Annotated in this window: 43 protein-coding genes; 18 read left to right on the top strand and 25 right to left on the bottom strand. The window is 64.7% G+C overall.

Features of this window, described 5'->3' with window-relative positions; genetic code table 11:
* The first annotated feature begins 198 nt into the window (after window positions 1-198).
* On the top strand, window positions 199-630 hold the full coding sequence (locus tag CF68_RS33990; RefSeq protein WP_035827692.1) for a hypothetical protein: 432 nt from the start codon (window positions 199-201) through the stop codon (window positions 628-630).
* 146 nt (window positions 631-776) lie between these two features.
* Here CF68_RS33990 and CF68_RS33985 read toward each other — a convergent pair whose 3' ends face one another.
* The 6 genes from CF68_RS33985 to CF68_RS33960 form a co-directional block, all read right to left on the bottom strand.
* Window positions 777-1841 (bottom strand): porin, encoded by a 1065-nt coding sequence (locus CF68_RS33985; RefSeq protein WP_051591816.1) that lies wholly within the window; start codon window positions 1839-1841, stop codon window positions 777-779.
* Window positions 1842-1887: 46 nt separating this feature from the next.
* Entirely contained in the window at window positions 1888-3240 is a 1353-nt protein-coding gene (locus CF68_RS33980; RefSeq protein ID WP_235205979.1) for a M20 family metallopeptidase, read from the bottom strand.
* Window positions 3241-3389: 149 nt separating this feature from the next.
* Window positions 3390-4592 (bottom strand): amino acid aminotransferase, encoded by a 1203-nt coding sequence (locus tag CF68_RS33975; protein WP_035827723.1) that lies wholly within the window; start codon window positions 4590-4592, stop codon window positions 3390-3392.
* 75 nt (window positions 4593-4667) lie between these two features.
* The gene (locus CF68_RS33970; RefSeq protein WP_035827689.1) at window positions 4668-5579 is read right to left on the bottom strand and encodes a fumarylacetoacetate hydrolase family protein; all 912 of its coding nucleotides are present in this window, start codon (window positions 5577-5579) and stop codon (window positions 4668-4670) included.
* Window positions 5580-5635: 56 nt separating this feature from the next.
* Window positions 5636-6655 carry a tripartite tricarboxylate transporter substrate binding protein gene (locus CF68_RS33965; RefSeq protein WP_161786892.1) on the bottom strand — a complete coding sequence of 340 codons (1020 nt, stop codon included), beginning with the start codon at window positions 6653-6655 and terminating at the stop codon, window positions 5636-5638.
* A 64-nt stretch (window positions 6656-6719) separates the two neighbouring features.
* Entirely contained in the window at window positions 6720-7613 is an 894-nt protein-coding gene (locus CF68_RS33960) for an MBL fold metallo-hydrolase (protein ID WP_035827687.1), read from the bottom strand.
* Between the two features lie 121 nt (window positions 7614-7734).
* Between CF68_RS33960 and CF68_RS33955 the strand changes: the two genes are divergently transcribed.
* A complete protein-coding gene (locus tag CF68_RS33955; protein ID WP_084187592.1) occupies window positions 7735-8709 on the top strand; it encodes a LysR family transcriptional regulator in 975 nt (324 codons plus the stop codon).
* A gap of 156 nt (window positions 8710-8865) precedes the next feature.
* Here the strand turns inward: CF68_RS33955 and CF68_RS33950 are convergent, their stop codons facing one another.
* The 3 genes from CF68_RS33950 to CF68_RS33940 form a co-directional block, all read right to left on the bottom strand.
* Window positions 8866-9948, bottom strand: coding sequence for a porin (locus CF68_RS33950; RefSeq protein ID WP_161786891.1), 1083 nt, complete (start codon window positions 9946-9948; stop codon window positions 8866-8868).
* 146 nt (window positions 9949-10094) lie between these two features.
* Window positions 10095-11054 (bottom strand): NAD(P)-dependent oxidoreductase, encoded by a 960-nt coding sequence (locus tag CF68_RS33945; protein WP_035827685.1) that lies wholly within the window; start codon window positions 11052-11054, stop codon window positions 10095-10097.
* 9 nt (window positions 11055-11063) lie between these two features.
* Window positions 11064-12053 (bottom strand): tripartite tricarboxylate transporter substrate binding protein, encoded by a 990-nt coding sequence (locus CF68_RS33940; protein ID WP_035827683.1) that lies wholly within the window; start codon window positions 12051-12053, stop codon window positions 11064-11066.
* A 356-nt stretch (window positions 12054-12409) separates the two neighbouring features.
* On the opposite strand from CF68_RS33940, the gene CF68_RS33935 reads away from it, so the two are divergent.
* Entirely contained in the window at window positions 12410-13126 is a 717-nt protein-coding gene (locus CF68_RS33935; protein WP_011616464.1) for an FCD domain-containing protein, read from the top strand.
* An 8-nt stretch (window positions 13127-13134) separates the two neighbouring features.
* Here the strand turns inward: CF68_RS33935 and CF68_RS33930 are convergent, their stop codons facing one another.
* From CF68_RS33930 to CF68_RS38865, 5 genes are all read right to left on the bottom strand, one after another.
* Window positions 13135-13518, bottom strand: a complete 384-nt coding sequence (locus CF68_RS33930) for a RidA family protein (protein ID WP_035827680.1) — start codon at window positions 13516-13518, stop codon at window positions 13135-13137.
* Window positions 13518-14393, bottom strand: a complete 876-nt coding sequence (locus tag CF68_RS35655; RefSeq protein ID WP_051591814.1) for an alpha/beta hydrolase — start codon at window positions 14391-14393, stop codon at window positions 13518-13520. The genes CF68_RS33930 and CF68_RS35655 overlap by 1 nt, the downstream gene beginning before the upstream one ends.
* A gap of 162 nt (window positions 14394-14555) precedes the next feature.
* Window positions 14556-16139 carry an MFS transporter gene (locus CF68_RS33920; protein WP_200872629.1) on the bottom strand — a complete coding sequence of 528 codons (1584 nt, stop codon included), beginning with the start codon at window positions 16137-16139 and terminating at the stop codon, window positions 14556-14558.
* A 174-nt stretch (window positions 16140-16313) separates the two neighbouring features.
* The gene (locus CF68_RS38870) at window positions 16314-16859 is read right to left on the bottom strand and encodes a BBE domain-containing protein (protein ID WP_235205978.1); all 546 of its coding nucleotides are present in this window, start codon (window positions 16857-16859) and stop codon (window positions 16314-16316) included.
* Window positions 16860-17717: an FAD-binding oxidoreductase gene (locus tag CF68_RS38865; RefSeq protein WP_235205977.1), complete on the bottom strand. Its 858-nt coding sequence runs from the start codon at window positions 17715-17717 to the stop codon at window positions 16860-16862.
* Between the two features lie 134 nt (window positions 17718-17851).
* Here CF68_RS38865 and CF68_RS33910 point away from each other — a divergent pair, with 134 nt between their 5' ends.
* Complete coding sequence (locus tag CF68_RS33910; protein ID WP_035827676.1) at window positions 17852-18778, top strand: LysR substrate-binding domain-containing protein; 927 nt, start codon at window positions 17852-17854, stop codon at window positions 18776-18778.
* A gap of 15 nt (window positions 18779-18793) precedes the next feature.
* Here CF68_RS33910 and CF68_RS33905 read toward each other — a convergent pair whose 3' ends face one another.
* Together CF68_RS33905 and CF68_RS33900 are read right to left on the bottom strand one after the other, a co-directional pair.
* Window positions 18794-19258 carry a YaiI/YqxD family protein gene (locus CF68_RS33905; RefSeq protein ID WP_035827674.1) on the bottom strand — a complete coding sequence of 155 codons (465 nt, stop codon included), beginning with the start codon at window positions 19256-19258 and terminating at the stop codon, window positions 18794-18796.
* A gap of 115 nt (window positions 19259-19373) precedes the next feature.
* On the bottom strand, window positions 19374-20348 hold the full coding sequence (locus CF68_RS33900; protein ID WP_035827671.1) for a LysR family transcriptional regulator: 975 nt from the start codon (window positions 20346-20348) through the stop codon (window positions 19374-19376).
* Between the two features lie 129 nt (window positions 20349-20477).
* Here CF68_RS33900 and CF68_RS33895 point away from each other — a divergent pair, with 129 nt between their 5' ends.
* From CF68_RS33895 to CF68_RS33875, 5 genes are read left to right on the top strand one after another with little or no spacing between them, the layout of a single operon-like run.
* Window positions 20478-21458, top strand: a complete 981-nt coding sequence (locus CF68_RS33895) for an aldo/keto reductase (protein ID WP_035827668.1) — start codon at window positions 20478-20480, stop codon at window positions 21456-21458.
* Window positions 21459-21475: 17 nt separating this feature from the next.
* Window positions 21476-22297, top strand: a complete 822-nt coding sequence (locus tag CF68_RS33890; RefSeq protein WP_035827666.1) for a carboxymuconolactone decarboxylase family protein — start codon at window positions 21476-21478, stop codon at window positions 22295-22297.
* Window positions 22298-22310: 13 nt separating this feature from the next.
* Window positions 22311-22784 (top strand): (2Fe-2S)-binding protein, encoded by a 474-nt coding sequence (locus tag CF68_RS33885; RefSeq protein WP_035827663.1) that lies wholly within the window; start codon window positions 22311-22313, stop codon window positions 22782-22784.
* Window positions 22785-22796: 12 nt separating this feature from the next.
* Window positions 22797-25028: a xanthine dehydrogenase family protein molybdopterin-binding subunit gene (locus CF68_RS33880; RefSeq protein ID WP_035827713.1), complete on the top strand. Its 2232-nt coding sequence runs from the start codon at window positions 22797-22799 to the stop codon at window positions 25026-25028.
* Window positions 25029-25077: 49 nt separating this feature from the next.
* Window positions 25078-26166 (top strand): alpha/beta fold hydrolase, encoded by a 1089-nt coding sequence (locus CF68_RS33875; protein ID WP_035827661.1) that lies wholly within the window; start codon window positions 25078-25080, stop codon window positions 26164-26166.
* A 144-nt stretch (window positions 26167-26310) separates the two neighbouring features.
* Here CF68_RS33875 and CF68_RS35650 read toward each other — a convergent pair whose 3' ends face one another.
* The 7 genes from CF68_RS35650 to senB form a co-directional block, all read right to left on the bottom strand.
* Window positions 26311-27801 carry a CAP domain-containing protein gene (locus CF68_RS35650; RefSeq protein WP_051591813.1) on the bottom strand — a complete coding sequence of 497 codons (1491 nt, stop codon included), beginning with the start codon at window positions 27799-27801 and terminating at the stop codon, window positions 26311-26313.
* Window positions 27802-28053: 252 nt separating this feature from the next.
* The gene (gene phnE / locus CF68_RS33865; RefSeq protein WP_200872628.1) at window positions 28054-28842 is read right to left on the bottom strand and encodes a phosphonate ABC transporter, permease protein PhnE; all 789 of its coding nucleotides are present in this window, start codon (window positions 28840-28842) and stop codon (window positions 28054-28056) included.
* A 3-nt stretch (window positions 28843-28845) separates the two neighbouring features.
* Window positions 28846-29664: an ABC transporter permease gene (locus CF68_RS33860; RefSeq protein ID WP_035827659.1), complete on the bottom strand. Its 819-nt coding sequence runs from the start codon at window positions 29662-29664 to the stop codon at window positions 28846-28848.
* Window positions 29661-30503 carry a phosphonate ABC transporter ATP-binding protein gene (locus CF68_RS33855; RefSeq protein WP_035827657.1) on the bottom strand — a complete coding sequence of 281 codons (843 nt, stop codon included), beginning with the start codon at window positions 30501-30503 and terminating at the stop codon, window positions 29661-29663. The genes CF68_RS33860 and CF68_RS33855 overlap by 4 nt, the downstream gene beginning before the upstream one ends.
* A 10-nt stretch (window positions 30504-30513) precedes the next feature.
* Window positions 30514-31365: a putative selenate ABC transporter substrate-binding protein gene (locus CF68_RS33850; protein ID WP_035827655.1), complete on the bottom strand. Its 852-nt coding sequence runs from the start codon at window positions 31363-31365 to the stop codon at window positions 30514-30516.
* Window positions 31349-32422: a selenide, water dikinase SelD gene (selD, locus tag CF68_RS33845; protein ID WP_200872627.1), complete on the bottom strand. Its 1074-nt coding sequence runs from the start codon at window positions 32420-32422 to the stop codon at window positions 31349-31351. The genes CF68_RS33850 and selD overlap by 17 nt, the downstream gene beginning before the upstream one ends.
* Window positions 32419-33414, bottom strand: coding sequence for a selenoneine biosynthesis selenosugar synthase SenB (gene senB, locus CF68_RS33840; protein WP_035827650.1), 996 nt, complete (start codon window positions 33412-33414; stop codon window positions 32419-32421). The genes selD and senB overlap by 4 nt, the downstream gene beginning before the upstream one ends.
* Here senB and senA point away from each other — a divergent pair.
* The 7 genes from senA (at window position 33401) to CF68_RS33805 (ending at window position 41600) form a co-directional block, all read left to right on the top strand.
* Window positions 33401-34615 (top strand): selenoneine synthase SenA, encoded by a 1215-nt coding sequence (gene senA / locus CF68_RS33835; protein WP_235205976.1) that lies wholly within the window; start codon window positions 33401-33403, stop codon window positions 34613-34615. The two genes, senB and senA, sit on opposite strands and share 14 nt — an antisense overlap.
* 281 nt (window positions 34616-34896) lie before the next feature.
* The gene (locus CF68_RS33830; RefSeq protein ID WP_035827645.1) at window positions 34897-35946 is read left to right on the top strand and encodes a substrate-binding domain-containing protein; all 1050 of its coding nucleotides are present in this window, start codon (window positions 34897-34899) and stop codon (window positions 35944-35946) included.
* A 69-nt stretch (window positions 35947-36015) separates the two neighbouring features.
* Window positions 36016-37299, top strand: a complete 1284-nt coding sequence (gene hisD / locus CF68_RS33825; protein WP_035827642.1) for a histidinol dehydrogenase — start codon at window positions 36016-36018, stop codon at window positions 37297-37299.
* Between the two features lie 4 nt (window positions 37300-37303).
* Window positions 37304-37744 (top strand): thioesterase family protein, encoded by a 441-nt coding sequence (locus tag CF68_RS33820; protein WP_200872626.1) that lies wholly within the window; start codon window positions 37304-37306, stop codon window positions 37742-37744.
* A gap of 110 nt (window positions 37745-37854) precedes the next feature.
* The gene (locus tag CF68_RS33815) at window positions 37855-39576 is read left to right on the top strand and encodes an arylsulfatase (protein WP_084187590.1); all 1722 of its coding nucleotides are present in this window, start codon (window positions 37855-37857) and stop codon (window positions 39574-39576) included.
* Window positions 39545-39991, top strand: coding sequence for a hypothetical protein (locus CF68_RS33810; RefSeq protein WP_200872625.1), 447 nt, complete (start codon window positions 39545-39547; stop codon window positions 39989-39991). Before CF68_RS33815 ends, CF68_RS33810 begins: the two co-directional genes overlap by 32 nt.
* Window positions 39992-40145: 154 nt before the next feature.
* On the top strand, window positions 40146-41600 hold the full coding sequence (locus CF68_RS33805; RefSeq protein WP_035827640.1) for a sorbosone dehydrogenase family protein: 1455 nt from the start codon (window positions 40146-40148) through the stop codon (window positions 41598-41600).
* 52 nt (window positions 41601-41652) lie between these two features.
* Here the strand turns inward: CF68_RS33805 and CF68_RS33800 are convergent, their stop codons facing one another.
* The gene (locus tag CF68_RS33800) at window positions 41653-42666 is read right to left on the bottom strand and encodes a LysR family transcriptional regulator (RefSeq protein WP_235205975.1); all 1014 of its coding nucleotides are present in this window, start codon (window positions 42664-42666) and stop codon (window positions 41653-41655) included.
* A gap of 274 nt (window positions 42667-42940) precedes the next feature.
* Here CF68_RS33800 and CF68_RS33795 point away from each other — a divergent pair, with 274 nt between their 5' ends.
* Window positions 42941-43837, top strand: a complete 897-nt coding sequence (locus CF68_RS33795) for a pyridoxal-phosphate dependent enzyme (RefSeq protein WP_369798937.1) — start codon at window positions 42941-42943, stop codon at window positions 43835-43837.
* Window positions 43838-43863: 26 nt separating this feature from the next.
* Entirely contained in the window at window positions 43864-44832 is a 969-nt protein-coding gene (locus CF68_RS33790; RefSeq protein ID WP_035827638.1) for a tripartite tricarboxylate transporter substrate binding protein, read from the top strand.
* A gap of 91 nt (window positions 44833-44923) precedes the next feature.
* Here the strand turns inward: CF68_RS33790 and CF68_RS33785 are convergent.
* Window positions 44924-45347: LysR substrate-binding domain-containing protein (locus CF68_RS33785; protein WP_369798936.1), on the bottom strand; the 424-nt coding region annotated here is incomplete at its 5' end.

The following is a 45347-nucleotide window of genomic DNA, read 5'->3' as shown; positions in this document are numbered from 1 at the left end:
GAGGGGGTGACCCCTCACCCTACTCGATTTCTTATAAGAAAGCCCGCGTGTCTAAGCGATTCATGCCGCCAAGTAAAAGGAGGCTGGACGCTCCAGGCCCGAGATGCAGTCCTATGGTAAGGTTGCTGGCATGAGTTTACGGACTTCAACCAGTGACGCATGGGCCGCAGCTATGTGGTGCTGGGAGAGTGATGCAGCGTGAGTGATGCGAAGCAGGATGCGCGGCGCGCGCCGCCGACTGAGAGAGTTTCAACCAGCAGGGCTTTGCGCCTGAGCGTGCCGCCAGAGGCCAGGCCTGCGCCGGTCAACGGGAAAGACTGGCTGCGGCAGAGGAAAGAGCAATTGCAGGCTGCCCGTGCCGCTGCCAGGCAAAGGCGCGATCTGCTAAGAGCCGAAATCATGTCGGCCGTGCAAGATGTTGCCCGAGAGGAACGCACTGCTGCGCGGCTTGAGGCTGAACGCCTGAAGGCGGAAGCCAAGACCGCACGGGCCTACGCGCGGGAGGACGCACGCGCCGCCGCCAAGTTCGAGCGCGGCCAACCAACCCGCTCCGCGTCCAAACGAAAGATGCTTGCTAACGAGAAGCGCAAGCTGGTTTCTTACGCTGATCTGTTGCGGATGCGTGGGTGATCCGGTCATTCCATGGGCCTTGAAACGGACGGTTAATCCGATCCGCCTGCGGGAGCTGACTATCTGCCCTTGGTCAAGGGCCACTCCCCGCTGCGGCGAGACTGCCTGCGAAAAACAGGGACATCGCTACCAATGCCCCTGCCACGTCAGAAGATATGCTTGATGCCGGCAACCACGCCGTTCTGGTTGACACCTGGCGCTACGGTTGAAGCGGTCGCGGCAGACAACGCCGAAGCGCCCTTGTTATCCATATAGGATGCGAGCAGGTATAGCTCGGTGCGCTTGCTCAGCGCATAGAGCGCCGCCAAGGAGTAGCTTGTTGCATCGTTGCCCGAGTGCCGCTGATCGCTGTGGTAGACGCCGCCCCTGAACGTGAATGCAGGCGCAAGCTTGTAGGCGGCGCCCGCCCAGTAGAGGTTGGTCCGCAACGATGGATTTGCCACCGTTCCCTGCAGCAGCCGATATCCCAGCATTGCCGAGAACGAGCCCGAACTCCAGAGCAGGCCTGCCGCGTAGCGGCGTTCGATGTTGTCCTGTGACGGTGCCGTTGTCCCCCGTCGTTGCGTATAGGCTGCCGCCATTCCCAGGTTTCCGACCGTGTAGGAAGCACCGGTGCCTAGTTCCTGCCCGATCCGGTAGCTGCCCGGTACTTCCCCTCCGTTTGCAATTGCGCCGTCGTATCCAAAGCTGTACTGTGCCGTGACGGTCAGGTTGTCCACATCCTTCGTGTATTTGAGCGAGTTGTCCGCGCGCATCGAAAAGGTAACATCGTGCGCGAGCAGGCCGTACGTGGCGTACTGCAGGGGATCGAAGGGCACGAACAACGAGAACAGCGTGTTGATCTGCCGTCCGGCTGTCAAGGTTCCCCATGCACCCGCCAGGCCGACGAAGCTTTGGCGGCCGAACAAACGCCCGCCCTGTGCCGAGACGCCTGTGTCGCCGAAGACCCCGCCTTCGATGGCGAACAGGACGCTGTTGCCACCCCCAAGATCCTCCATTCCCCGCAAGCCCCATCTTGAGCCGGCCACGTTGCCGGCGGACATACGATACTGCGATCCCGATCCGCCATTGCCCGCGTGGCTGAGAAACTCAACGCCCGTGTCCATGACGCCATACAGATTCACCGTGGAACCCTGGGCGAACACCTGCGTACTGACCACCACCCCGATGGCAGCGATGCCAATTGCAATCCGTGAACTTGTCGTTTCCATGCTCTTTGCTATCCAGTCCGTGGTTTTCTGAAAGACGCAGCGGCGCTTAGCGCTGCGTTTTCGTGTTCAAGAATTGCACTGCGGTGGCGACAAAGGCGCGGACCCCGACTCGCATCGCCGATTCATCGATCACAAAGTCGGGAGAATGGTTGGGGGCACCCGGGCGGGCGCCAAATGGCGATGCGTTCAGGAACCAGTAGACCGCCGGCACGCCATGGGAGGCGAATGCCCCGAAATCGTCGCTCCCCATCAGCGGCTTGCCCTCGATGGCGTGGGCCGCGCCTGCCGCCGCCTTGAAGGCCGGAATCAGCAGCTTCGTGGTCTCGGGGTCATTGAAGACGTTGTCATAGCCGCCGGAGCCGACCTCGACTTTGGAGGTCAGCCTCCAGCCGTCCGCAATGCTCTTCACCCGTCTCTGCAAGCTTTCGCCGGCCGTAGCCAGGTTGTCCCGGGACAATGACCGGATGGTGCCGCCGATCTCCGCGGATTCCGGAAGGATGTTCATTTTGACGCCGCTCTGCAGCATGCCGACGGTCAGGGTCGTATTCCCCGCTTGCTGGTCGAGCTGATGGCTGACGATGCTCTGCAGTGCCAGGACCACCTCGGCCGCCGCGATCACAGGATCATTGGCTTCCCACGGCGAAGAACCGTGGCCGCCTTTCCCGGCCAGCTTGATTTTGAAGTTGCTGGCTCCAGCCATGAAATCGCCGGGGCGGTACGAGATCGACCCCGATGGCGCGCGTGCCGAAATATGCTGTCCCAGGATCAGATCCACCTTGGGGTTGTCGAGCACACCCGCCGCCAGCATCCTGACGGCGCCGCCATTGCCCGGCCCGCCTTCCTCGGCGGGCTGAAAGAGCAGGACCACGGTGCCGGGCAAGTCCTTCTGGATTCTGGAAAACACCTGGGCGGCGCCAAGCAGCATCGCTACGTGGGTGTCGTGCCCGCAGGCATGCGCGACATGGGTCTCCTTGCCCAGGTAGGTCGCCTTCGCTGTGGACTTGAATGGCAGCTCATTGCGCTCCTGGATGGGCAGCCCGTCCATATCGGCACGAAACGCCACCACCGGGCCCGGCTTGCCACCGCGCAATACGGCCTTGATGCCGGTCCCCGCGATCCCGGTCTGCACCTGGAAACCGGGCATCCCGGCCAGCGCGTCGGCGATGTACTTCGCCGTTTCCTTCTCCTGCCACGGCAGCTCGGGATGCTGGTGGATATGGCGCCGCCAAGAGATCACCTGCGGTTCAGTTGCATCGGCATACGACAGCGCCTGATCCAGAAGGGCGGGATCTGCTGACGCTGATCCCACAATCACCGACAGGCCGGTACTGATGATCCACTTCCCGAGCGGATATCGTCGGGCGCCCATCCTTATCTTGCATGTCTCCTCTTGTTGCATCTCGGCCAGTCTCCTCTTTTGCGTTGTAATTTCTTTCTTGTTTCTGCTTGCCCGCGCGGTTCGTGCGAGCGTTCTCCCCGCCATCTTGTTGATGGCAATGGATGACGTATCGGTAGGGCGGCGCGTGCTCGCGCGCCGCGTTCAGCGGATCAGTCGCGCTTGTAGCTCAGGACCATCGCGATGGCGCGCGCGACATGGTCGACGTTGTCGACCGTGAGGCCTGCCACACAGAGCCTGCCGGACTTCAGCAAGTAGACCGCGTGTTCCTTGCGCAGCCTTTCCACCTGCTGCGGCGACAGTTGCATGTAGCTGAACATGCCGCGTTGCGCCTCGACATAGCGGAAGTCCATCTCCCCGTGCGTCAGCGCGGTCAACGACCAGCACAGTAGTGAGCGCAGGCCGACGAGCCGGTCCCGCATGCTCTTCAGCTCTGTTTCCCAGGAAGCCCGAAGTTCCGGCGTGCTCAGGATATGCCCGATCAAGACCGCCCCGAAGGTAGGCGGCGTGGAGTAGTTGCCGCGGATAAGGGACTTGACCTGGCCGAGTACCTTCTGTGCTTCCTCCTCGCCGCGGCACACCACGCTCAGGGCGCCGCAACGCTCTCCGTATAACGAGAAGTTCTTCGAGAACGAGCTGGCAACGAGAAACTCCACCCCGGCACGGGCCATCATCCGGATGGGAAGCGCATCGTCGTCCAGCCCCTCGCCGAAGCCCTGGTAGGCAAGATCGAAAAAGGGAATGAGATCGTGATTCGCGCACAGCGCGACGATCTCTCCCCACTGGGAGTGCGACAAGTCCACGCCGGTCGGATTGTGGCAACTGGCATGCAGGACCACGATGGATCCCTTGGGCAGCGAGCGCAAGGTCTGCGCCATCTCGGCAAAGCGAACCTCCCCGGTCGCCGCGTCATAGTAGGGATACTTGTGAACGGTGAAACCTGCCTGGCCAAAGACCTGCTCGTGGTTCTCCCAGGTCGGATCGCTCACCCATACCGCAGCGTCCGCGCAGGTACGGCGCAGGAAGTCCGCCCCGAGCTTCAACGCGCCGGTGCCGCCGATGCTCTGGACAGTCGCCGTGCGCCCAAGCAGCGGCGCGTCATTGCCGAAGATCAGTCCCTTGGTCGCTTGCCGGTACGATTCCAGGCCCGGAATCGGCAGGTAGGGGTGCGTGGCGGCCGCTGGCAGCAGCTGCGATTTCGCGGCGCGCACTGCCGCCATGGCAGGGATACGGCCATCCTCGTCGAAATACGTGCCGATACTCAGGCTGACCTTGTTCGGATTCGGATCCTTCTGGAAAGCTTCCACCAATGCAAAGATCGCATCGCCCGCATAGGTGGGAACCGCTGAGAAAATTGAGCGCATAGAGTTGCCTGAAATATGGATGCCACCTGGATGGTTGGACGGGCGCGTCGGAGGGCGGCCAGCCCATCAACGGGACGGCTGTACCTGCACTGAGATCGAACCGATGCCGTCGATGGTTGCGCAGACCTCGTCTCCCACCTTGAGGAAGGTTCCCCGGGGCGCGCCGACGCCTGCCGGCGTGCCGGTCAGTATCACGTCACCGGGCTCCAGCGTCATGATCCGAGACAGTGTGACCAGTTGCTCCCGGAGATCGAAGACCATGCCGCTGGTCGATGCGTCCTGCATGACTGCGCCGTTGACGCTGAGTTGCAGGTGCAGGTTCATCGGATCGGGGATGAACTGCGCCGGAATCAGCCGCGGGCCGAGCGGGCAACTGGTGTCGTGCGCCTTGCCGGCGACCCAGTCGAGCTTGTAGAACGTGTCCGGTGCCTTGTTCAAATCTCGCGCGGACAGGTCGATGGCCACCGTATAGGCTGCGACATGATCCAGGGCACCTTCCAGGCCGACGTTGCGCGCGGTCTTGCCGATCACCATGGCCAGCTCGACCTCCCAGTCCAGGCGCTGGCAATCGATCGGCATCCTGACGGTCGGGCCCGGGCCGACGATGGCCTGGCGCGGCGGCTTGAAAAAGAAGAACAGCCGCTGCGCAGACTTGTCCGCCGCATTCGGCACGCCCATTTCCGCGAGATGGTCATAGTAGTTGGCGCCCGCGCAAAGCACCTTGCCGGGGTAGAGGATGGGTGCAAGGGATGGGCTGTCGCTGCTCACCTCGTGCCCGGAGAGGGCTTCCTGCCTGGACGCGATCTGCTCGAGCAACGCGACCGAGGCGGGCCAGTCGTCAAAGAGGCCCCTGACGGACGTGGCCAGCGCGGGGATATCGAGAACCCTGGCACAAGCCGCGAGAGGATAGGCCTGCCCGTTGATCTCGATGCAGCCAACGGGTACGGAATCGATTTCTACAGTTTTGAGTGAGAACATTTCGGATGACTATGCGGCAATAGTGAGTGCAATGGATGTGGTGGGATCGCCGCCGGTCAGTCGAGCACGAACTTCGAGCTTGCGACGATGTCGCGCCATTTCCCGAGTTCGCCCTGCGCCAGGCTATCGAGCTGCTGCGCGGTGCCGCCCGCGGGCTTCATGCCAAGCTCCACGAGTTTTTGTCCGACCTGCGGACTGGCAAGGATCTTGTTGACCGCCGCGTTCAGTCTGCCCACGACGGCCGGGGGTGTCTTCGCCGGTGCGTACAGTCCGGCCCAGCCGGATGTTTCCAGATCGCCAAGGCCCAGTTCCCGGATCGTCGGCGTGCCGGGCAGGCTGCGCTCGCGTTGCGGCCCGAAGATCGCCAGCGTTCTGATCTTGCCGGACTGGACCATCGGCACGACCTCGCCGGCGTCCATCACGATCGCGTTGATATGACCGCCGATCAGCGCCGTCACGGCCTCCTTGCCACCCTTGAAGCCGACGTGCTCGAGCGCGATGCCCGTGCGCCTGGCCAGCGACACCCCCAGGAAATGCTGCAGGCTGCCGGCACCTGACGTGCCATAGAACGCCTTGCCGGGATTCGCCCTGGACCACGCCAGGAAGTCCGCGAATGTCCTGATCGGCGAGTCGCTGGCGACGGCAAGGACCAGGTCCCAGCTCACCAGCTGCGCCACCGGCGTGAAGTCTGAGAACGGCGCGTAGCCCAGCTGCCGGAAGAGATGAGGGTAGAGGAACATGGCAACGCCGGGGGCGACGAGCAAGGTGTTCCCATCCGCTGGCGCGGCCTTGACCACCTGGATCGCAATGCGCGTCTGCGCGCCCGGACGGTTCTCTACCAGGACAGGATGGCCTGTCTCCGCGGCAAGCTTGTCGGCGACGATCCTGGCTACCGTATCGAACGACCCACCGGCTGGCAGGCCGACGACAATCTTCGATGCCTGGTCCTGGGCATGGCTGGTCGAAACAGACGCCACCGCAAGGAATGCGAGCGCCACGCTCCTCAATCGACGCATCTGGGAAATTGCGATACGCATCTTGGGCTTCCTGTTGATGTTCGGGCGGCCGGCCCGCATGAAGCGGATCCGACCAGTTCCCTCGCTGGCGCGCCTGGCGTCGCGCAAGGGCATGGGCATGCGATCACAGATCGATGCGCATCAGGTCATGCGCCAGCCGCAACGGCCCGATGTAATGCTTTCGAATGTCCGCCACGATCTCGTCCATCAGGTGCGGGCCCATCAGTTCCACCGGCAGATGCTTGGCAGCGGCGCGCTTGAGGACCGGGCTGGTCGAGTCGAAGTGGCCGAAATGCGTGGCGACCAGGCTCCTGGCGCGAGCCCTGGTCGCAATCTTCCCGAGGTCGGTCGGGCTGGTATGCGAGTACGTTCCCACGCCGGTCTTGGCGCGATGGGCGATAAAGGACTCGGGGAAGGTGCATTCGTGGATCAGCAGGTCAGCGTCCTGTGCCAGCCGGACCATGGCCTCGCACGGCGCGGTGTCGCCGCTGAAGGCGATCACTTTCCCTTCGGCCTCTACCCGAACCCCAAAGCACTCGCAGATATCGCGCGGGATATGTTCCACCCAGTCGACGGAGATCTTGACGTGTCCGTCCTCATACACCACGCCGGGACTGACCTCGCGCACCTCCGGCTGCGCCGCCTCCAGATTCTGCTGCCGCGCCGGGTAGGCGCTGCGGGCCTGGAAGTCGGCGTGATACGCGCCCTGCCCGAACAGGTGGTCGACGAAGTGCTTTGTCCCTTTCGGGCCCAGCACCAGCGGTGCGCCCGTTTTGTTCAGCATCCAGCTCGAAATCACGAAATACGGGTAGTCGCAGATATGGTCGTGGTGCAGGTGCGTCAGAAATACGAAGCCCACCGACGCCGGATCGATATTCGCCCGCACCATCTGGCGCGTGGCGCCTTCCCCGCAGTCGAACAGATAGTTGCGCCCGTTATCGAGCGTAAGCAGGATGGCGGACTGTGCGCGATCCGGGTCAGGCAGCGCGGCGCCGGTGCCGAGCATGGTGATTTTCATGAAGTCTCCGTGGTGGTTCAGTGGCTTGGGATGTATGGGCTCCCTTGAAATTATTGTAGGCTTGCTGTGAAAACCTGTTGATGATCATTCGTGATCCTGTGAAAACCTATAGGAATATTGCATGACCACCCAGCGACACCCGCCTACCACACGCCATATCAGGGCAAGGCTGAGAATCAGGCATCTGGAGTTGCTGCTCGTGCTCGACGAGGTCCGGAGCTTTCACAAGGCCGGCGCGCGCATGGGGATGACCCAGCCGGCGGCCAGCAAGCTGCTGCAGGAGATCGAAGAGATGTTTGGCGTGCAGCTGTTCCTGCGTTCGCGTCGCGGCATCACGCCCACGGCCTTCGGCGATGCGCTGCTGCGCAAGGCCGCATTGCTGCTTTCGGACCTGGACAGCGCGCGCGACGAGATTGAAAGCCTGACCCAGGGCGCAACGGGCCGCATCCGGGTGGGCGTTCTGCAGGTTGCGATACCGGTCTTGCTGCCACGTGCGTTCGCCCGCCTGCAGGCGGATGTCCCGCGCATCAGCCTGCTCTTGCAGGAAGGTACCAATGAGTCGATGCTGGCCGCGCTCGCCAAGGGCGAACTGGATTGTGTGCTGGGGCGAGTCTCAGAAGAATCCTTGCCCGACGCCATTCTGTGGGAGGTGCTGTATCAGGAGCCGGTCTGCATTGCGGCGCGGCACGGCCATCCGTTGTCCAGGCTCAAGCGCATCACGCCGGCCATGCTGGCGCAGCATGCGTGGATCCTGCCGCCAAAGGGCGCGCCGCTACGGCCGACGATCGAGCGCTACTTCCGGGAGCAGGGCGTCACACCGCCGGTGGCGGCGATCGATTCCGTATCGGTGCTGGCCAATGTCATGTTGATGCGGGACACCGACCTGCTGGCCGCGATGCCGCTGGCGGTGGCGCAGCACTACGCGGAAATGAACCTGCTCACGATCCTCAGCGCGCGTCCCGACTGGACCTTGCCTCCCGTCGGCATCGCCACCCGCGCGGACGTGCCGGCCTCGCCAGTGCTGGAGGCCTTCCGCGCCACGCTGTTCGCGACAGCAAGCGAACTAGACACACAGAGGCCAGCGCGCCGACATTAGACGCCCGCAGAGGCGCCCAGCGGTGCGTACTTTGCACGATAGCCTGTGCTCTTAATCTGGTGCCTGCCTATGAGAAAGGCCCGATGCGAGCATTTGCTGGCATCGGGCAAGAAGGCCAGTGGGCACGACCCCACCGGACGGTAGGCGGCAGAGAGGTCAGAAAGTGTGGTTGATACCAACGTTGAAAGCAGAGTTGCCGGCGAGCGGGTTGCCGACATCATTGGCATTCCATACGCGGTAGAAGCCGGACTTGGCCGTGTTCGCCGCGCGATTCCAGATGTGGGCGTAAGACGTATAGAGCCTGGTCCGCTTGGAGAGGTTATGTACGTAGCCGATCGCAAACTGATGGGCATCGTTGTTGGCGTCGGTCCGATCGTTCTTGTAGATGTATGAGGTCACGACCCGCCCGGCGCCGACTGGAATCGAAGCCCCGACCAGCACGTCTTCCGATTTGAAGTTGGGCGTGCCCGGTACGATGGCGCCCCGGTTGATCACGTAGTTGAGGTAGCCCGTCGCGAGCCCGAAGTCGTACTTGGCGCCGAAGAACACTTCCCGTGCGTTCTTGCCAGGGCCGTTGGCATCATGGGCGTCCGCGTAGGCGACGCGTCCCATGAAGTTCCCCCCCGAGTAGCCAAGTGACGCGCCAAACTGGCTGTTGGTGGCCGCACTGCCGGGCACTTCGCCAAAGCTGTAGGACAGTTCGCCATCGAGGCCGCCGAGTGTGCCCGGCAGGTTGTATTTAAGGGCATTGTCGACGCGGTTGCTGCCGCCTCGCCCGCCGGCTGAAATCAGGTTTGCAGACGTGCCGGCCATGCCGGTCACAAACGGATCGAACTCCACTTGTGCCAACGCCAGCGTTGTATATTGCCGCCCCATCGTGATGCGGCCCGGCGATGCATCGAGTCCGACGTAGGCCTGCCTGCCGAACAGTAAGCCACCCTGACCTGATGCGCCAGTATCCATCAGGATGCCGGCTTCCAGCGTAAAGAACGCTGCCGTGCCCCCGCCTAGTTCCTCGCGTCCGCGCATGCCAACGCGCGAGCCTGACATCATGCCGCTCGTGACCTTTGTTACCGAACCAGCTGCCGCGCCGTTTTCGTGTACCAGCCCGACGTCCGCTACGCCATACAGATTCACGCTGGACGACTGTGCCGCGGCATATACCGAGTGCCCACCTGCGCCGAATGCCACCGCCGCGCCGAGCACGCATCTTGCCAACATCGCCCGCTTCATTCCCATATCGGTTCTCATTCTAAATTTTTTAAAATATGCAAATATGTATGAAATATCTAAATTTTTGCGTGGCGCGCACGAGGGCACCAGTCAGCCTGGTGGACTGTGAGCCTGCTCCTGGTTGGGGTCCTGCGGGGTGCGGCGGCGCAGATCTACAGCATTGCAGCGAAGTGCCGCGTGGTCTCCAGTAGCGAATAGGTGGCCTTGAAGCCGATTTCGCGTTGAGCGGCACCGTCGTCGGACGGCGCCGGTCGCACATACGGAAATCCGGCAAAGCCGCCCTCGGGTAGCCTGAGATCGGTGGTCTGCAGCGCCGGATAACATTGGCGCACGACATCGATGAACGCTTCAACCGAGAACCATTCGCCGGTAGCGATGTTGTACACGCGTTGACGCGGTGCGGGTGCGGTCAGTGCAGCGATGTTGGCGATAGCGCAGTCCCGGGCATCGATGAATTCCTCACGGCCGTTCCACAACAGGATAGGATCGTCCAGCCTTGCAGGCACTCCGGTGCGTCCGGCTTCGAGCAGTGTGGCCAGTAGCCGGCCCGGCACACTGGTGACCGCGTCCCGTCCCGCGCCGAGCACAGCGCCGTAGCGCAGCACGACCGCATCGACGTCATAGAGCGAGGCGTAGGCGAGCGCGAGATGCTCGCCAGCCAGCTTGGTGGCGGCATAGATGCTGCCAGGCCGTTCGCTGAGGACCCGCAACGGGAAATCCTCGGCGATCGGTGTAGCCGGCAGGGACGGGAAGGCTGAGTACATGACGGTGGTCGAGCTGGCAATCACGACACGCGAGAGCTTACGCTGGCGTGCCAGCTCAAGAACGTTTGCCGTTCCCATCGTATTGACCCGGATGCCGGCGAGTGGATCCTTGCGAATGGCAGTGGAAAGCAAGGCCGCCGTATGGACGATAGTGGTGACCCCATGCTCGTCCACCAGGCGGGACAATGCGTCGTAGTCGGCCACATCGCACAATGCCAGCGGCAGCGCGCCCAGTTCAGCGGAATCGGGCCGCCTGACGTCGGCGAGCAGCACAGATTCTCCCCGGGCCAGCAACTGTGCGGCGGTCAGGCGGCCGATCAGGCCGGCGCCGGTGACTAATATCGTCATGGTTGTTCCTCAGTCGGCCTGAATGCCGAATTCCTTGACGATCCGGCCATAGCGCTCGTAGTCGGCAGCGATCAGCTTGCCAAGGGAGGCTGGGTCGCTGCCCTGCGGCGTCACGGCAACCGTTGCCATCCGGGCGACAACGTCCGGCATTTTCAGGATGTCGTTGAAGTGCTTGTTCAGCGTCAGAACCAGTTCCGGAGACATGCCCTTCGGGCCCACCACGGCCTGCCAGGCACCGACCTCGACATCCTTGTAGCCAAGCTCGGCCAGGGACGGCACGTTCGGCGCGAAAGGCGAGCGCTTCTTGTCCGCGACGGCCAGCGGAATCAGCTTGCCCGACGGGAAGTACTGGGACACCGGCCCAAGCGTGGAGTACATCATCGGCACCTGCCCACCCAGCAAGTCGACCACCGCGGGGGCGCTGCCGCGGTAGGGGATCTGCGTGAGCTTGATGCCGGCCGATTTGTTGAACAGTTCCGCCAGTATGTGCATTGGCGACCCGTTGCCCGGACTGCCATAGGTTTTCAGCGTACCGGCTTTAGCATGCGTGACGAAGTCTTCCATCCGGGTGACACCGGCGGCCTTGTTGACCACAACGAACAGCGACTGCGTGCCGAGTAGCGTGATCGGCGTCAGATCCTTGCGCGGGTCGTAGGAGGCACCCGTGCCGGGCCGCAGCACGTGCGGAGAGATCGAGATTGTGTTCGGGGCGAACAGCAGCGTATAGCCATCCGGCGCAGCCTTTGCCACGTACGCCGTGCCAATGGTGCCGCCGGCGCCGGTGCGGTTCTCCACCACGACAGGTTGCCCAAGCCGCGCAGTCAGCTTCTCGGCAAAGAGGCGTGCCAGCACATCTGTATCGCCGCCGGCTGGATAGGCCACGAGAAGCGTGACCGGCTTGGTTGGATAGCTGCCCTGTGCAGTGGCCCCGCCCGCTGCAAGCAGGGTGGCAATAGCTGTCAGGGCAACCAATGCCCGGCGTCTCGCGGATTTCTTCATGTGATCCAACTCCTCTAGGTGCATTGCGGCCCGCCGGGCCTCACAGCAGATCCGGCGCTCACCGCGCATTGTTCATATATGAAACGGTGTCTCAATGAACACTCGTAAAAATTATAAATTTATATCTATTGAATAAAAGATGGAGTTTACCCTGCGTGGGCGACGCGCGGAAATGGGCCTGTTCCGGCTGCGGACGGGCGAAATTCAGGCCTGAATCGGTAATCCTACCGGCCCGGCGGCATCTGCTCTGGTCATCGGGTAGTGCAAAATTTCGTTGTTGGAGGTAAATTTATGAAATTTCCGGTGTCCTATAGATGCCGGCCAGCCCTTGCCGCTCATCCATCCAACAACAAATCATGCGGACTTCCGATTTGCCGCGCAGGCTGCAGCACGCAGAGCCGGCGCCGACCCAGACCATTTCCGAGAAGGCGTATCAACTGCTGCGCGCAGACATCATTGCGGGCAGCCTGGCCCCTGGGGAAAAGCTTCGTCTGCAGGCATTGCAGGAACGCTACGAACTCGGCGTGAGCCCGATCCGCGAGGCCCTGATGCTCCTCTGCGGCGAAGGGCTGGTCAGCAATGAGGGCCAAAGAGGCTTCAGCGTGACCAAGCTCTCCAGGAGTGATCTGCTCGATCTGATGCATGCGCGCACCTCGATCGAACTGCTCCTGCTGGCCGATGCCATTGAGCATGGCGACGATGACTGGGGCGCGAACATCATGGCCGCCTATTACAAGCTGACCAGGGCGCGGCTCCCGACCGATGCATCGGACACGGTTGCAGTGGAACTGTGGGAAACGGCTCACCGGCGCTTTCACCTCGCGCTGGTTGCTGCGGCTACGTCGAAGTGGCTACTGCGCATCGACGAACAACTGGTCGACCATTCTGAGCGGTATCGTCGAATTCGCCTGGCCTACCCGCGCTCGAGCAAGGAACTGGCCGACGATGTGTTGAAGGAACACCTGGACCTCATGGAGGCGGTGCTCGCGCGCGACACGGAGAAAGCCTCCGCGCTGCTGCGGCACCACCTGATGCGCACCGCCGAAGTCCTCAGCAAGCGCTTTGCCGACTAGCCCCAATTTCAGGGCTTGTAGGGCAGCGCGACATACGCCACGATTTCGATGCGCATACCTGGCACTACCAATGCCTTGGCGATCACCGTCGAGCGGTTTGGATAAGGCGGGGCGAAGAACTCTCTATAGACCGCATCGACTACCGGCACGTCATCGGCTTCCAACAGGGTGATCAGCACCTGCACCACATCGTTCAGGTCCGCGCCCGCTGCTTCGGCCGCTAACTTCAGGTTCTCAAACGTCAGGCGGGCCTGCCGCGCGATATCGCCGGTATCCACCGACCCGTCCGGACGGACTGGACCGTGCGCCGTGAACAGCAGACCTGCGGCCTGGGTTGCCCAGGAAAATGGCTGCGCTGGGGTGGGCAAGCCAGTCTCAATGACTTGCTTCACTATGAGGTCTCCTTGACGAGTTGCGCGAGCCGCGCATACCAAGGGTGGGACGGGTCCGAAAGCGCAGTATGCGTGCGGAAATGATCCTCGCCCGCGAGCATGTAGCAACCAACGGGAGCCGGCTGCATCCTCAGCATGGCGTACAGGGTGAGGTTGGAGCGGATCACCCGCTCGCTGTCATGTTCGCCGTAGCTGAGTACCATCGGAACGGTATTGCCGGCAGACCACGTCAGCGGACTCATTGCCGCATCCAGCTCCTGCGAATCGAGCAATGCGGTGTACACCCGTTCCTCAAGACTCCCGGGTGCCGGGTTCGGGTGGTGCAGGTTCATGATGCCACTGATGGGCAAGCAACCGCGAATGGCCTGCTGGTCAACACCCATCGCGCGCAGTTGTGGTTTTCGCATCGCCGCCATTGCCGCAATACCGCCGCCTGCCGAGTGGCCGGAAAGATAGATGTGAGAGGGAGAGCCGCCCCAGGTGGCAATGCTTTTCTGCACGGTGGCCAGAAGCAGCGCCGCGTCGTCAAATGCTGCGGGCAACCTATGGGCCGGCGCCAGCCGATATGTGGGCGCAACCAGGACCATGCCCAGATCTATCACCATTGGCGCCAGGAACGAGGCGTATTCCTTATAGCCATTCGTCCAGCCCCCACCATGCCAGAAGATCAGGACAGGCGCGTCGCGCAACCCTCGTGCCGTGAACACGTCGAATCGCTGCCGCTGGTCGGCACCGTATGTGAGGTTGCGCACAGCGACGACGCTTTCCGGTAGGTGTTCGGCCCAGTCAAGAACGGTACGTTCATACGCCACTGCGGCCGCGGACGACAGCGGTGGCTGAGATGGCTCTGGTTCAGTTGCGAACTGGTCTGACATTTTCACTTTGCTTCCATATCAAGTGCGAGCCACCGGCTTGAGCCGCTCCTCGTAGTTTGCAAAATATACATCTCAATTACACATGTTTGCAAGACAGAAATTTATAAATTAAAGGCGCGGGGCGCCGATAGGCACCGGACGCGTCCGGCGACACGAGGCATATCACCTGCGGGGTTGGATGGTCGCCACCGCGAGACCCGCTCCGGCGAACGCGCACACAGCGGACACCAGCGCAATGGCGCGCAGCGCGTCGGTGATAGCTTCGGCTTCCGCCTGCGCCATGGGTGTCCGAGTCGGCAAATGGGCGTCGCCCGCTGCCGCCCCGGCTTGCGCGCCCGGCTCCAGCAACTGCCCGGTCCGGCGTGCGTCCCTGGGAACATCCAGTTCATCGAGCCGCGCCGACAGCGACGCTTGGTGCGACCACACGAACACGATGCCGAGCACCGCAATCGCCAGCAGGCTCGCCACACGTGCAACCGCATTGTTGATGCCGGATGCGACGCCTGCGTGCTCGCCCGGCACCGAGCCCATCACAATCGTCGTGAGTGGCGCGACGGTGATCGTCATGCCGAGCCCGAGCACGGTGAGCGCAGGGAAAATTCCGGCCCAATAGCTGCCGCGCACGAACGGCAACGCCAGCATCACGAATCCGATTCCCGCGATACCCGGGCCAGCGCTCAACAGGATCCGCGACCCGAAGCGGCTCGTCAGGCCGCCGGTGAAGCGCGACAGCAAGCCGATGATGGCCGGCACCGGCAGCAGCGCCGCGCCCGCCTCGGTTGCGGTGTAGGCATGTGCGCGGATCAGCGTGAACGGCAGGAAGAACAGTGCGCCGCTCAGGCCGAAGTAGAGCAGCAGTGTGACGAGGTTGGCGCCGGTGAAATCGCGTGAGCGGAACACGTCGAGCGGCATCATGGGGTGACGGCTGTTCGCTTCGATCATCACGAATGCGACCAGCACGAACGCGCCCGCGCCGATCGCGCACAGTACAAGCGGATCCGCGAAACCGCGCGCGGACGCCTCGGTCAGACCATAGGTGAGGGCCGCGAGCCCCGCTGCGACGCTAAGCGCGCCGGGCCAGTCCAACCGTTGAGGCGCATCGAGCTTGTGGCTGTTCGGCACCGACAAAATCGCGAGCGCGATCGTCACCGCTGCAAGCGGGACGTTGAGGAAGAATATCGCGCGCCACGACAACACGTCGACGAGCCAGCCGCCCGCCACCGGCGCCGCCGCGGACGTGATCGCCCCGACGGCCGCCCAGGTGCCGATTGCCCGTCCGCGCGCTTCGCCTTCGTACACCGCGCCGATGATCGCGAGACTACTGGGTACGAAGAGTGCTGCACCAATGCCCTGCGCTGCGCGCGCGGCGATCAGCGAATTCGCGTCCGGCGCGAACCCGCAAGCGGCCGACGCCAGCGTGAAGACCCCGATGCCCGCAATGAACACCGTGCGGCGGCCGAGCTTGTCGCCCATCGATCCGCCCACCAGCACGAGGGACCCGAGAAAGAGCAGGTAGGCGTTAACGATCCACTGCATTGCCGCGACGCTCGCGCCGAGTTCGCTCTGAATGGCGGGTAGCGCGACATTGACGACGGAGCCGTCGATGAACGCCATGCTTGAGCCGAGGATGGTCGCGGCGAGTGCCAGACGCTTGCGCCGGCACGCGCGGTCGACCGCGGTGGGCTGCGTGCGGATGACGAGCTCGTCGCACGGGCTTGCTTGTGCAGCGACGACGTGCGCGGTCATTTGGTCGCTATCGGGAAGATCCGGGTTGGCCAAGGTCGCTCCCGAGCCGGTCGATGGTGACTAGCATAGCAGCGGGAGTGCGGGACCGCGGTAACTGACGGTGGCTTACGACTCGGGCGTTACGTGGCAGGCGGCGGCACGCCAGGTTGGCCACCGCCGCCGTCAGAGATTCCTTTAAGCCACGGCCCCGGGCCGAACATTCTGGTTCAGACGAAAGAAGTTGGCCGGGTCGTATTTGTTCTTGAGCTCGACGAGCCTTTGGAAGTTCTCCCCATAGGCGGCCCGTACCCTGTCCTCTCCCTCCTCGCCCAGATTATTCGCATAGACCCCGCCCGTCGAGAACGGCCGGATAGCGTCCCACGTTTCACGCGCCCACCGTACATTCGCTTCATCGTCTGCCGGATTGTCCCAGATCGAGATGGGGAAGCAGTCGTAGAGCGCATCGCGGTTTACGTAGGGTGTCTCCGTTCTGGGGACCCGGGCAATCGCCCCGCCAACCTGCTGCAAAACCAGCAGTGGCATGGCGCCACGCGCGTTCGCGTAGGCATTGAGCAACGTATCGATGGCCGGATCCGCGAGCTCGCGCAGGAACTGTGCCTTCCAGTAGTAGCGGCGCCCGCGGGGAAAGATGGCGTCGCCGGCGCGCTGGATCTGCAGGTAAGGGGTCGCTTCAAACCGGCACTCGGCTGGGGCTCCATAGTCCTTGAGCGGCGCGAGCACTCACTCACCTTCCGTGATCGGTCCGACATAGCATGCCGAGAGGCTCAGGAAGCGCTCGCCAGACGGCGTGGTCACGAGGGCTGCATCGACGCTGAGTTCGTCCGGCGCCTGGCTCGCAAACGCATGGTAGAACCGCAAGGCGTCCCGCGCCTGGTCGTAGCGATGCAGCACGGATCCGCTCAGAAGCATCGGCCCGACAGGATGAAGCCGGTACTCGAATGCCGTCACAATGCCGAAGTTCCCGCCGCCGCCGCGAAGGCCCCATAACAGGTCCGCGTTCTCGGTGGCACTGGCTCTCAGCATGCGGCCATCGGCCAGCACGATCTCGGCCGCGATCAGGTTATCGCAGGCCAGGCCATGTTTACGGCCTAGCCTGCCGAAGCCGCCGCCAAGCGTCAGCCCGGCGATGCCTGTATCGCTGTTGACCCCCATCGTCGTCGCCAGCCCGTGCGACTGGGTCGCGCTGTCGAATTCGCCCAGCCTCAGGCCTGCACCCGCACGCGCAATGCGGTGTACCGGATCGATTTCGATCTGTTTCAGGCGCGACAGATCGATCACGATGCCGTCGTCGCAGACGGACAAGCCGGCGACATTATGGCCTCCGCTGCGCAGGGCCACCAGATAGCCGCCTGACCGGGCAAACCTCACGGCACGGCTGACATCGGCGGCATCGGCGCAATAGACGATCATCGCCGGCCGCTTGTCGATAACGCCGTTCCAGACCTGGCGTGCCCTGTCATATCCGTCTTCTCCGCGCAGGATCGCTTCGCCGTTCAGGCTTTGGCGGAATCGTTCCAGGCTCAAGCCGGCGTGCTCCGGCCCGCTTCCGGCACGCCCGGAGATGAGATGCGGATCCATGCTGCCCCCTTTCCATGTCCGGCACAGCGACCTCTGCACCGCGGTTTCCGGATACATGCTTGACGCAAGCAGGAAACGAAGCAAGCTCGAAGAACTCATCTGGCAGATGAGCTCTGCTCATCTACACTCAGTTCATGCGCAAACTGCCACCGCTACGTTCGCTGCGCGCTTTCGAGGCCGCGGCCCGGCACAGGAGCTTCAAGGCTGCTGCGGCGGAACTCGGTGTGACGCGGACTGCCATCAGCCATCAGATCCGGTTGCTGGAGGAAACCTGCGGGCAGAAGCTGTTCCAGCGGCGCCCCCGCCCGCTGGCCCTGACTGGCGCAGGCGCGCAGCTGTTTCCGGCGCTGCGCAATGGCTTCGATGCACTGGCGAGCGCCGTGGCATCGATCGCGGCGACCGACCACCAACTCCCGCTGCGCGTGACGAGCTCGAACGCGTTCGCGAGCCGATGGCTGGTTCCCCGGCTACCCGAGTGGCGTGCATTGCACCCCGGGATCGCGTTGGAAATCATCGGCACCGATGCTGTCCTCGACTTGCGGGCAGGCGAGTCCGATATCGCGATCCGCTACGCGCGAACTTCGCCGGCCGATCATGTCGTGCAGGAGATCTGCCGGGACGCCTTCTTCCCCGTCTACCGGCCGGATTTGCTCGCCACGGATGGCCGGCCCGTTCAGCGGGCCGCAGATCTGCTGCGCTTTCCGCTGATCCATTTCGACTGGATGAACCGGGATCCGGACGCCCCCACGTGGCACAAATGGCTGGCTACCGCGGGCATGATCGACCCCATGTTGATGAACCTCACGGTGAAGTGTGGCCTGAGCTTCCGCGAGGAGCTGCATGCAATTGACGCAGTGGTTGCCGGACAGGGAATCGCAATATGCAGTGATGTTGTGGTCGGCAATGAACTGCGCACGGGGACCTTGGTCAAGGCACATCCCCTTTCCTTGCCAGGCTATGGCTTCTACCTGGTGGCAACCGCTCATCATCCAAGGCAGGCGTCGATTGACGCCTTCGCGGGCTGGATCCGGTCGACGGCGTTGAAGACCGAGCTGATGTAGCGCCGATCCGTCGCCTCAGGCGACGGCACCTGGCGGCGCATGGCGTGCCAGGAAGCGGTCCAATTGGCCAGCGAACGCCTTGCTATCCTGTGGGGCGTACGGTGCCGGTCCGCCGGTATCCACGCCCGAGCTGCGCAGTTGTTCCATCACCTCGCGCATCGTCAGGCGCTCCTGGATGTTCTCACGGCTGAACCAGCTTCCTCGCGGGTCGAGCACATAGGCGCCCTTGTCGAGGGCAGCCGCGGCAAGGACTATGTCCGCCGTAATGACGAGGTCCCCGCTGCTGACCAGCTCGACGATACGGTCATCGGCGACGTCGAAGCCCGCAGGCACTTGCAGTGCCTTGATAAAGCGCGAAGGCGGCGTGCGCATGTACTGGTTGGCAACCAGCGTGACGCACACTCCGACACGTTGTGCGGCCCGATACAACATTTCCTTGACGGCAACCGGGCAGGCGTCTGCGTCAACCAGTACTTGCATCGCGGTACTTCCAATGGAGGGAGGGGACACCCATATTACTGCCTGCGCGTCCCGTTCGTTTGCAATTCGGCCAACGCCGGGTCCGGCGGAAGTCGACCCGAACGCATCTTCGCTTTTACTTTCCCCGCCGCTGCGCATCCTGCCAGCCCCGCGAAGCAGTCCCGAGTTCCTTCTCGGTCAATACGAAAGCAGGCGAGTCCAGCAGGCGGGAAATCGCCAGATCCAGAAATTCCCGTACGCGCTTCGGTTGTGCAGCGCGGCTTCCGTAGTAGATGTGCAGTCCGATGTGAGCGCTCATGTGCTGGAGCAGCACAGGCACCAGTCTTCCGGCACGGATGTGTGCTGCCGCAGAGAAGTTTGCGAGCTGGCCGATCGCTTGCCCGGCGAGCACTGCCTGCAATTCGATTTCGGTGTCGTTGGTCGAGAATGCCGGGGACATCAGCCTATGCTCGAGCTTGCCATCTACCGTCAAATACCAGGGCGATACCTTGCCGGTTGCGGGGTGGCGAAAAACACTGCATCGGTGGGTGACCAGATCGTCCAGCGTGGCGGGAACGCCGTGGCTGGCCAGGTAGGCCGGTGCAGCGCACACGATCATCTGGATCGAGAACAACTGGCGGCCAATCACGCCCTCGCTCGGCGAAGTGCCGATCCTGAAGCCGACATCCATGCGCTCCAATACCCAGTTGCCAATGCCATCGTCAAGCTGGATATCTGGCTGAATGCCGGGATACGCCCGGCAGAACTCATCGAGCACCGGCATGAGGATGGGCGCGAAAGACGACTTTGGACCCACGATGCGCAGGGGCCCGGCAATGTCGTCCTTGGCTTCGCGGGCCATGGCCAGTGCCCGGTCCAGCGCCGCGATTGCCGGCTGGGTGTTCTCGAGCAGGCGCTGTCCTTCTTCGGTAAGCGCCAGGTTCCGCGTGGTGCGGTGGAGCAGGCGAACGCCCAGATGCTGCTCCAGTTGTGCGATTGCCTCGCTGGCTGCCTGTGGCGTCACCCGCTGCGCCTGGGCGGCGCGTCGGATGCTACCCAACTCGACCGCCTTGGCGAACATGGCGATCGCCCTGAATTCGTTGATCGGCATGGCAATCTCCCGACTTGGAAGCCGATTATCAAGTTTTCCTTGTAACTGATGCAAGCGAGAATGGCCTAGTTGGTTGAGACAGCGGTCTTTACAGTCCCGGGTATCGGACCAATTGGACGGGAGACCACCATGCACAAGCGACAACTCGGCAGTTCTGGCCTGGAAGTTTCTGCCCTGGGCTTCGGCTGCATGGGGCTGAGTTTTGGTTACGGTCCCGGACTGGAACGTGCCGCGGCGGTCCAGCTGATCCGCGAAGCTTTCGAGCGCGGGGTGACCTTCTTCGATACCGCCGAAGCCTACGGTGCCTTGAACGAGGAAATGGTTGGTGAAGCCTTGCAGCCGATTCGGGACCAGGTTGTCATCGCCACCAAGTTTGGCTTCAAGGACGGCGATGCCACCAAAGGCATGGACAGCCGCCCCGAGCGCATTCGTTCCGTGGTGGAAACTTCCCTCAAACGCCTGAGGACCGACCGCATCGATCTGCTGTACCAGCATCGCACCGATCCCCGGGTGCCGATGGAGGACGTGGCCGGCGCCGTGAAAGACCTGATCGCTGAAGGCAAGGTGCGCCACTTCGGCCCGTCCGAGGCTGGCGCCGAGTCGATCCGGCGCGCCCTCGCCGTGCAGCCGGTGACTGCCCTCCAGAGTGAATATTCATTGTGGTGGCGCGAACCCGAGCGCGAGATCCTGCCAACCCTCGAAGCGCTCGGCATCGGCTTCGTGCCGTTCAGTCCGCTAGGCAAGGGCTTCCTGACCGGCGCGATCGACCAGAACACGACCTTCGCTAAAGACGATTTCCGCAACATCGTGCCGCGATTCACCCCGGAGGCGCGGCAGGCCAACCAGGCGCTGATCGATGCCCTGGGTGTCATCGCGACGGCCCGGCGGGCCACGCCGGCCCAGGTGGCGCTGGCCTGGCTGCTGGCGCAGAAACCGTGGATTGTCCCCATTCCAGGCACGACCAAGCTGCACCGGCTTGATGAGAACCTCGGCGCGGCGTCCGTGGAACTGTCCGGCGACGAACTGCGCCAGATCCACAGCGCGCTCGATCAGGTCAAAGTCCATGGCGATCGTTATCCCGCAGCGTTGCAGGCACGGGTTGGGCGATGAGTGAGGGAGCACGAAACATGAGAACGTCCATTGCCATTGCAACCCTCGCGCTGTCGATGATGGATGCCGCGGGCGCGGCCGAACCGGACTTGCAGATTTCACGCGCAGCATCGCGCCAGGTCCAGGCGGCGCCGGCGCAAAACTTCACGGGCAGTGTCCAGGTCGAGATGCTGTTCACGCCCACCGGGCCGGACCGCACGTCGGCGGGTACGGTGACCTTCTCTCCCGGAGCGCGCACCGCGTGGCACACGCATCCGCTTGGCCAGACGCTCATCGTCACCGCGGGCGTCGGCCGTGTGCAGCGCTGGGGCGGGCCGGTCCAGGAGATCCGCCCCGGCGACGTGGTGCGCATCCCGCCCAACACCAGGCACTGGCACGGGGCCGCGGCCGACAGCGCGATGACCCACATGGCGATCCAGGAGGCGCGCGATGGCAAGGCCGTGGACTGGTTGGAACAGGTGAGCGACGCGCAGTACAGCGCCGGGATGGCGGCACCGAGACCGGCCGCGCAAGACGCTGCGCAGCCGTCGGTGGCCCAGCGGTGCTTCGGCGACGTGGCGCCCAAGCTGGCGCAACTGACCGACGATGTGCTGTTCGGAGACGTGTGGGCGCGGCCCGGCTTGTCGCCGCGCGACCGCAGCCTGGTCACCGTCAGCGCACTGATCGCAATGAATCGCCCGGACCAGTTGCGCTCGCATATGGCGCTGGCCCGGGAGAATGGTCTTACCGAGGCCGAACTGGTTGAGGCGCTGACGCATCTGGCCTTCTATGCCGGTTGGCCCAGCGCCGTGACCGCGGCCGGCATCGCGCGGGAAACCTTCAACAAGAAGCCACAGTGAAGGAACGGATCCCATGACAGTTCTGAATATCAACGGCCGTGAGCATCCGGTCGATGCCGATCCCGCCATGCCTGTGCTCTGGGCCCTGCGTGACACGCTGGGCCTGACCGGCACCAAGTTCGGCTGCGGCGCCGCGCTGTGCGGGGCCTGTACGGTGCACCTCAATGGCCAGGCCATCCGCTCCTGCGTGACGCCGATCTCGGCGGCGGAAGGACAGAAGCTCCATACCATCGAACAGGTGACCGGCGGCACCGACCGTGTCGGCAATGCCGTTCGCGACGCGTGGGTCAAGCACGACGTGGCGCAGTGCGGCTATTGCCAGAGCGGCCAGATCATGGGTGCCACGGCCTTCCTGAAGTCGCTGCCCAAGGGCAAGCGGCCCAGCGCCTCGGAAATCGATGCCGCGATGGCTGGCAACATCTGCCGCTGCGGCACTTATGCCCGCATCCGCGCTGCCGTCGCCGACGCGGCCCGCGCACTGGCTTGAACAAGGTTGATGATGCAGCCCGATAGCTTCCTCGGAGAACTCCCGCCGGCCCTGCGCCACCTGATCGAACCAGACGACGCGCCGGCCTCCGTGCCCCGGCGTCGCTTCATGAAACTGGCCGGTGCAGGGGGGCTGGCGCTGGGCGTGTTTCCCCTCATTGGCAACAGCCGCGCGGATGCCGCCACGCCGGCAACGTTGAAACCGACGCAGCAGCCCTCCGCGTTCCTGCAGATCGATGCCAACGGCGCGGTCACCGTCGCCGTTAATCGGCTCGAATTCGGCCAGGGCGTCCAGACCGCGTTGCCAATGATCCTGGCCGAAGAGCTTGATGCGGACTGGAGCCGGGTCACCAGTCGCCTCGGCGACAATTCACCGGCGTTCGTCGACCCGACCTCGGGCCTGCATCTCCCGGGCGGTTCGAGCAGCATCCGCAACAGCTACCAGCAATACCGGGAACTCGGGGCTCGCGCCCGGGCAATGCTGCTGGCCGCCGCGGCGGCGCGCTGGAACGTGGACGTCGCCACGCTGCAGACACGCAACGGCCGCGTATCGGGGCCGGGTGGCAGACAAGCCGGTTACGGCGAACTGGCCGATGCCGCCATGGCCCAGCCAGTGCCTGAGACGGTCACGCTCAAGGATCCAAGGGACTTCCGGTTGATCGGCAAGCCTACCGGCCGGCTGGACGCGCGCGCCAAGAGCAGCGGCCGTCAAAGCTTCGGCATCGATATGCGCCTGCCTGGCATGCTGACGGCGGTGATAGCTCGTCCGCCGGTTTTCGGCGCCCGGCTGCGTGCCGTGGACGACCGCGCCGCGCGGGCGGTACGTGGCGTCAAGGGTGTCTTCCGTGTGCCGCTGGATCTGGGAGCCGAGGGCGTGGCCGTGGTTGCCGATAGCTACTGGTCGGCGCGCCAGGGCCGCGAAGCGCTCCAGCTTGACTGGGACGACGACAAGGTCGAGAAGGTGGACAGCACGCGCCAACTGGCCCGGTACCGCGAACTTGCCGGGCAGCCGGGCTCGCGCTGGTTCGACGCCGACATCGCGGCCCTGGCGACGGCACCTCACCGCATCGAGGCGGAGTTCGTGTTTCCTTACCTCGCCCATGCCGCGATGGAGCCGCTCAATTGCACCGTGCAACTGACGGCGGACCGCGCGGAACTCTGGACCGGCTCACAGATGCCGGGCCTTGACGTTACCACTGCGGCCAAGGTGCTGGGCCTCAGGCCCGAGCAGGTGCGCATCCACGTGCAATCGTCGGGTGGCGGCTTCGGCCGGCGGGCGATGGGCAACCGCGACTATGTTGTCGATGCCTGTCGCGTTGCCCGTGCCGCTCGTACGGCAGGACTGAACGCGCCGGTGCGATTGCTCTGGAGTCGCGAAGACGACATGCGCGGAGGCTTCTACCGTCCGATGCACCTGCATCGCGCGCACATCGGCTTCGACCAGCGTGGCCGGGTCCTGGCCTGGGACCATGCCATCGTCGCGCAATCGATCACCGACGGCACGATGTTCGGCGCGTTCATGATCAAGGACGGGATCGACCGAACCGCCGTCGAGGGCATGCGCGAGCCATACCCGCTGCCGATGCGGCTGACGGTGCATCATCCAAAGCTCAATGTGCCAGTGCACTGGTGGCGCAGCGTGGGCAGCACGCATACCGCCTTCGTGATGGAAACACTGGTCGATGAGATCGCGTCGCGCACACGGCAAGATCCCGTGGCTTACCGGCTGAGGCTGTTCGGCGGCCAGCATCCCCGTCATCGGGCGGCGCTTGAGCTTGCAGTCGAAAAAAGCCGGTACGGCAGGAAGCCCTTGCCATCCGGGCATGCCTGGGGCGTGGCGGTGCACCAGTCCTTCGGCACCGTGGTCGCCTACGTGGTCGAAGCTTCCATCCGGGACGGCCGGCCGGTGCTGCATCGGGTAACCGCCGGCGTGCATTGCAACCTGGCGGTCAATCCGCGAACGGTAGAAGCCCAGCTGCAAGGCGCGGCGGTGATGGGTTTGTCGACCTGCCTGCAAGGGGCTGCCATTACGCTGAAGGAAGGGCAGGTCGAGCAGCGCAATTTCGGCGACTTTACGGTCGCCCGCATTACCGACATGCCTGCCTTCGACGTGCACATCGTGCCCAGTGCCGATCCGCCGACCGGCATGGGTGAACCAGGCCTGCCACCGCTCGCGCCGGCGTTCGCGAATGCCATCGCGCGGCTGACTGGCAAGCGGCAACGCGGCCTGCCTTTTCAGCTATAGCCATACGCGGGTATCAGCGAGCGACGGCTCGGGTTCTGAGGATGCTGACATGCTCCAAAATTTTCGTGTTCTTCTTGCCTTGCCACTCATCTGCACAGCGGTCTTCAGCGGCAACGCACTCTCCGCGCCGCGCGCGACAGCCGCGTCCGCGCCGCTTGTGCTCCAGGCCCAGGGCAGCTTCGCGGTCGGCGGCACCGTCGTGCGTAGCCCGGGTACCTACGAACTGGGCAAGGCCGGTCCTGACGGGCAGACGCTGCATGGCGACCATGCGCGCGTGGCTTACCAGATTCCCGTGGACCCGCGCAAGCTGCCCCTGGTGATGTGGCACGGCTTTGGCGAGTTTTCGAAGACGTGGGAGACCACCCCCGACGGTCGCGAAGGATTCCAGACGATCTTCCTGCGCCGCCGCTTTCCGGTGTACCTGCTGGACCAGCCGCGCCGGGGTGGCGCGGGCCGAAGCACCGTCGCCGCGCAAATCGCCGCCGAACCGGATGAACAACGCTGGTTCAACATGTTCCGCCTGGGCGCATGGCCGGACTTCTACCGCGGCGTGCAGTTCTCGAAGGATCCGGAGGCACTGAACCAGTTCTTCAGGCAAATGGTGCCGGATACCGGGCCGTTGGATAACCAGGTGGCGGTCGACGCCGTATCGGCACTCTTCCACCGTATCGGCCCCGGCATCCTGGTCACGCATTCCTACAGCGGCGGGCTGGGATGGCAAGCGGTCATGCGCAACCCGGCCATCCGCGCGGTGGTGTCCTACGAACCTGGCAGCGGTTTCGTGTTTCCGGAAGGGGAGGTGCCTGCGGCAATGCCAAGCCTCACCGGACCCTTGGCCGGCGTGGCGGTGACGATGGCCCAGTTCAAGTCGCTCACGCGCATTCCGATCGTCCTCTACTACGGCGACAACATCCCGACCCAGCCTGGCGCGGACCCGGGGCTGGACAACTGGCGCGTGCGGCTGGCGATGGCGAAGCTGTGGGTCGATGCCGTCAATCGCCATGGCGGCGATGCCAGGCTTGTTCACTTGCCGGACGTCGGGGTACGCGGGAACACGCATTTTCCGTTTTCTGACTTGAACAACTTGCAGGTGGCAGATCTGATGCAGGCGTTCCTGTCGGAGAAAGGGCTCGACTAGGGAAAGCAGTCATTATTGAGCTTTACCTAAATCGCGACACGCTCATCGAGTCTGCCGTCAAGCCCATCACACCGTGCCTTCTTGCCTCCACGAACGTACTCTGCCACGGGCACTCGTCCCAGCAATGACCGCCAAGGCCGCCCGCTATTGCAGAAAGTCGCAGTGCTGATTATTCGGGATGCAGCCCCTCAGCGGGCACGGCCGCTGGCCTTCGGGGCAGATCCGGTGCACCGGCGGGCGCGGGCAGACCAGCGGCCCCAGCGACGCCTCGAAACCGTTGCTGCATCGCGTGCCACCCGCGTTACGCGCGCAGACTTTCAACGTCCGGTCGCCCTCCTCCCGGTATTCCGCATCCACCAGCCCGATCTCCGGCACTACGCGGAAGACCTGTCCGACCACTCCGGCGATCAGGTACTCGCTGCCAGCGGGCAACGGCGCGTCGCACTGCGCCGACAGGAACCCGCAGCGCGGAGAGCTGGCCTCCGGAATCCGGCAGCCGGTCGGTGCGGCCGGCGGAGGCGGCAGCGGCGGCGAGATGCCGCTATGGGTAAAGGCCAGCGGCTCGACCAGGATCTGCACCGTCACATCGCCCTCATCCCGGTTCTGGTTGATACGCAGGTCGCGCTGGCCGGTGTCGAACGGCGCGGACACGGTTCCCACCTGCTCCCAGACCGGGCTGTCGAAGAACAGGAAGGGGCCGTCGCGCTCCTGGACAGTGCAGGTGACCGACACTGGCGGCGCGCCGTCCTGCGCCATCGTGGTGGATAGCGGCACGTCCTCACCGGTATTCCGGCTTACCATGCCGAGCAGTTCCACGTCGGGCTGCTTGCCGATACGGCAGGTCAGCTTCCAGTCGCACACGCCAATCTCCGGGCAGTCATTGACGTGCATCTTCTGGAAACGGACGGCAGTGCGCTGGAAGTCCGGCGGAGGCCGCGGGGGCGGCGACGTGCCGCCGGCGGGCGGCATCGGCTCCGGCGCGTCGCACGCGCCGAAATTCACCACGTACGTTCCCATCTCGGGCAGCGCGGCATCAGGCGTGGCGGCGACCCCGGCCAGTCCCGTCCCGAGTTCGTTGTACGCGCGCGTCAGAATCTGCTCGCGGTGCCCGGACTTGCTGATGTTCATCCACCAGTTGACTGCCGCCGCCGGCGTGGCGCATTCGCCCAGCGGACAGCCCTCGGACGGTGCGCCTGCGCCGCGACCGGTATAGGCAATCTCGCCGATCAGCCGCTGCTTGCCGCCGCAGTAGCCAGCCGCGCTGATGCGGCTGTCAATGGTAGATCCAGTTTGCGGGTTGACGTGGGGATTGGCGCCCCCCGTCCACCACTTGAGGCTGGCGGCGGCGTCGGCATGGCCCTGCGCCACGCTCGTCAGCCTCGCATTGGCGGACAACCCGCCAAGGCCCCGGCTGGTGCGCTCGGCATTGATGAGGCAGCGCACGGCCTCGCGACCGGCGGCGGCCCGCGTGGCCGCGTCCATCTGGGAAGGCGGCGTGTGGATAAGGGCGCCGCAGGTATTGGCGCCCGCCAGCGGCTGGGCGAACAGCGGCGAGGCCAGCACTGTCAAGGTCAACGCCAATGCGAATGCCAGCCATGCCGCCAACCAGGCTCGCCCCTTGGCGACGGGCGCCAACGCGCCCCGCCTGCCGGAACAGGGTGTGTTCATATTCTTCCCCCTTTTCCGCCTTCGCGGAGCCACCGGACGGCGTACTCCCGTTATAGCCCACGCACAGTTGACCGGGGCCACCCCTTTTTTATGCGGGTTCCGGCCCGGCATCGCCACCGTTTGCGGTAATCGACATGATGGCCATGGAGCCTGGCGCAGAGAGCCAGGCAATGACAGCAGCGTTGCCGGCGAGTCGCCGCAAGCGTCGCCGGCGCCTCTTCACGAATGCCGGCTACCCCTCATGATCGCGCTGGCTGCGTCGACCACGGCCGCCAGGGCAAGCATGGCGATGATCACCGTGCAAGCCTGGGGCAGATGGAACAGGGACAGCTCGAAATACAGCATCTGCCCAAGCCCGCCGGCGCCGACAAAGCCAAGGATTGCCGCCACGCGGATATTCGTTTCCCAGCGGTACAGGATGTAGGCCAGGAACTGGGGCCATACGCACGGCAGCGTCCCGTACATGAAGACCAGCGCGGCAGGAGTGCCCCCTTCCATCAGCGCGCGGGCGGGTGCGCGCGGCGCATTCTCCAGCGCCTCGGCGAACAGGCGACCGAGCACGCCCGCGGTATGCAGTGCCAGGGCGAGGGTGCCGGCAAACGGTCCAAGGCCGACTGCGAGCACGGTCAGGGCAGCCCATACCAGCTCGGGGATCGAGCGCAACAGGTTCAGTAGCAGGCGCGACAAGGCGCGCAGCGCATCGCCGTAGAGCCCGGCAGCCGGTAGTGCCAGGCCAAAACCCAGCACCGCCGCGCACAGCGTGCCCACCGCGGAAACCGCGAGCGTTTCGAGCATGCTGCCAGCGGTTCTGGCCAGAAAAGCGGGTGACAGCTGCGGCGGGAAGAACGTCAGCAGGAAGCGCCCCATCTCGGTTGCAGCGTCTGCGGAAAAGAGCTGGCCCAGATCGAGCGACAGATACGCGAAGCTGCCCGAAACCGCGGCGGCCACCGCGATCAGGGTGAGCAGGCAGCGCATGCAGAATTGAGCGGCCTTGGCCTTGTGCGCCATGATTCAGTCGAGCAGCTTGCGCAGGTGCGCGCTGAGCGCGTCCGCCAGCAGGACCAGCAGCAGGAACACTAGCAGGATGGTCGCGGCTTCCCCGCCGTTGAGCAGTTTCATGGCCTGGTCCATCAACTGCCCAAGTCCGCCGGCGCCAACGAAACCCATGACCACGGAAGCCCGGATGGCACATTCCCAGCGGTAGACGGTGTACGAGACCAGCTCCTGCGCGGCATGGGGAAGCAGCCCATAGAACAGTGCCGCCAGGCGCCCGCTGCCGCTGCCAAGCAGGGCATCCACGGCGCGTTGGTCGCTGGATTCGAGGATTTCCGCATAGACCTTTGCCAGCATGCCGCCATAGGTGATGGCCAGAGCGAGCACGCCCGCCGCCGCCCCCAGGCCGAGGGCGCGCACGAAGACCAGTGCCCACACCAGCTCCGGCACCCCGCGCAGCAGCACCAGGGCGCGCACGCCAGCGCGCACCGCCATGCGCAGCTTGCGTCCCCGGCCGGGGCCGATGCGCGACACCGACAGGCTGCCCGTCAAGGCCACGGCCAGAGGTGTTGCGATCACAAAGGCGAGCGCAATGCCCGCGGTGGCGATTGCCAGCGTTTCCAGCGTGGCGTTGACCACAAGCCCGAGGAATCCGGGCGAAACCTCAGGGGGAAGGAAGTTGCGCACGAAGGCGCCCATCACCTTGAGGTTTCCGGTGTCGAACAAGGCTGAAGGGCTGAACCGGGATAGCTGCAACAATGGCCACAGCAGAAGCAGCGCGAGCACCAGGCCGCTGGCGCGCCGCAGCGCCTGGGGATCGCGCGGGTGGGCGGTCATCGGCACGCAGGCCTGGGTCGGGTATCGCCACCGATGGCGGCGCTCGCACCTGCCGCGATGCTCATCAGGGCCTGGCTGCCTTGTACCGGTGGCGACGCGCTTTCGGAGGCATAGAGTTCGCGCAGCAGCGCGTCGGTGACGCGCTCGGCCGGCAGGTCGAAGGCGATCTCGCCCGCCTTCAGGCCGACGATGCGGGGAAACCAGCGCAGCGCCAGGTCCACTGCGTGCAGGCTGGCGACCAGGGGCACCGAGCGTGTATCCGCTTCCTTGCGCAGCTCGCCCAAGGTGAGGTTGGCCAGCACCGGGTCCATCGCCGAGACCGGTTCGTCGGCAAGGATCAATTCCGGGCGCTGGTAAAGCACGCGGGCGACACCCACGCGCTGCAGTTGGCCGCCCGAGAGCTGGTCGCAGCGGTCGAACAGGCGGTCGGCCAGCTCAAGGCGGGCGAGCTGTTCGCCGGCACCATCGATGTCTGCCGGATAGACCAGCGACAGCAAGGATTTCCAGGCGGGCCAGATGCCCAGGCGGCCGGCAAGGATGGCCGTGACCACGCGCTGGCGCGGCGGCATCGGCGGCGCCTGGTGCACCATGCCGATGCGGCAGCGCAACTGCCGCAGGCGTGCGGCGGACACCGCCCAGGGGCTTTGCTCCAGCACCTCCACACGGCCCTCGCTTGGCCGCAGCGACGTTGCCAGCAAGCGCAGCAGGGAGGTCTTGCCGGCTCCCGACGGACCGATGACGGCGATGGGCTCGCCGCGGCCGGCCGCCAGCGTGATCTGGCTGAGCGCACGCTGTCCGTTGGCGTAGCTGATGCTGGCGGCGTCCAGGCGGAAGCTCATCAGACCGGCATCACTGGATCAGGCCCGCGGCCCGGGCTGCGGCCTCGATGCCGTCGTAGTTTTCCGGCCGGGTGGGAATGTACTTGGCGGTCCGCTGCAATGCCATGATCTCCCGCTGCTCGGGATTGGCCGGGTCAAGCCGCAGGAACGCTTCGGTCAGCTTCTTGCGCAAGGCCGGATCGAGCCCGCCGCGCACGGTCCAGTTGTAGTCGTAGTAGGGCGGTGTGACAGCAAATACCCTGACCTTGGCGAGATCCACCTTGCGTTGCTCCACCAGCTTGTCCCACACCGAGGCATTGAGCACGCCGGCGTCGGCCCTGCCGGCCTGCACGAAAGCCACCGTCGCATCGTGGGCGCCCGAATAGGCGACCGTCTTGAAGGCCTTGTCCGGGTCGATGCCGGCCTGCAGCAGGAAGTGCCGTGGCATCAGGTGGCCGGAGGTAGAGGACGGCGCGCCGAAGACGAAGGTGTGGCCTTTGAGGTCGGCCAGCGACTTGATCGCGCTGTTGGCGGTGATGAACTTGCTGGTGAACGCGGCATCTTCCTGGCGCTGGACGATGGGGATGGTGGCTCCCTTCGTCCGGATCTTGCTCTGTACATAGGTAAAGCCGCCCAGCCACGCCATGTCGATCTTGCCGGTGGCCAGCGCTTCGACCACCGCGGCGTAGTCCGTGACGGGCACGAACTTCACCTTCATGCCGGTTTCCTTCTCCAGGTAGTTGCCGAGCGGCGCGAACTTGCGCTGCAGTTCGGTGGGGGACTCGTCGGGAATGGCCGAGACCTTCAGGACAGCCTGGGCACTGGCGAGGCCGGCAAAGCCCAGCAGGGTCAGCGCGGCAAGGCGCTTAAGCAACGGCAACACGGGCGGCTCCTTGCGTCATTTCTCCGATCACGGCAGCGTCTGCGAAGCCTTCCCGGTTAAAGATCTCCAGGATCTCGTCCACGGCTTCCGGTGCGCACGACACCAGCAGGCCGCCGCTGGTCTGGGGATCGGTCAGCAGTGCCTTCTGGCTTGGCGTGACCGACGTGGACAGGTCCACCTCGCTGCCGTAGCTGGCCCAGTTGCGCCCCGATGCGCCGGTCACCAGCCCTTCGGCGGCCATGCGCTCGACCCGCGGCAGCAGCGGAATCCGCCCCATGTCCAGCCGCGCGCCGACGCCCGCGCCACGGCACAGCTCCAGCAGGTGGCCGAGCAGGCCGAAGCCGGTCACGTCGGTCAGCGCGTGGACAGCCGGCAATTCGGCCAGCAGCCGGCCGGGCGTGTTGAGTTTGGTGGTGCAGGCAATCAGTTCTTGATAGCCGGCCGCGTCGAGCTTGTCCTTCTTCACCGCGGCGGACAACACGCCCACGCCCAACGGCTTGCCGAGGATCAGCTTGTCGCCCGCCTTGGCGCCGCTGTTCTTCTTGACCCGGTTCGGGTGCACCAGACCAAGGACCACCAGCCCGTAGATCGGCTCAAGGGAATCGATGGTGTGGCCGCCCGCGACCGGGATGCCCGCCTGGGCGCAGATCGATTCGCCGCCTTCCAGGATCTTGCCGATGACCTCTGGCGGAAGCTTCTCGATAGGCATGCCGACCAGCGCCAGCGCCATGATCGGGGTTCCGCCCATGGCGTAGACGTCGGAGATGGCGTTGGTGGCGGCGATACGCCCGAAATCGTACGGATCGTCCACCACCGGCATGAAGAAGTCCGTGGTGGCGATCAGGGCCTGGCTGTCATTGAGCTGGTAGACCGCCGCGTCGTCGCTGGTTTCCTTGCCGACCAGCAGGGCTGCCGGAGCGGGGAAGCCGACCGAATTCCTGAGGATTTCAGAAAGCACACCGGGGGCAATCTTGCACCCACACCCGCCGCCGTGGGAAAAGGCGGTGAGCTTGATCTTTGCGTTGTTTGGCTGGTCCACTGCGGGGCTCCGAGTCATTCTGGTTTCAAGGCGTTGGCGACAAGTTTACTCACTTCCGACCGTTCCCGCGCCGGCGCAAACAGCGGCGCGCGAAGTGCGCATTGCTGCCGCAGGCGGTCCAGGAACCCGGCATCCCGGCTGGTGCGTTCCAGCACCAGCGCAAATTGCGCGGCGTCACCCAACGGAAAATAGCCTTCGTAGTCACGGCCCAGCATGCCGACGTTGCCCGGGATGCGGCTGGCCAGCACCGGCACGCCGCTGGCGACGGCCTCGATGATCACGTTGGCGCCGCCTTCCATGGCGCTGGAGATCACCATGGCCTGTGCTTTCCGGATGTGCTGGAGGGTTTCGTCATGAGGCAGGCTTCCGAGCCAGACATAGCGCCGCACGCCGGGCCAGGCTCGTGCTTCCAGCGCAAGGGCCTCCTGCTGATATGCGTCATCCAGCGCGCCACCGATGTGGATCAGGCGCACGCGCGAATCGTCGGGAAGCAGCGAGAGCGCGCGCATGGGCGTCAGCGGGTCTTTTTCCGCCCGCATGTGGCCGACCAGCACGACCTCGAAGTGATCCGGGCTGGGCGCCGCGGGTGCGCATGCCGGGGCAGACTGGTAGATCACCCGGCACCGGGCGCGATGCGCTGCCGCCAGCTCGGCCAGCCCTTCGTCCTGCAGCACCACCAGGTGGGTGGCGAGTTCGAGCGAGCCCTGGGCCGATGCATCGGTGCGGATGTCGCGGTACAGATCGGTGCCGGTCAGCACGACGATCAGCGGACGATCCGGACAAGCCTCGGCGAACCTGGCGATGGACTCGGCCGAGCGTCGGGCGTGCAGGGCGATCAGGCAGTCGGGCAGGGCGCCGCCCGGGCTGGCCGTCGACCATTCAGCCGCCAGCGTGACATCGTAGTCCCCCTGCAGGAACCGGGCCCAGCGATTGGCGGTTTGCCAGTTGCCATTGTTGGCTTTGCGCAGCGCCGGACTGATAATCGCGACGGTGGCCTTGGGAGGACGCATGACGACAGGTTCTGAGGGGGCGGCAGCAAGAAGGATAAACAAGTTCGAGCTGGATGCGGCGTTTGCCGATGCGCACCGGCGCACCTGGGCCGTGCTTGAGGAGCTATCGCCGTCCCAATGGCAGGTTCCTTATGACGCGGGAATCAATCCGCCCTTGTGGGAGTATGCCCATATCGCCTGGTTCACGGAGCAATGGGTGCTGCGGGCGCCACGTGCCGGCCAGGACGGCCGCTGGGTGGCCAGCCTCCCGTCCATGCTGCCGGACGCCGACCGCCTCTTCGATTCCATGCGCGTCGCGCACCGGGACCGATGGCATCTTGCGCTGCCCCGGCTCCCCGAGATTCGCGACTACGCAGCCGCCGTGCTGGAGCGCGTTCGCGCCAGGCTCGCCACATCGGACGATACCGACGCAGCGCTCTATTTTTTCCGGCTCGCCTTGTTCCACGAAGACATGCATGCGGAGGCGCTGACCTATATGCGCCAGACGCTCGATTATCCGCTGCATGCCCCGCTCGGCATGCCTTCCATTGCGCCAGGCGCCGGCTCGGCAGCCGCAGGCGGCGAGACGTTCCCGATGGGGTCGCCCATCGGGGGCGACGGCTTCGTCTTCGACAACGAGAAGTGGTCCCACCCGGTTCACATCGCCCCTTTCCACATCGATCGCACTTGCGTCAGCAATGCCGCATTTGCGGAATTCGTGGCCGCCGGCGGCTACCGCGACCATCAATGGTGGTCCGACGACGGACGCGCATGGCTGCAACAGAGCAGGCTGGCATGTCCGGTGCGCTGGCGCCGGACAGCCGGCGGCACCCCGGGGCAATGGGCGTTGCGCTGGTTCGGGCAGTGGGTGCCGCTGCCGCCCGAACAGCCGGTGTGTCATATCAACGCCTACGAGGCGGAAGCCTATTGCCGCTGGGCCGGCAAGCGCTTGCCCACGGAAGCCGAATGGGAGTATGCGGCAACGCATGGCCTGATCCGCTGGGGTAGCGCCGTGTGGGAATGGACGGCAGATCCTTTCGTGCCCTATGCAGGGTTCTCGCCCGACCCCTACCAGGAATATTCCGCCCCCTGGTTTCACACGCATCGCTCGGTTCGCGGCGGATCGTTCGCCACCCATGCCCGCATGCAGCATCCTCGCTACCGGAACTTCTACCTGCCGCACCGCAGCGACCTCTTCGTCGGATTCCGCTGTTGCGGTTGAGGGGGTGGGCGTCTCCACGCGCCGACCGCTACGGGTTCAACAACGGACATGTGCCCGCTGGAGGTAGCTTTTCCACCAAGGGCGGAGTCGCCAACTGGCTCATCGAAACGTGAGCCACGTTCCATTAGCCCAACGCACGTACCCATTTCTACGGTAACTCCCCGGTAGCTCGTTGGCGCCACGAGCAGACCCCTCTCCCTTGGGGAGGGGACGGCCCCTGCCGGGGCGCACATCATGCTGTCATCTGTGCAAGCGTATGCGCAGCCGCCTGGACAAACAGCATGGAACGCAAGCGCACCAGCAAAATGGCTTTACCGGCAGCTCTCGCCGCACCGATTTACGGGCGTGTCGCGGCCAAGGACCTGGCCACCCGCCTCGGGGTCGCCACGTCAACCATTTCGCGCGCCTTCGACAAGCGCTCGCGCATCTCCGACGAAATGCGGCGGCGCATCATCGCCATGGCGGACGAGGTGGGCTATCGGCCCAATGCGATCGCGCGCTCGCTGAACCAGCGGCGATCCGGCATCGTCGCGCTCGTGATGGGAGGGCTGGCCAACCCCTTCTATGCCGAAGCCCTCGAAGCGTTCTCGTCGCAGCTTCAGCGGGCCGGCCGGCAACTTCTGCTCTTCGTCGCCTCCGAAGGCAGCGATGCGGACGACCTGATGCCGCAACTCCTGCAATACCAGGTTGATGCCATCGTCGTCACCGCGGCGCGGCTGTCGTCGCGGATGTCGGAACTGTGCGAGCGCCAGGGTGTGCCCGTGGTCTTCATGAACCGTCGTGTCGACGACCCGACCGTGTGGTCGGTCTGCTGCGACAACGAGCGTACCGGCGCGGCGGTAGCCGGGCACCTGGTCGCGAATGGCCGCCGGGCCTGCGCCTTCGTGTCGGGCGACCCGAGCGTCTCCACTACATCCGACCGCCTGCGTGGCTTCGAACGCGGACTGGCAGCACATGGCCAGCGCCTGGCTGCATGCGTGCGAGGCGGCTACACGTATGAGGGGGCCCGTGCCGCGGCGGCCGATCTGTTCGCTGCCCGCAAGCCGCGCGTCGATGCCGTGTTTTGCGCCAACGATGTGATGGCCCTCGGCGTGTTGGGCTACCTGCGAACCAATACTTCCCTTCGTGTCCCGCAGGACGTGGCGGTGGTCGGCTTTGACGACATCAAGGCTGCGGCCTATCCGGAGAACGGCCTGACCACGGTGCGCCAGCCGGTCAGCGAGATGATCGATCGCGTGGTCCGCTTGCTCGATGAAGGCCGCCCACAGGGGCCCGCTTCGGAGGCACTGCGCGAGATACCGGGTCGCCTCATCGTCCGATCCACCGCCTAGGGCCCGGAAAAGCCCTGCAAATTCGACCCGCCTCGGGCGGCAACCAGTTCCAGATCCAAAGGAAATCACATGATCGACGTCATCAAGAGAGGCCAGTCGGCCCAGGCCAAGGCCAGCAACCAGGCGCAGGTTCGCACCACTGTCGAAGGTATCCTCGCTGACATCGAACAGCGCGGCGACGTCGCGGTGCGCGAGTATTCGCAACAGTTCGACGCGTGGTCGCCGGATAGCTTCCGGCTTACGCAGGCGCAGATCGACGCATGCATCGCCAGCCTGTCCGCACAGACCCTGGACGACATCAGGTTTGCACAGGCGCAGATCCGACGCTTTGCCCAGATCCAGAAGGACTCGATGCATGACGTCGAGGTCGAGACGCTGCCGGGCGTGGTGCTCGGCCATCGCAATATCCCGGTCAATTCGGTCGGCTGCTACATTCCCGGCGGCAAGTATCCGTTGATCGCCAGCGCGCATATGAGCGTGCTGACCGCCAAGGTGGCCGGGGTCAAGCGCGTGATCGCCTGCGCGCCTCCGTTCGCAGGCAAGCCGTGCCCCGAGATCGTGGCGGCCATGCATCTGGCGGGCGCCGACGAGATCTATTGTCTCGGCGGCGTGCAGGCGGTGGCCGCGATGGCCACCGGCACGGAAAGCATCGCCGGCGTCGACATGATCGTCGGCCCGGGCAACGCCTACGTAGCCGAGGCGAAGCGCCAGCTCTACGGCCGCGTCGGCATCGACCTGTTCGCCGGCCCGACCGAGACGCTCGTGATCTGCGATGACACCGTGGATGCCGAACTCGTCGCGGTCGACCTGCTGGGCCAGGCCGAACACGGTCCCACTTCACCCGCGTATTGTGTGACCACCAGCAAGAAGATCGCGCAAGCGCTGCCTGCCGCGATCGATCTGGTGCTGTCCCGCCTGGACACCGCACCGGTGGCGAGCGCCGCCTGGCGCGACTACGGCGAGATCCACCTCTGCGACACCGACGAGGAAGCACTGGAAGTGGCGGAGCGGCTGTGCTCCGAGCATGTGCAGGTCATGACCAGGGACCCCGACTGGTATCTCCAGCGCATGACCCGCTACGGCGCGCTCTTCCTCGGCCACCGCACCAACGTGAGCTACGGCGACAAGGTGATCGGCACCAACCACACCCTGCCCACGATGGGTGCGGGCCGCTACACCGGAGGGCTGTGGGTGGGGAAGTTCATCAAGACACACACCTACCAGCGCGTGCTGACCGACGAGGCGAGCGTGATGGTCGGCGAGTATTGCTCGCGCCTGTGCGGCTACGAGCATATGTCCGGCCACAAGGAGCAGGCCGATATCCGTGTGCGTCGCCTGAAGGGGGCGGCCTGAATCCATGATCAAGCCCGAGCCGCAAAGCCGTAGCGCCTATCGCCACTTTCGCGAGATCACCACGCGGTGGATGGACAACGACGTCTACGCGCACGTCAACAACGTCGTTTACTACAGTTGGTTTGACACCGTGGTGAACGGCTGGCTGCTGGAAAAGAAGGTGCTGGATTTTGCCGACAGTCCCGCTGTCGGCCTCGTTGTGGAGACTGGTTGCAGCTATTTCTCGTCGATTGCCTTTCCCGACCTCGTGCATGCCGGGTTGCGCGTGGCGCGGTTGGGCACGTCGAGCGTGCGCTATGAAGTCGGCCTGTTCGCCAACGACAACGAGCAAGCCTCGGCGCAAGGACACTTCGTGCACGTCTATGTTGACCGCGTCACGCGCCGTCCGGTGCCCATGCCTGCGGCACTGCGCAGGGCGCTCGAAACCATCCAGGTGACACCGTGAACGACTTCAGGGATTCAGGCAGTCCCGCGCCGCGTGCGCAACGCATGGAGGCCTTGCGCGCCTGAGGCGCGGGGCGGCCGCTCAAGCACAACGAAGGGAGGAGACAAGTCATGATCAAGCGTATGAAATCGTTGCTCGCCATTGCGGCCGCAGCCTCCACGCTGGCGGCACCGCCGCTGGCGCAGGCGCAGCAGGCCGCGCAAGGTCAACCGGGCCAGCAGCGCAAGCCCAACATCCTGGTCATCTGGGGCGACGACATCGGCTGGCAGAACGTGAGTGCCTATGGCATGGGCACCATGGGCTACACCACGCCGAACATCGACCGCATCGGCATGGAGGGCATCCGCTTCACCGACCACTACGCGCAGCCTTCGTGCACGGCCGGCCGCGCGGCCTTCATCACCGGCCAGCATCCCATCCGGTCGGGCATGACCACCGTCGGCCTGCCGGGCGACAAGCTCGGCATCCAGGCCGCTTCGCCGAGCCTTGCATCAGTCCTCAAGCAGGCCGGCTACCGAACTGGCCAGTTCGGCAAGAACCATCTGGGGGACAACAACCCGAACCTGCCGACGGTCCATGGGTTCGACGAGTTCTACGGCAATCTCTACCACCTCAACACCGAGGAGCAGAACGAGTACCTGGATTACAAGAACTACGCCGCCAGCTATCCCGGCGGAGACAAGGCCTTTGCGAAGCGATTCGCCACGCGTGGCGTGCTCCACTCATGGGCAACGGACCGGGACGACCCGACGGTCGATCCGCGCTTCGGCCGCGTCGGCAGGCAGAAGATCGAGGACACGGGTCCGCTCACCATGAAGCGCATGGAGAATTTCGACGGCGACGAGCTGATTCCCCGGGCGATTGAGTTCATGAAGGCGTCGAAGAAGGAGGACAAGCCATTCTTCGTATGGCTTAACACCACGCGCATGCACGTCTACACACACCTCGACGACAAGTGGCGCCACGCCGCGGCGAAGTATACGCACGAGGACGACCTGCATGGCAGCGGCATGCTGCAGCATGACCACGACATCGGCACGGTGCTCGACTTCCTGAAGAAGAACGGCCTGGACGAGAACACCATCGTCTGGTACTCCACCGACAACGGTCCGGAGCACTCGTCGTGGCCGCATGGGGCGACTACGCCTTTCCGTGGCGAGAAGATGACCACTTACGAGGGCGGGGTACGGGTGGTTTCGATGCTGCGCTGGCCCGGCGTGGTCAAGCCCGGGCAGATCAAGAACGGCATCCAGGCGCATCAGGACATGTTCACGAGCTTCGCAGCGGTAGCCGGCGTGCCGGACGTCGTCGAGCAGATGAAGACAGAGAAGAAGCAGTATATCGATGGCGCCAACAACGTCGGCTACTGGACCGGCAAGTCGGCGGAGAGCGCGCGTCGCGACTTCATCTATTACTATGAAGACAAGCTGACGGCCATTCGCATGGGTCCGTGGAAGTTCCATTTCGCCACCAAGGAGGACTACTACGGCACCATGGCGCCGCGCTCTGTCACGATGCTGTTCAACCTGCGCAGCGATCCGTTCGAGAGCTACGACAGCAAGGACTCGTATGGCCACCTCATCCAGAAGGCGTCGTGGCTCTCCGGACCGATGAGCGAGCTGCTGGCGAACCACCTGAAGACGCTCGCCGACTATCCGCCGGTACAGCCCGCCAAGTCGTTCGACCGCTCGAACCTGGTGCAGGACTTCCTGCGCCGGCAACAGCAGCTGCGGCAGCAACAGGGGCAGCAACCGGGGCAGCAGCCGGGGCAGCAGCCGGCACCCCAGCAATTTCCCCACGATGGAGTCGCTCGTCGTTGCCATCTTCGATGACTTTCGTGCCGAGGCGCGCAGGCGGCTGGTGCAAGAGCTTCAGGCGCTGCCGCCATCGACGAAGCTGTTCGACGGCATCATGCTGTTGCTCGGTATCGGCATCCCGATGCTGCACAAGTGGGTGCAGCTTGACCGCGAACTGTTCATCAAGTCATCCCACTACGACGAACTGGTGCGGCTGGACCTGGTGAAGCCGGAGGAGTACTGGACGTCCCTGGCGACGGACGCGCTGATGAAGCGGTTTCCCGACGACGTGCTGGTCCGGGATCTGGCGAAGACGCGGTTCCTGGCATTTCACACCATTCTGGCCCTGCCGCGGGCGATGGCGCTCATGCGCCCGGAATACCTGGCCGAGCCCGATACGCAGAGGCTGCTGGCGCGCATGCTGCATGCCCTGCTGACGAGCGTTGATTGAAGTGGCCCGCACGCATCGCCAACGCCGCGCGCATGAAGTATCTTTTACAAAGGCGAGGCGCGCCAGCCGCCGGAAGGCCCGGCGGGGCTTGTGCCAGGGCCGTGGATCGGTTCTTGCATGGCAGGCTGTGCCCGAGCCGTGACAGGAGCGCGCCATGTCCGAAGCACTTCGATACTCGCTTTGCCGATTCTTCATCGCCTGCTGCCTGGGTATCGCGGCCTGCGGCGGGGGCGGGGGAGACGGGGGTGGTGACAGCGCCAGCGGCACCGGCACGCTGACGCTCTCCATCTCCGGCCTGCCGTCCGGGACGTCGGCGGCCATCACGGTATTGGGGCCCGGCCAGTTCCGCCAGACCGTGACCCAGTCGACCACGCTGTCCAACCTGACTGCTGGCAGCTATACCGTCACTGCCGCCAGTGTGCTGACGGGCAGCGCGCTCCTCAAGCCGCAGCCGCCTTCGCAGACCGTGGGGGTGACCGCGGGCGGCAATGCTTTGGCAAGCGTGGCCTACGGTTCGCCGGAAACGTTGCAGCTGTCGCTGACGCAGGTTGCCGGCGGATTTTCCGCGCCTATCTTCCTGACCGCGCCCCTCGGCGATTCGCGCCTGTTCGTGGTCGAGCGGGCCGGCCGCATCCGGATCGTGCGCAACGGCGCAACGGTCGCTACGCCGTTCCTCGATATCGCCGCGCTGACGACGACCGATGGCGAGCGCGGGTTGCTGTCGATGGCGTTCGATCCCAACTATGGGACCAACGGCCGCTTCTACGTCTATTACACCGACGCCAATGGGGCCATCACCATCGCCCGCTACAGCGTATCGGCCGCGAATCCGGATATCGCCAATGCATCCGGCACCGTGCTGCTGTCGATCCCGCACGGCACCTTCTCCAACCATAATGGCGGCCAGCTCGCGTTCGGCCCGGACGGCATGCTCTATATCGGCACGGGCGACGGCGGCGGCAGTGGCGATCCGTCGGGCAACGCCCAGAACCCGGGAACGCTGCTCGGCAAGATGCTGCGCATCGACGTCAGCGGCGCCTCCGGCTACGGCTTGCCTGCCGGCAATCCCTTCATCGGCCAGCCCGGCAGCCGCGGCGAAATCTGGGCCCTCGGCATGCGCAACCCGTGGCGGTTCTCGTTCGACGCCGGCTTGTTGTATATCGCCGATGTCGGCGAGGACCAGCGCGAGGAAGTCGACGTGGCGCTGGCCACCAGCGCGGACCTGAACTACGGCTGGAACCGCACCGAGGGCACCGCCTGCGTGGGTGCGGCCACGTGCGACAATACCGGGCTGACCATGCCGGTCTTCGAATACGGCCATGAAGCGGGCGGTTGTGCCATCGTCGGCGGCTATGTGTACCGGGGCAGTGCCAGCCCGGTGCTGCATGGGCGGTACTTCTATTCCGACCTTTGCACGGGCAAGCTGCTGAGCTTCATGTATCGCGACGGGGTTGTCGCCGAACAGGTCGACTGGAACGTCACGATCCCGGGCAGTGTGTTCTCCTTTGGCGTGGATGACGCGCAGGCGCTGTATGTGCTGGCCGATCCGGGCACGTCGGTGACGAGCGGGCGGGTCTATTGGATCGATGTGTCGGGCGGCACGCCTTAACGGCGGGGCTCAGGAGCACTGCGCTTCGGGCAGGGGCTCCTGGCCGTTTGTATCACAGCAAATCTGCCAGCCTCTGGCGGCATAGGCTCACGAACTGCTGTGCCGCCGTCGATTGGCCTTGTGCCGGATGGAATGCCAGGATTGCCCGGAATCGAACGGGAGCGGTGAGTGGTACGCTGCGCAGCCCGAGCGCTACGTAGCTACGGGCCACCAATGGATTGGTGATCGCAAGGCCAGCACCGGCCAGGGCCAGTGAGCACTGCGTGTGGCTGTACGGTGTTGTTGCCACGAAACGCGGCTCGATGCCGGACTCGGAAAAGCACGCTTCCAGCCGGCGTTGCGCAGGATCCGAAGCGTCCAGGCCGATCAACGGAACCTCGACCAAATCCTCAATGCCGACTTTCGCGCGCGCCGCGAAAGGATGCGTCGCGGGAGCGACGCAAACCGCCTGCACTGCGTAGAACTCGGACGCGGTCAGGCCGCTGGTGTCCGCCTCGTCGCCCATGAACGCGATATCGAGTTCGCGCTGAAGCAGGCGCTCGCGCAAGCCCCTGGAGCTGTCGACCTCCAGCTGGCAACGAACGCGGGGGTGGTTGTGGATGAAGTCCGCCACCGATGACGGCATTACGCTGGAGGCCATGGCGTGCAAGGCCCCGACGCGCAGGACCGTATCTTCATAGGAACGCAACTGATCTATCTTGCGCTGCACGGCGTCAAGGCCGACATAGACGCGCTCGACTTCGTCGATCAAGGACGCCGCCTCGGGCGTGGGCACCATACGCCCTTTGGTTCGGTCGAACAGCCTTAACCGCGCTGCCTGTTCAAGCTGCAGCACGATCTGTGTCACGGCGGGCTGGCTGATGTGCAGGGCTTCGGCGGCCCGGCGCGCCGATCCGAGGCGCATGACCATGCGAAACACCTCGATTTGCCGGGCGCTGATCACGATGTCGGCGGCTGTCCCCATACCCAACCTATAAGTTTTACTTAATTCGATAATCGGAATGCCTGCGCTGCCCAGGCGTGACATCACATAGACTCGGGTCATGACCACTTGGGCTTTCATCATGCGCGCCAGCCGCTACCCGCATCTGACCGAACCGCTTGTCAATCCGGCGATGCATGCCCTGCAATGCATTACCTGCCACGCTCAATATCCAGTCAGTGACATGCCGGAAGGGTGCCCGAACTGCGCCAGCGCCGGCCGGCCCAGCAGTCTCGAAGTCGCCTACCAGCACCAAGCACTGGATTTTGCACCAAGAAGCGGAAGTTATACATGGTGGCATTGGCAGCCGTACCTGGAAGGCGTGTCTTTAGGGGAGGGCGCCACGCCATGCGTACCGGTGCCAACCCTGGCGTCGCTGGCGGACGTGGCGTCGGTCTGGATCAAGAATGAAGGCGCAAATCCGACCGGCTCGCACAAGGATCGCATGTCGGCGCAGGCCGTAAGCCGGGCTCTGGATATTGGCGCGAGCGAGGTGGTGCTGGCGTCAAGCGGCAACGCCGCAGTCTCGGCCGCGGCCTATTGCGCCGCCGCGGGACTGGCCTGCGAAGTCGCGACCTACCAGGCGCTTTCGTCTGTTTTCGATGCGGCGTTGCGTTTTTACGGGGCGCGGCGTGTCATCTGCGACAACGGTCACGCGCGATGGGCGCATGTCCGCCGCCGCGTCAGGGACGAGGGCGCCTTTGCGCTGACCAACTACAGCGTGCCCGCAGTGGGTAGCCCGGTATTTGGTGTGGAAGGTTACCGTGCTGTCGCACTGGAGTGGGTGGCGCAAGGATGCCGCCCCGACCATGTCATGGTGCCAACGGCGCGGGGGGATCTGTTGTGGGGCATCTATAGCGCGCTACGGGACCTGGTCACGCTGGGGCACCTCCCGAGGATGCCCCGCCTCTGGGCGATCGAGCCGTTCCCGCGGCTGTCGCGCGTGCTGGCGGGCGCGCCGCAGCAGTCCGACTTCCCGGGCACGACCCAGCAATTCTCCACGGCCGGCTCGACCGTGACCGCGCAGCAGGTCCACGCCGTCAGGCAATCGGGCGGCGGCGCGGTTGTCATCGACGACGCGGCAGCACGCGACGGTACCCTCCGTCTCGCTGCGGCCGGATTCTGGGTCGAGCTGTGCGCGGGAGCGGGGTTTGCCGCCACGCAAGCACTGCGCGCCGACGGGCGTATCGCCAGGACGGAAGCTGTCATGCTGATGCTGACTGCACGCGGCGATCGCGATCCGGGACAAGCTTGATTTACAGACAATATTCGGAGCCACCCATGAACTTGCGTTCTCTGTTGACTGCCATCACATTCGGCCTCGCGGCTCAGGTACCGTCGGCCCTGGCCGCCTATCCTGAAAAGCCGATCCGATTGATCGTGCCCTGGGCTGCCGGCGGCAGTACCGATGCGCTGGCCCGTGCGGTCGCGCAGCGAATGAGCGAATCGATGGGCCAGCCCGTAGTCGTCGACAATCGCGCCGGCGCCTCCGGCCGCATCGGCGCCGACATCCTGGCAAAGTCGGCCCCCGACGGCTACACGCTGGGCGTCATTGAACTGGCTCACACCGTGGCACCGTCAGTGTTCCGGCAGATGCCATACGACGTGTTGCGCGACTTCACGCCGGTTTCACTGCTTGGCGAGGCGCCGCTCATCCTGTTCGCGGATAGCACGCATTATCGCGCTGGCGACGTCCAACGCTTCCTCGCGGACTCACGCAAGGCAGGAACGCCGCTGCAGCTTGCCACCAGCGGGAACGGCACGATCAGCCATCTGGCCGCCAAGATGCTTGAAGCACAGGCGGGTATCCCGGTCGATGCCGTACCGTACCGGGGCTCGGCACCCGCGCTGACCGATGTGTCCGCCCAACTGGTCAAAGGCCATTTCGCCACGCTGGCAAGCGGCAGCAGCCTGCTTGGCGGTGGCAAGATCGCGGCGTTGATGGTGACGGGTCCGGTGCGCGTGCCTTCGCTTCCCGGTGTTCCGACCGCAGCCGAAGCCAGGCTGCCGGGAATGCAGGTCAGCCAATGGTGGGCCCTGGTGGCTCCCGCGCGGGCACCGTCTGCCGTCGTGAGCAGGCTTGCGGACGAAGTCCGTTCGGCATTGGCGAATCCGCAGACCAAGGCACGGCTCGACAGCCAGGGTATCGACCTCAAAGCCTCCTCGCCTGCTCAACTCGGAGATCGGCTGCGCGCAGAGACGGATCGCTGGGCGAATCTGGCGAAGGAAGCTGGCATTCAACCCGAATGACGAGGCGAAGTACCCGGGAATGCCACGGTGCTTACGTAGTGGTCACGCACAGCGGTGTCGTGCTGGGGCACTGCCGGCGATCAGGGGTAGGCTAGCCCCTGCCACGGCGCCGTCGCCCACGGGCCGCCACGCCGGCAGCGGCACCTGAAGACCCTGGCTGGACCATGTCCGCAGGAATCATCGCAGCGGCGCTTTGCGCGATCTTGCCACGCAGCCATGCGTGGGCGCTGTCTCCCTGGCTTCGTGCGTGCCAAATCAGTTCAACGGGAAACGAGGGGAAGGCAAAGGGCAGCGGACTCGCAGCCAGGCCGAACATCGGCGCGTAGTGCCGCGCAACGATGGCCGGAACCGTGGCCATCAGCGGTGCGCGCGCCACGGTCGCGAAGAGTGTCAGGAAGTTCGGGGCGGCGAGGACAGGTTCGATCTCCACGCCCGCCTCGGTCAGCGCGTCCTCAAGATACCCAAGCAGATTGCTCTTGGCGGAGTTGACATCCTTATATGAACACCGCCCGGAT

Origin of the sequence: Cupriavidus sp. SK-4 (genome assembly GCF_000611125.1) — a bacterium.
Taxonomy (GTDB): domain Bacteria; phylum Pseudomonadota; class Gammaproteobacteria; order Burkholderiales; family Burkholderiaceae; genus Cupriavidus; species Cupriavidus necator.
This window is presented reverse-complemented; position numbering and strand designations above follow the sequence as displayed.

Bases quoted from the DNA above. Each gene is read 5' to 3' on its own strand.
- CF68_RS33820 (WP_200872626.1), top strand. From the start codon at position 37,304: ATGATCAAGCCCGAGCCGCAAAGCCGTAGCGCCTATCGCCACTTTCGC.
- CF68_RS33950 (WP_161786891.1), bottom strand. From the start codon at position 9,948: ATGGGAATGAAGCGGGCGATGTTGGCAAGATGCGTGCTCGGCGCGGCG.
- CF68_RS33790 (WP_035827638.1), top strand. From the start codon at position 43,864: ATGAACTTGCGTTCTCTGTTGACTGCCATCACATTCGGCCTCGCGGCT.
- CF68_RS33885 (WP_035827663.1), top strand. From the start codon at position 22,311: ATGACAGTTCTGAATATCAACGGCCGTGAGCATCCGGTCGATGCCGAT.
- CF68_RS33900 (WP_035827671.1), bottom strand. From the start codon at position 20,348: ATGCCGATCAACGAATTCAGGGCGATCGCCATGTTCGCCAAGGCGGTC.
- CF68_RS33920 (WP_200872629.1), bottom strand. From the start codon at position 16,139: ATGACCGCGCACGTCGTCGCTGCACAAGCAAGCCCGTGCGACGAGCTC.
- CF68_RS33910 (WP_035827676.1), top strand. From the start codon at position 17,852: ATGCGCAAACTGCCACCGCTACGTTCGCTGCGCGCTTTCGAGGCCGCG.
- CF68_RS33945 (WP_035827685.1), bottom strand. From the start codon at position 11,054: ATGACGATATTAGTCACCGGCGCCGGCCTGATCGGCCGCCTGACCGCC.
- CF68_RS33805 (WP_035827640.1), top strand. From the start codon at position 40,146: ATGTCCGAAGCACTTCGATACTCGCTTTGCCGATTCTTCATCGCCTGC.
- senB (WP_035827650.1), bottom strand. From the start codon at position 33,414: ATGCGTCCTCCCAAGGCCACCGTCGCGATTATCAGTCCGGCGCTGCGC.
- CF68_RS33970 (WP_035827689.1), bottom strand. From the start codon at position 5,579: ATGTTCTCACTCAAAACTGTAGAAATCGATTCCGTACCCGTTGGCTGC.
- CF68_RS33965 (WP_161786892.1), bottom strand. From the start codon at position 6,655: ATGCGGGCCGGCCGCCCGAACATCAACAGGAAGCCCAAGATGCGTATC.
- CF68_RS35655 (WP_051591814.1), bottom strand. From the start codon at position 14,393: ATGTCAGACCAGTTCGCAACTGAACCAGAGCCATCTCAGCCACCGCTG.
- CF68_RS33960 (WP_035827687.1), bottom strand. From the start codon at position 7,613: ATGAAAATCACCATGCTCGGCACCGGCGCCGCGCTGCCTGACCCGGAT.
- CF68_RS33985 (WP_051591816.1), bottom strand. From the start codon at position 1,841: ATGGAAACGACAAGTTCACGGATTGCAATTGGCATCGCTGCCATCGGG.
- CF68_RS33815 (WP_084187590.1), top strand. From the start codon at position 37,855: ATGATCAAGCGTATGAAATCGTTGCTCGCCATTGCGGCCGCAGCCTCC.
- CF68_RS33800 (WP_235205975.1), bottom strand. From the start codon at position 42,666: ATGATGAAAGCCCAAGTGGTCATGACCCGAGTCTATGTGATGTCACGC.
- CF68_RS33890 (WP_035827666.1), top strand. From the start codon at position 21,476: ATGAGAACGTCCATTGCCATTGCAACCCTCGCGCTGTCGATGATGGAT.
- hisD (WP_035827642.1), top strand. From the start codon at position 36,016: ATGATCGACGTCATCAAGAGAGGCCAGTCGGCCCAGGCCAAGGCCAGC.
- CF68_RS33880 (WP_035827713.1), top strand. From the start codon at position 22,797: ATGCAGCCCGATAGCTTCCTCGGAGAACTCCCGCCGGCCCTGCGCCAC.
- CF68_RS33855 (WP_035827657.1), bottom strand. From the start codon at position 30,503: ATGAGCTTCCGCCTGGACGCCGCCAGCATCAGCTACGCCAACGGACAG.
- CF68_RS33955 (WP_084187592.1), top strand. From the start codon at position 7,735: ATGACCACCCAGCGACACCCGCCTACCACACGCCATATCAGGGCAAGG.
- CF68_RS38865 (WP_235205977.1), bottom strand. From the start codon at position 17,717: ATGGATCCGCATCTCATCTCCGGGCGTGCCGGAAGCGGGCCGGAGCAC.
- CF68_RS33940 (WP_035827683.1), bottom strand. From the start codon at position 12,053: ATGAAGAAATCCGCGAGACGCCGGGCATTGGTTGCCCTGACAGCTATT.
- selD (WP_200872627.1), bottom strand. From the start codon at position 32,422: ATGACTCGGAGCCCCGCAGTGGACCAGCCAAACAACGCAAAGATCAAG.
- CF68_RS33980 (WP_235205979.1), bottom strand. From the start codon at position 3,240: ATGCAACAAGAGGAGACATGCAAGATAAGGATGGGCGCCCGACGATAT.
- CF68_RS33810 (WP_200872625.1), top strand. From the start codon at position 39,545: ATGGAGTCGCTCGTCGTTGCCATCTTCGATGACTTTCGTGCCGAGGCG.
- CF68_RS33895 (WP_035827668.1), top strand. From the start codon at position 20,478: ATGCACAAGCGACAACTCGGCAGTTCTGGCCTGGAAGTTTCTGCCCTG.
- CF68_RS33860 (WP_035827659.1), bottom strand. From the start codon at position 29,664: ATGACCGCCCACCCGCGCGATCCCCAGGCGCTGCGGCGCGCCAGCGGC.
- phnE (WP_200872628.1), bottom strand. From the start codon at position 28,842: ATGGCGCACAAGGCCAAGGCCGCTCAATTCTGCATGCGCTGCCTGCTC.
- CF68_RS33830 (WP_035827645.1), top strand. From the start codon at position 34,897: ATGGAACGCAAGCGCACCAGCAAAATGGCTTTACCGGCAGCTCTCGCC.
- CF68_RS33935 (WP_011616464.1), top strand. From the start codon at position 12,410: ATGCGGACTTCCGATTTGCCGCGCAGGCTGCAGCACGCAGAGCCGGCG.
- CF68_RS33905 (WP_035827674.1), bottom strand. From the start codon at position 19,258: ATGCAAGTACTGGTTGACGCAGACGCCTGCCCGGTTGCCGTCAAGGAA.
- CF68_RS33875 (WP_035827661.1), top strand. From the start codon at position 25,078: ATGCTCCAAAATTTTCGTGTTCTTCTTGCCTTGCCACTCATCTGCACA.